The sequence below is a fragment of the Armatimonadia bacterium genome (assembly GCA_039679385.1).
Lineage (GTDB): Bacteria > Armatimonadota > Zipacnadia > Zipacnadales > JABUFB01 > JAJFTQ01.
On record JBDKVB010000016.1, the window covers coordinates 57672 to 108305 of the forward strand.

The 50634-nt window shown below is 65.1% G+C and carries 42 protein-coding genes (1 of these 42 cut by a window edge); 24 read left to right on the forward strand and 18 right to left on the reverse strand.

The window, feature by feature from the left end:
• From ABFE16_01315 to ABFE16_01365, 11 genes are all read left to right on the forward strand, one after another.
• On the forward strand, positions 1-886 hold the 3' portion of the coding sequence (locus ABFE16_01315) for a phage tail tube protein (protein MEN6343906.1). Its footprint begins 20 nt before the window's first position; the window shows 886 of its 906 coding nt (coding positions 21-906); the start codon falls outside the window, past its left edge; it ends in the stop codon at positions 884-886.
• Entirely contained in the window at positions 883-1398 is a 516-nt protein-coding gene (locus ABFE16_01320) for a hypothetical protein (protein ID MEN6343907.1), read from the forward strand. The genes ABFE16_01315 and ABFE16_01320 overlap by 4 nt, the downstream gene beginning before the upstream one ends.
• 988 nt (positions 1399-2386) lie before the next feature.
• Complete coding sequence (locus ABFE16_01325) at positions 2387-5215, forward strand: hypothetical protein (GenBank protein MEN6343908.1); 2829 nt, start codon at positions 2387-2389, stop codon at positions 5213-5215.
• Positions 5216-5220: 5 nt separating this feature from the next.
• On the forward strand, positions 5221-5538 hold the full coding sequence (locus ABFE16_01330) for a sialidase family protein (GenBank protein ID MEN6343909.1): 318 nt from the start codon (positions 5221-5223) through the stop codon (positions 5536-5538).
• An 80-nt stretch (positions 5539-5618) separates the two neighbouring features.
• Positions 5619-7895, forward strand: a complete 2277-nt coding sequence (locus ABFE16_01335) for a hypothetical protein (protein MEN6343910.1) — start codon at positions 5619-5621, stop codon at positions 7893-7895.
• A 2-nt stretch (positions 7896-7897) separates the two neighbouring features.
• Positions 7898-8122, forward strand: coding sequence for a hypothetical protein (locus ABFE16_01340; protein ID MEN6343911.1), 225 nt, complete (start codon positions 7898-7900; stop codon positions 8120-8122).
• A 32-nt stretch (positions 8123-8154) separates the two neighbouring features.
• Positions 8155-8853, forward strand: coding sequence for a hypothetical protein (locus tag ABFE16_01345; GenBank protein MEN6343912.1), 699 nt, complete (start codon positions 8155-8157; stop codon positions 8851-8853).
• Positions 8854-8980: 127 nt separating this feature from the next.
• A complete protein-coding gene (locus ABFE16_01350; protein ID MEN6343913.1) occupies positions 8981-9310 on the forward strand; it encodes a hypothetical protein in 330 nt (109 codons plus the stop codon).
• A gap of 18 nt (positions 9311-9328) precedes the next feature.
• Positions 9329-9673: a hypothetical protein gene (locus ABFE16_01355; GenBank protein MEN6343914.1), complete on the forward strand. Its 345-nt coding sequence runs from the start codon at positions 9329-9331 to the stop codon at positions 9671-9673.
• A gap of 11 nt (positions 9674-9684) precedes the next feature.
• Positions 9685-10041: a hypothetical protein gene (locus tag ABFE16_01360; GenBank protein ID MEN6343915.1), complete on the forward strand. Its 357-nt coding sequence runs from the start codon at positions 9685-9687 to the stop codon at positions 10039-10041.
• Between the two features lie 3 nt (positions 10042-10044).
• The gene (locus ABFE16_01365) at positions 10045-10257 is read left to right on the forward strand and encodes a hypothetical protein (protein MEN6343916.1); all 213 of its coding nucleotides are present in this window, start codon (positions 10045-10047) and stop codon (positions 10255-10257) included.
• A gap of 74 nt (positions 10258-10331) precedes the next feature.
• Here the strand turns inward: ABFE16_01365 and jag are convergent, their stop codons facing one another.
• The 5 genes from jag to ABFE16_01390 form a co-directional block, all read right to left on the reverse strand.
• Positions 10332-11048: an RNA-binding cell elongation regulator Jag/EloR gene (gene jag / locus ABFE16_01370; protein MEN6343917.1), complete on the reverse strand. Its 717-nt coding sequence runs from the start codon at positions 11046-11048 to the stop codon at positions 10332-10334.
• Positions 11049-11093: 45 nt separating this feature from the next.
• A complete protein-coding gene (locus ABFE16_01375; GenBank protein ID MEN6343918.1) occupies positions 11094-12752 on the reverse strand; it encodes a YidC/Oxa1 family membrane protein insertase in 1659 nt (552 codons plus the stop codon).
• 62 nt (positions 12753-12814) lie between these two features.
• Positions 12815-13120, reverse strand: a complete 306-nt coding sequence (gene yidD / locus ABFE16_01380) for a membrane protein insertion efficiency factor YidD (GenBank protein ID MEN6343919.1) — start codon at positions 13118-13120, stop codon at positions 12815-12817.
• Positions 13121-13488: 368 nt separating this feature from the next.
• Positions 13489-13623, reverse strand: coding sequence for a 50S ribosomal protein L34 (rpmH, locus tag ABFE16_01385; protein ID MEN6343920.1), 135 nt, complete (start codon positions 13621-13623; stop codon positions 13489-13491).
• A gap of 268 nt (positions 13624-13891) precedes the next feature.
• Positions 13892-15427 carry an AMP-binding protein gene (locus ABFE16_01390; GenBank protein ID MEN6343921.1) on the reverse strand — a complete coding sequence of 512 codons (1536 nt, stop codon included), beginning with the start codon at positions 15425-15427 and terminating at the stop codon, positions 13892-13894.
• Between the two features lie 145 nt (positions 15428-15572).
• Between ABFE16_01390 and ABFE16_01395 the strand changes: the two genes are divergently transcribed.
• Positions 15573-16427 (forward strand): HAD family hydrolase, encoded by an 855-nt coding sequence (locus ABFE16_01395; GenBank protein ID MEN6343922.1) that lies wholly within the window; start codon positions 15573-15575, stop codon positions 16425-16427.
• Between the two features lie 85 nt (positions 16428-16512).
• A complete protein-coding gene (locus ABFE16_01400; protein MEN6343923.1) occupies positions 16513-17475 on the forward strand; it encodes a hypothetical protein in 963 nt (320 codons plus the stop codon).
• Between the two features lie 20 nt (positions 17476-17495).
• Here the strand turns inward: ABFE16_01400 and ABFE16_01405 are convergent, their stop codons facing one another.
• From ABFE16_01405 to ABFE16_01465, 13 genes are all read right to left on the reverse strand, one after another.
• The gene (locus tag ABFE16_01405; GenBank protein MEN6343924.1) at positions 17496-18161 is read right to left on the reverse strand and encodes an HAD family phosphatase; all 666 of its coding nucleotides are present in this window, start codon (positions 18159-18161) and stop codon (positions 17496-17498) included.
• Between the two features lie 30 nt (positions 18162-18191).
• Entirely contained in the window at positions 18192-18962 is a 771-nt protein-coding gene (locus ABFE16_01410) for a YdcF family protein (protein ID MEN6343925.1), read from the reverse strand.
• A gap of 2 nt (positions 18963-18964) precedes the next feature.
• The gene (locus ABFE16_01415) at positions 18965-19096 is read right to left on the reverse strand and encodes a hypothetical protein (GenBank protein MEN6343926.1); all 132 of its coding nucleotides are present in this window, start codon (positions 19094-19096) and stop codon (positions 18965-18967) included.
• 252 nt (positions 19097-19348) lie between these two features.
• The gene (locus ABFE16_01420) at positions 19349-20890 is read right to left on the reverse strand and encodes a hypothetical protein (GenBank protein ID MEN6343927.1); all 1542 of its coding nucleotides are present in this window, start codon (positions 20888-20890) and stop codon (positions 19349-19351) included.
• Positions 20891-21001: 111 nt separating this feature from the next.
• A complete protein-coding gene (gene purM, locus ABFE16_01425; GenBank protein MEN6343928.1) occupies positions 21002-22036 on the reverse strand; it encodes a phosphoribosylformylglycinamidine cyclo-ligase in 1035 nt (344 codons plus the stop codon).
• Between the two features lie 63 nt (positions 22037-22099).
• Complete coding sequence (gene purF / locus ABFE16_01430; GenBank protein MEN6343929.1) at positions 22100-23557, reverse strand: amidophosphoribosyltransferase; 1458 nt, start codon at positions 23555-23557, stop codon at positions 22100-22102.
• 60 nt (positions 23558-23617) lie between these two features.
• On the reverse strand, positions 23618-24118 hold the full coding sequence (gene purE / locus ABFE16_01435; protein ID MEN6343930.1) for a 5-(carboxyamino)imidazole ribonucleotide mutase: 501 nt from the start codon (positions 24116-24118) through the stop codon (positions 23618-23620).
• Between the two features lie 58 nt (positions 24119-24176).
• Entirely contained in the window at positions 24177-25445 is a 1269-nt protein-coding gene (purD, locus tag ABFE16_01440; protein ID MEN6343931.1) for a phosphoribosylamine--glycine ligase, read from the reverse strand.
• Between the two features lie 8 nt (positions 25446-25453).
• Positions 25454-26881, reverse strand: coding sequence for a replicative DNA helicase (gene dnaB, locus ABFE16_01445; protein ID MEN6343932.1), 1428 nt, complete (start codon positions 26879-26881; stop codon positions 25454-25456).
• A 129-nt stretch (positions 26882-27010) separates the two neighbouring features.
• Positions 27011-27571: a 50S ribosomal protein L9 gene (gene rplI / locus ABFE16_01450; protein MEN6343933.1), complete on the reverse strand. Its 561-nt coding sequence runs from the start codon at positions 27569-27571 to the stop codon at positions 27011-27013.
• Between the two features lie 108 nt (positions 27572-27679).
• Entirely contained in the window at positions 27680-30049 is a 2370-nt protein-coding gene (locus ABFE16_01455; GenBank protein MEN6343934.1) for an MlaD family protein, read from the reverse strand.
• 24 nt (positions 30050-30073) lie between these two features.
• The gene (locus ABFE16_01460) at positions 30074-30838 is read right to left on the reverse strand and encodes an ATP-binding cassette domain-containing protein (GenBank protein ID MEN6343935.1); all 765 of its coding nucleotides are present in this window, start codon (positions 30836-30838) and stop codon (positions 30074-30076) included.
• A 70-nt stretch (positions 30839-30908) separates the two neighbouring features.
• Positions 30909-31673: an ABC transporter permease gene (locus ABFE16_01465; GenBank protein ID MEN6343936.1), complete on the reverse strand. Its 765-nt coding sequence runs from the start codon at positions 31671-31673 to the stop codon at positions 30909-30911.
• Positions 31674-32192: 519 nt separating this feature from the next.
• Here ABFE16_01465 and ABFE16_01470 point away from each other — a divergent pair.
• The 11 genes from ABFE16_01470 (at position 32193) to ABFE16_01520 (ending at position 50550) form a co-directional block, all read left to right on the forward strand.
• A complete protein-coding gene (locus tag ABFE16_01470; protein MEN6343937.1) occupies positions 32193-32795 on the forward strand; it encodes a hypothetical protein in 603 nt (200 codons plus the stop codon).
• 165 nt (positions 32796-32960) lie between these two features.
• A complete protein-coding gene (locus ABFE16_01475) occupies positions 32961-34100 on the forward strand; it encodes a polysaccharide deacetylase family protein (protein ID MEN6343938.1) in 1140 nt (379 codons plus the stop codon).
• A 90-nt stretch (positions 34101-34190) separates the two neighbouring features.
• The gene (locus ABFE16_01480) at positions 34191-37445 is read left to right on the forward strand and encodes a PD-(D/E)XK nuclease family protein (protein MEN6343939.1); all 3255 of its coding nucleotides are present in this window, start codon (positions 34191-34193) and stop codon (positions 37443-37445) included.
• A complete protein-coding gene (locus ABFE16_01485; GenBank protein MEN6343940.1) occupies positions 37442-41110 on the forward strand; it encodes a UvrD-helicase domain-containing protein in 3669 nt (1222 codons plus the stop codon). Before ABFE16_01480 ends, ABFE16_01485 begins: the two co-directional genes overlap by 4 nt.
• A 217-nt stretch (positions 41111-41327) precedes the next feature.
• Complete coding sequence (locus ABFE16_01490) at positions 41328-42368, forward strand: tetratricopeptide repeat protein (protein ID MEN6343941.1); 1041 nt, start codon at positions 41328-41330, stop codon at positions 42366-42368.
• Positions 42368-43342 (forward strand): ornithine cyclodeaminase family protein, encoded by a 975-nt coding sequence (locus ABFE16_01495; GenBank protein ID MEN6343942.1) that lies wholly within the window; start codon positions 42368-42370, stop codon positions 43340-43342. Before ABFE16_01490 ends, ABFE16_01495 begins: the two co-directional genes overlap by 1 nt.
• A 161-nt stretch (positions 43343-43503) precedes the next feature.
• Positions 43504-44859, forward strand: coding sequence for a GAF domain-containing sensor histidine kinase (locus ABFE16_01500; protein ID MEN6343943.1), 1356 nt, complete (start codon positions 43504-43506; stop codon positions 44857-44859).
• 56 nt (positions 44860-44915) lie between these two features.
• Positions 44916-46082 (forward strand): iron-containing alcohol dehydrogenase, encoded by a 1167-nt coding sequence (locus tag ABFE16_01505; protein ID MEN6343944.1) that lies wholly within the window; start codon positions 44916-44918, stop codon positions 46080-46082.
• 44 nt (positions 46083-46126) lie between these two features.
• The gene (locus ABFE16_01510; protein ID MEN6343945.1) at positions 46127-46468 is read left to right on the forward strand and encodes a hypothetical protein; all 342 of its coding nucleotides are present in this window, start codon (positions 46127-46129) and stop codon (positions 46466-46468) included.
• Between the two features lie 7 nt (positions 46469-46475).
• Positions 46476-47285, forward strand: a complete 810-nt coding sequence (locus tag ABFE16_01515) for a sugar phosphate isomerase/epimerase family protein (GenBank protein MEN6343946.1) — start codon at positions 46476-46478, stop codon at positions 47283-47285.
• A gap of 43 nt (positions 47286-47328) precedes the next feature.
• The gene (locus tag ABFE16_01520; protein ID MEN6343947.1) at positions 47329-50550 is read left to right on the forward strand and encodes a family 20 glycosylhydrolase; all 3222 of its coding nucleotides are present in this window, start codon (positions 47329-47331) and stop codon (positions 50548-50550) included.
• Positions 50551-50634 lie beyond the last annotated feature (84 nt).

Consider the following 50634-nt stretch of genomic DNA (forward strand, 5'->3'; position numbering starts at 1 on the left):
AGAGGGGTCGTTTGGGTTCGCACTGCAGGAGACGAAGGGAACGTATGTGGCGCCGAGTACCTGGCTGCCGTTGACGGGTGTCAACGCCGACCACGGTGAGACGCTGAGCTGGAAAAAGAACTACGTGGTGCTGGATACGGCGGACGGTCGCGCGTATCAGACCAGCTACTACTCCGCCGGGGAATGGGCAGAGGGCTCTGTGCGAGTGCCGATCGTGCCCGGGAGTCTGAGCTCCCTGTTTTCGTGGATCCAGGATCGGGATGTGGACAGCCAGGGCAAGTGGGCCTCGATCCTTGTGGATTGCATCAACGACGTCAAGAAGCTGACGGATGTGAAGGTGCGGACGGCGACCTTCGACTTCGTGAAGGGTGAACCGGTGACCTGCAGCCTGGAGCTGTGTGGGTTGCGGATGGAGAGAGGAACGTCGGCCACTCCGAGCATCCCGGTGGCGGCGCCGTACGTGTTCCGCGAAGCGAAGGTGGAGATCGCCACGGCCGGTGGTGCGCTGGTCGAGGACGTGAACTGCGAGGCGATCCAGGTCGTGCTGGACAACGTGGTGGAGGACCCGGAGGAGGGTCTGCGGCTGCGCGAGAGTGGTGAGCCACTGCAACTGTACAACCTGGCCGGCGTGCGCTGCCGAGGAGCGCTGTCCCGGGACTTCGTGGACAGCAAGGTCTTCGCGGACTTCGCGGCGGGTCAGGAGGCGGCACTGCGTCTGACCCTGGAGCGTGGCGCGACAGTGGCGACGGTGACGATGCCGCGAGTGCTGTACACGTCGAGCGATCTGGGGCTTCCGGGTTCGCATGAGCGGCGGATTTCGGAGAAGGTGGACTTCGTGGCGCTTGGCAGCACCGATGGTCTGACGGCACCTGTGGTGCTGGCATGAGTCGGGGCTATGTAGCGAGAGGCGATGAGCTGGAGGCCTCGCAATGGGTCATTGTGGCGGCTGCTGAAGGGGGCACCGTGCGGTTCGAAGCGCCGCCAGTAGCCCCTGGAGGCTGCTGGGTGGAAGTGCGTGCCTTGACCCACCGTGAGGCGCTGGAACGCGAGAGCGTCGGCGGGTACGAGGAGTACGAACTCAGCGACGGAGGACGAGTGCTGTCGGTCGTGCGGCGGTGTGATCGCTGGGCGATGGCGGAGTACGACTATCGGTATTCGCTGGTGGACTGGTGCCTTCCGGTGCGGCAGTACGACGGCTCGACGGGTCTGCAGTGTGGGAGCGAGCTTGCGGAGGAAGAGCGTGTGGACCTGCTCGCAGCGATGCCGCCAGCCCTGGCGGAATGGGTCGGGGAGTGCATCGATCGCGTGAACTTGAGGAATGCCGAGGGCGAAGGTGCACTGGAGGACGCGAAAAAAAAGCCGCCGACCTGGTGTGCGGAGGCAGCCGAGGCCTGCTGAGTGTGCGAGAAATCGTGGCCGTCGAGAGGTCTGAGGTTGGGGGCCGGGTTCTGCGGGAAGGCTCGGACTTCGCAACCCAGGAGGAGCTGGAAGGCAAGGCGGCCGGACCTCGCCTGGAACTGCTGGAGCCGCTCGCAGCGCGGTTGGCGATGCTGGCCTGCGAAGACTGGAGCGCCGCGTCCATCTGCGGGTGGCGGGGATTGGAGAGGCTGGACGGGATGCCGGCATGGAGGGCTGAGCTATGGGAACACGTGTGCAGAGCGGCGTCGCCGTGGATCGGTCCGTGTGCGTCCGACGGCGTGGGCTGCTGAAGGTGACGTCGGTGCGTGTGGGACTGCTCCGGCAACTGTCACGGGGCAGACGACGGGCCACCTGGGAGACGGAGAGCAAGGCGGTGGCTGAGACCGGAGTTAGGGTGAGCGCGTCGCGCCTGAGGACGAGAAGGGCTGCGCGGCAGAGCGGAACCGGAAGGCTGAGGACCTGGTCGGGAGCCTGCGAAGCGGGAAGCGCTGTACACCGGCAGAGCAGGGCATCGGTGCAGACGTCCATGGGCAAGGTCGGCCATCAGAGGCGGCAGGGGCCCTCGGGAGCGGTTGCAGAGGCCTGGAAACGAGGGCGCCAGGCGACTCGGCAAGGGCCGGCAGAGCCAAGGCTGCGTCGAGGGCAAGGCGTGTCGGCGAGGACGATGGCGCCAAGGGAATCAGGTCACAGGGCGACGAGCAGCTCGGCCCTCGGAAGTGCGGGCATGGGCTTCCGGGGAAGCAGAGGAAGGGCAAGAGTGCCCGGGCGATGCCCGAAGGTTGCGTCTGAGAGCTTAGGCGTGAGGAAGAGCGCCCGGGCGGCAGCCACGGGAAGTGCGGGAACCCGAGTCGACCTCGGACAGCGGTCCTGGGACGGTTTCATGCGGGCGTGTCGGCTGGACCTGGCGCGGTAGCGAAGTGTCGGAGACTGCCGAGCGGTTCGGAAGTCAGGGTCTGGGGGAAGGGCCATGCAGAGGAGATACGCGACAGGCGACCGCGTTGTGCTGGGCGGCCGTGAGGGCGTCATCGTGGACGGGCGGAAGGCCGCTCAGGGTCAGTATGCCTTCACAACGAGCGCCGGCGTGGTGCAAGGCCGGGTACTCAAGGCAACCGGGCCAGAGGTGGTCCTCGACGGCGCACAGGTGTGGCTGATCGAGGAAGGGACGACCCCCGGAGGCAGCGGCCGGTATGCGGTGATGGTGGAGGACTGGTACTGGGGTGTGCGGGTGGAACCGGCGGAGTTTGTCGCGGCGCCGATCACGAAGGACCTTGTGATGGGCTATCGCCTGGAGGGCCAAGTGCTTCGTGATGGGGTGCCTGAGGCAGGGGCCAAGGTGAGCCTTGAGGTGATACTCGAGACTCGCGAGGACGGCGAGGTCGTACTGTGGGATAGCGAGGAGTACAACGAGCTGGTGTACTCGGAGTCGCTGGGCACATGGGTAGAGGGCCCGCGGGTTCTGACGCCAATCCAGGCAGATGCGACGGGCTGCTGGAAGACCATCGTGCCGAAGGGTGACGGGGCCGTCTACCAGCGCCCCGGAGACCGGCGAGACGGCAGTGAGGAGACGGCTCGGAAGGCACTGCCCCGGTGGGTGAAGGGCATCAGCGTAATGTACCTCGGTCACCGGGCACCAGTGAGTGAGGGTTTTCCGGCGGTCATCAGCCTGGAGAGCGGGGTATTGAGGGTGACGGCGACCCCCGGGGCCTACCTGCGCATCGGGACGATGGAGGATGCGGGTGAGGTGTACGGGGTGCCTGAGAGCGGGCAGGTGACCGTGAGCGGTCTCCCCCACTGTGAGCATACGGTAGTGCAGTTCCGCAGGAACGCCTGGGGCGACTGGGATCCCGGATGGGGCTGTGCCCGACGCGTGGTTGAGGTGCAGGAGGGGACGGAGACAGCGTTGGTGATGCCTCCGCTGGAGGCGTATGACACTGGTGGCGAGACGGTCTGCGGGCGAGTGTATGAACGGCCGGGAGTGCCCCTTAGTGGGCTGAGCATCGTGATCGTGGACATGGAGAAGTGCCAGGTGGTCGGGACCGCCGCGACGACTAACAGCGAGGGGTACTGGAGCGCGACGATCCCGACAGAGGGTTTTGGCGGAGAGCTAGGCATCCACGATGCGACCTGGGGAAGCGTGCCGGTACTGGGATGGCCGTACTCGGACATAGTGCTCGGGGCGAGGGCGTACTCGTCGTGGGATGACACGTACCGCCCCGAGGCGTGGCGCAAGGGGAGCTTCGGGCACAAGAACTTCCCCTATGTGCGCGGAGCGCTGTGGGTGGAAGACGCGGAGACCGGCGAGAGGTTCGAGGTGGAAGAGGCCAGCTACGGCGGCTGGGTGACGAAGTCGACGCTGCCGAAGTACCGGTACGTGGCCGACGTCGGGCAAGTGGTCAATCAGGGGTCTGTGATCCGCAGCTACAACGTGGTGGAGGAGGAAGGGCCTCTTGAGAGCGGCTTCACCCTGGGCAGCCAGCCCTTCGAGGACTACGAGAGCAGTCCGGGGCAGTTCCGCGCGGCCGGTCACTACCCTGAGGCGAAGTGGCTGATCGGCGGCAAGCTCCAGGGGAACGTGGTGCTGGACAGTGAGGACCGGATCGACGAGCAGGAGCCGGAAGCTGCCCGCGTGGGACTGGAGTTCGGCAAGGTGCATCCCTCTGTGGAGATGCGGACGGGGAAGTCGGAGGGCACGTGCGACTGGACCAGCATCGCCGGGTTCCTGTGCCCCTACTGCGGAGGTCCGGCCTACCGTGACCCGGAGAGCAGTCTGGGAGTCCAGGGGTACTGCACCAACTGCGCGGAAGCCTTCGACAACCCGCAAGCTATGGACTGCCGGAGTTACTTCCGCAGTCCGACAGTGATGACAGGGCGCTACCGCCAGCGAGGGGTAGCGCAGACTGCGAGCGGCGTGCTGCAGCGAGGAGTCCGGTACCACTGGCGGCCTGATCTGTACGAAGAGAGCGAGGGGTTCCTGACCCAGACCGGCACGGGGCAACCAACCAACGCTCCGCGATGGTTCGCGGTGCACCCGGAGGAACTCGGCGACGGATTGGGCTTGGGGCGATTCGACGCAGACGGGTCACCGCAGTTCGTGGCGGGGCATGACCTGGGCTACTACGGCGGGCTGATGGGGGCGGGCCGTGAAGTGGGTCCTGCGCAACTCAAGTTGGTCTTCGATGCCGGGTACCAGGTGCCCGAGGAGTTCGCCCTGGACGTCGATGCGGCGCGATGGGATGGGACCCTCGAGACAGTGCGAGTGGTGGTTCCCGCGGGGATGCGTGGACCCTGTGCCCAGGTTCCCTTCGGGGAGGTCGTGCGGCTGAGGTCGACGGCGAGGATGAAGGCGGAACTCGTGAGCTCCCCCTACAGGGGATCCGGGGTCTACAGAGGGGTCGCCGACATGCGACTGGCTTCCGCTGGTCCAGCGTCGGGATGCCGGTGCAGGGCCACCGCAGATGGTCCGTACCTGGCCTCACCGGTGGGTGTGAAGGTGGAGAACCGCGTGGGGACTCCGGTGGCGCTGCAGCTCGATCGGGCCTGGGGGAACCCGGACCTGACTGAGGACCAGTTCGGGCAGCTCTTCGTGGCCTACACCAGGGAGGGCAACATCGAGCTTCGACGTCGCGGCGGGCTGAGCGGCACCTGGGAAGAGGCACAGGTGGTGTCGGGGGATGGCATGAGCGACTATGCGGACGTGGCGAAGAACGGGCAGGGGACACTGCTTGTGGCCTACGAGCGCGACGGCCAAGAGACGGTAGTGGTGCAGTCGCGCGATGACGGACAGGAAGTGGAGTGAGGGTTGTGAGTGAGGCCTGCATGCTGTCCTTGCCGGTTGCCGTGGAGCGGGACGGTCTTTTGTACGTGGTAGGTATCCGGGACGGGTTCTACCGGGTCCGGCGCAGCAGTGATGGCGGTGCAACGTGGCTCCCCTATTCCGGCGGTGAAGTGGAGAGGCCGGTGGCGGAAGCCTGCACGGGCCAGAGAGCAGCGCTGGTCAAGCTGACGGGGCAGGGCGCGCCACTTCTGGCATGTGTAGCGGGATGGCCGGAACTAGTGGTCTACGCCTCCTACGATGACGGGGAGACGTGGGAAGCGGAGAGCACGATTGGCGGAGCGTAGGGCGCGGAAGAGAGCCGTCGGAGGCAGGATCCAGGCCAGGGCGACAGAGCAACCTGTCGCCGAGTGAGGCGGAAGGGCATATGGCGAAACGCATCTATCCGGGCGCACGAGTGCGGCTGTACGAGCCGGGCCGGCAGTACATACAGGAGTTTGATGGATTCGGGCGGTACGAGGTGGTGGGTGACCTCTGGCGAGCCGGGCGCGTGCAGTGCAATACGGTGTCGTCGGAGACGCTGGGGCTTGGTGCGGGACTGGGCAGCCACAGTGAAGCCTCGGCAGCAATGCTCCTGGACCACCGCGAGCTGAACCTGGCAGTGTGCCGACCGTTCCTGGACAGCACGCAGTCGGTGGGTCTGGACCAGTTCGATCTGTACGGCGGTCGCTGGCAGGGTCTAGAAGGCCTGGGGATCGGGAAAGAGGTGCGGCTCTACCAGTCGGACGGCAACGCCGAGATCGCAACGGGAGCTGTGAGCCGCTTCACGTTGCCGCGCAACCCGGTCATCTGTGTTGGGCTGCAGAGGGTTCCGCCACGGGCGGGGCACTCGTGGGCCTCTCAGCCTCCAAGCACAGAGGTGCAACTGGGAGTCGGCTCGGCGAAGGAATGGTCGCTGGTGGTCCCCTATGGTGGCCCGGCCTTCCTGAGGCGGCGACGAGGCGGGGTGTGGGAGAGTGTGCCTGGTCAGGGGCACGGGAGGAGGATCGGCAACCTGGAGGGGAACGCCTCCGGGCAGCGCGTTCTGCTGTGGCTGGCGGTGTGGCGAGGGAAACTCGTGGCCTCGACCGATGGCTTCGCGGAGGATCTGTGGGTCTGTTCGGGCGGGGGCGAGCCGGTTGAGGTTCCTGAGGGACGGATAGCCTTGTGGCACAACGCCGGTCAATGGGCGTTCTCGGTGCTCCCGGTGAAGATGGTGAGCGCTGTCCTGGACAGCTTTCCGCTGGAGGCCGGGTATGACACCCTGGTGTCTGCCGGCGACCTGTTCGTGGAGGCGCGTCAGGAGCCGGTCCGCAAGGACGATGGGACCGTTCTCGCCCAGGCTACGGTGGAGGACAACACGGAGCTGCGGGCTGATCTGGGACCGACTGAGCGTAGCTGGCGCGTCACCCTGGAGCCATACGTGCATCAACCAGAGGGGCAGACGGTCCGCACGTGTGTATCGCCGGAGCTGCACAGCGTGCAGATAGGCCAACAGGCCGACATCGTTGAGCCAGGGACGACGGCGTGCTCTGACGTGACCGACGATGTAGAGGCTGTGACGGGTGAGGTCGGCGGTGATGGTAGGGCCAGCCTGTACGAGATCCGTCTGGACAACGCCCAGGGCCGATATGCGGGCCTCAGTGAGTACCGACGGTGCGAGGTGGAACTGGGCTGGACGCTGGACGACGGCTCGGCGGAGTACACGCCCGTTGTAGACGGCCATGCGGTCGAACCAAGCCCAAGCGTAGGACAGTCGCTGGAGCAGCGGCTGGAGGCAGTGATCATTGACGGGATGGTCCGCCTGCGGGACGAGAAGTGTGATGGCCGCGCGCCGGTATTCGACGGATGGCCGGTAGTTGAAGCGGTGGCATGGGTACTGGGGCGATGCGGCATACCAGCCAGTGCGCAGGATCTTGAGGACACCGGGACACGGCTGAGTAGCGGTCCTTTCGACCAGCCGCGATGGCGTGTTGAGACGGGACGTGCGTGGTCGGAGTTTCTGGCCGAGGTAGTGGAGTTCGACCACCGAGGAGTTCTGTTCCAGGACGTGGACGGCAAGTTCCGGAAGGCCTGCCGCTACTGTCGTCAGAAGCGGACGTCACAGGATGTGGTTCGGCATGATGGGACTACTCACGGCGCCTGCGACAGCACCGTGAAGTGGGAGCTGCACACCCGAGACGGCGTCGCGGGGCTCGGAGGCACACAGGGAGCGGTACTGTCGATTGAGCGTGCGCAGCGGAGCCTGCACGGTGAGGACTACGCGAACTACGTGGCTGTGTGTGGGGTCAGTGCCACCGGCGAGCCGATACAGGCGGCGGCCCTTGAGGCAGGCTCGGTGAGTGATCCAACTTCGGACCACTTCGTGGGCTGGCGCAAGATGTCGGTAAGCGCGCTAGCGACGCACACGACACAGGCTGAGGCGAACCGACTGGCCCTCTCGCTGTATGCGGAGAAGGCAGAACGACCGGAACGGGTGCGGATAGTCATACCACTGGAGCCGGGGATGCGGATCGGGGACGTGGTTCAGCTTCGCGGTGCCGAGAGCGTTGGAGCTGATGGACGCAAGTACCGCGTCGAGGCACTTCGGCACGTTGTGCAGCGGGGTCGGAACCGGCCGGCGACGACGGAGATCCAGGCACGGTGGCTGCGAGAGGAGAGCTAGGCATGTCCATTGCGGAGATGCTCAGGAGCGAGATCGACCGCCTGGTGAGGCCGGGTCAGCCGTCGACCGCAGTCGTGTGCCACAGGGCGATGGACGGTTCGGTGTTCATGCCGGGAGACCAGCGTCGAGTACGGGAGCTCCAGATGCCTGAAGGACGAGTGGTTCAACGCGGGGTCTATGGCCGCTGCCGCTACGGACAAGCACAGTATGCGGCCGGCCGGAGATAGACGGAAAGGCAGTGTGAGGGTGGATGTCGAGCGTGACACCGAGGTATGGTCTGGCGACAGACCTGGGGACAGACGACTTCATTGAGCCAGGCCACCACAATCGGCTGGCAGAAACGATAGACCGGGTGCTGGGGAGCCTGGTGGAGAAGGTGCTCGGTCGAGGTGTGTTCGCCGGGTGGGAGCTGACCAGCGGGAAGCAAGTGACCGCAGGCGAGGGGCTGGTCGGGAACTGCTGGTGCACAACCACTGTGAACAGCGCGATCAGCGGTCTCACGGCGGGAGCACTCAACCATGTGTACGCAGTGGCCACGGGTTACTCAGCACCCGAGGGCACTGTGGCCTTCGCAGCACAGCTCGCCCCGCCAGGGCCAGGTGGTTCGGTGTACCTGGGGACGATGACGCTCGATGCCGGGGGGACGGTGACGGCAGTGGACAACTGGGCCAGCGGGGTTGAGCGGAGTTGCTGCCGCCTGCAGATGGCGAAGATCTCCGGAAGCGGAACAGCGACGGCGGTGCCCGCGGGATCCAGTCAGAGCAAGATCGTGACCCATTCCGAGAAGGCGGAGTTCATCGTTGCGGGTCACCTTGTTGCAGAGACCTCGACGCCGGACTTCAGTGTAAGGGTAACCGAGAGCTCACGCGGCGACCAGTTCACGCTGGAGATCACCAACGGCGGGACGGCTTCGGCCGACTGCAGCTTCACATGGCAGCGCGAGGGCCTGCTTCGCTGAGGAAGTTGAGTGCAGCCGTGCGAGGAGAAGCTGACAGCGGGACCTTGCCGCTGCTGGAACCTGGGATGCCCCGACTGAGCCTGAGCGGGTGTGGTCGGGGCATCTGCCTTTGGGACGGGAGAAGAGGATGTCAGAGGTCGAGGTCGCAGGGAAGGCAAGCGGGGAAGGAAAGCGGACCAAGTGGTGGCAGGAGTGGCTGCGGCCACCGAGCCTTTTCACCGTGGGAAGCGTGGTCGCGTTTGCGATCATCTGGTACACGAACGTTGGCGCACACTGCGCCGATGCAACGGCAGCTCAGCCGCGGTACCACCATACAAGCGAGGATCTGCGGAGGGAGTTCGTGCCGCTGGATGTGCACCTGCAGCAGGAGCAGGATAGCGAACGACGGCTGAACGAGATCAACACGAAGATCGACCGGCTGGAGAATAAGGTGGACCGGTTGCTGGAGCGTCCGTAGTCGAGGGAGGGAGCGGCCATGCAGGAGTGGACAGACCTGGCGTCATTGATGACCCAGCGGCCAGAGGCTGCAGAGGTGATCGCCGGCGCCCTGGTTGCGTTGGTGGTGCAGATGGTGAAGTCGGTGTGGAAACTGCCGCCGGGAGGGGCGAAGTGGCAGAAGCTGGCAGTTGCGATGTTGAGCTCCGTGCTCCTGACCTGGGCCAGGCAGTGTCTGACCCCGGAGTACGAGACCGCAGCAGACCTGCTGATGGGAGCCCTGGTGACGTGGAGCAGCTCGACGCTGGCACACAGCGTAGCCTTCCGCCAGTCGGGTGGTAAGGGTGATACAGCGTCGGGGCCTGGAATGCCTGCGACTGGATAGGAGGGCGTTGGATGCGGCGCGTAGCGTTTCTGGTGGTGTTGTGCCTGGCCTGCGGGGCTGTCGAGGCGCAGGGATTTGGCGAGTTGGAGGGGCGAGTGGTGAAGCCCCTGGCACCGGATCTGTCGCTGGAGTTCGGAGGCGGGATCAGCGTCGAACTCGGGCTCTTGCCGCCGGACTGGCCTGTGATCGCGGAGCGCAAGGTCTTTGTGGACGCCCTGTTGGTTGAGGGACAGGCAGCGCTCGGGATGAGCCTGTCACTGCGAGGGGCCAGGCACGATGATGGCCTGCGCCTGGGAGGAGCGATCTACCGGGCAGAGGGTTTCGAGTGGTCGCTGTACCTGGCGAGGGCCGTCGAGTTCAGGTGGTGAGGGATGAGCGGGTTAGTGGACCGGTTCTGGCTGTGGCGGCGCTTCGGGCTCCCGGCAGTGGCGATGCTGATGGCTGTGGGGATGACCGTGTGCGCCTGGGGGTGTGCCCAGATGCCCGACCGTTTGCTGAGCTGCGGACTGGCAGCCCTGGCTGGGTATGTGGGGGGAGTGTGGATGGTGCTATTCGCCCGTCGCCACATGCGACCTGTGGAATAGCGTAGCGGGTGAGGAAGGGTAGTGAAACGGGGTGCCCAAAGGGCACCCCGTTAGCGTGACTCAGTGCTCGGGCCTCAGACCCGGGGTGAGATGACCAGATGGCGGTCGTCTCCCTCGCCCTCGGAGTAGGTCTCAACGTCGGGATCATCCTTGAGGGCCAGGTGCACGATGCGGCGCTCATAGGGCTTGAGGTCGGTGACGACGATCTCCTTGCCGGCTTCCTTGGCCTTTGCAGCGTGCGTGTGAGCCATCTTCTCCAGCATCTGCTTGCGGCGTTCGCGGTAACCCTCGGCATCCAAGACGATGCGGACGGCATGGTCGGTGCCACGGTTCACGATGATCGCGAGCACGAGTTGGAGAGCGTCGAGTGCGGCGCCATGGTGGCCGATGGTGTGCCCAACGTCGGCGCCCCGGATCTCAAGACCGACTTCGTCGCTGTTCTGGTGGGTAACGATGGCCTCTGCGTCGATTCCCATGAGCGACAGGACATGGTTGAGGGTCTCGACACCAACGGCCGCGGCGTCCGCTGAGGGCTGCAGCTCGTCGTCAGCTTCAGGCGTGGAGTCGTCGGAGCAGACCGGCTCGTCCCCACAAGAGGGTTCGGAGGTTGTTGCTTCCGTGTCGGCTACAGAGGCCCTGATGCGGTATTCGTGGGTTCCGAGTCGTCCGAGAATGCCCCGGGGTTCGTCCAGGACCTCGACGGTGAGCTGATCTTCGCTGACACCCAACTCGCGAGCAGCAGTCGCTCGGGCCTCCTCAAGGGTTTTGCCGGCCACTTCCACTGACTTCATGGATACGTACTCCCTTCTCAGCCTCGCCGCATCCGACGGCACGGGTCAGCGCTTCTTGTTGCGTTTGGGATGGGTGTCCTTCTTGCGATCGCGACGGATATCTTCCATGCTACGGCGATCAAGGTTGTCGGCGGCCAGCTTCTCTTCAGTGTCTTCCAGAGTCTTGGTTGGCTCGCCCGACAGAAGCTGTGCCATGCGGCTGACGAGACCCCCAGACCGGGCCGGCGCTGCCGGAGTAGTCTCAGTGTGGGCCATGACACGGCTGTAGTTCCACTGCTGCGCGAAGTAGATGACGTTGGTGCCGAGCCAGTAGAGGATGAAGGCCGCCGGGAAGGTTTTGAACATGAAGAAGAACATCAGCGGCATCATGTACATCATCATCTTCTGCTGCTGTTCCTGCTGTGGGTCCATGGCCGCCTGGGGCGTGGTCTTGCTGGTCATCTTCTGGAAGAGGATCATGCTGATGGTGTAGGCGACCAGCAGGATCATGTCGGGACCGCCGAGATTGGGCACCCACAGGAAGGACGCGCGGTCGAACTGGACGATGTAGAGGCGGATGCCCTTGTAGATAAGGATCAGGATGGGCATCTGGACGATCAGCGGCAGACAGCCCCCGAGCGGGTTCACGCCGTTGGCCTGACACAGCTTCCAGAACTCCTGCTGGAACTTCTCCTTGTCATCGGCGTAGCGGGCCTGGAGCTCCTTCATCTGGGGCTGAAGTCTCTTCATGGCCTCGGCGGACTGTAGCTGCTTCTTGGTCAGTGGCCAGATGATGAGGCGGACCACGAGAGAGAGAAGCAGGACGCCCAGAGCCGGGTTGCGCCCGCAGAGCGTGACAAAGAGATCGACGAAGCGGTACCAGAAGTTCTCCGCGTTGAGCCTGTCGAGGGTATCGCCGATGGCCTCACGCACGGGCAACCGGTCCCAGGCTTCTTGCTTGCTATCGGGCATCCAGACTGCATAGGTGCGGCTTCCCGGCGGCACGTTCGTGATGTAGGTGTTCCAGGCCATGTTGTAGTACTTGCCTGCCTCGACCTTATCACGAGCATCATAGGCAAGGCGAGCGGCACTGACGCGGGCGAAGGCGCCGAGGTTACCTTGCGAGGTGCGGGTCGCTGCCTCGGCCTCCGAGTAGGCCGTCATCGCCTTCTTGTTGTCGCCAAGGAGCTCGTAGATGCGGGCGACACGAATCAGTGCGATACCGGCGCTGGGGCGGATCTGATTGGCGCGGACGACTGGGGTCGTACCACGCATCTCGACCGTGCCCTGGACAGCCGCAGGGAGACCGTAGATGTCCTTGCCTGGAAAGCCTTCCGGCTGGGTGCCTTCGGCCAAGTCCACGAGGCATCGGCTGCGGTCTGTCTGAAGCACGGCGACAGCTTCGTCGGAGTGCTCGTAGAGGCCCTCGACGACCACCATCTGGCCTTTGAGGCTACCGGCGAGCTTCGCCAGATCGTCCAGGGGGACCGACTTCGCCGCACTGGGCGAGCCAAGGAGGCGTTCCCAGAAGCCCAGTTTGGGCTGGTGGTCACGGGCCCACTGCGCCATGTCCTGCAGCGGCTTGATCTGGCCCTGCAGTTCGTCCTTGGAGAGCGTCCCGTCAGGTCCGGGCTTGGCCGTGATGACGAGAGCCGAGGGGAGCCCATGCTGGGACTGCATGGGCGCTGCCGCGGCGAAGGCGCAAAGCGCGAAGGTTGCAGACAATACAAACGACGCCACCAGCCAGGAGCCAGTGGCGCGCGGTGTTCTTTTCTCCATTTACTCCCTCAGCCCATCATCTTGGATGTGTTGGATTGGGCAGAGTCCCCGTTCGCTGCCTCATCGCCAGGGGCAGGCGGGATGGGATCGTACCCACCTGGACAGAACGGGTTGCAGCGCAGGATGCGGCGGAACCCCATCCATCCCCCTCGCAGCAGGCCATAGCGCTCGATAGCCTCAGCCATGTAGTTGGAACAGGAAGGCTGGAACCGACAGGTCGGCGGCAGGAATCGCGAGAGCGTGCGCTGATAGAGGCGTATGAGTCCGACAGCAAACCGCCGAGACACGCGTCGCAAGGCATCCGGTCCGCGCATGGGCTATCCTTGCCCCCCAAGGAGACCTGCCCGGCGCATCAGTGCCTCCATCTCGGACGCGAGCTCGCTGAAGGAGGCCTGCGACGCTATCGGGCTGGCAAGGAGGGCAATGTCGGCGTGCTCCGGGAGGCGGCCACGCAGCCCACGGAAGGCTTCGCGCATACGCCTCCTGACCCGATTGCGCACCACGGCCCCGCCCACTTTCCTGCTGGTCACCAGCAAGACTCGGCGTGCTCCCGTGGGACGGTGTACGGCCACGATCGAGAGCCAGCGACCGCGACGGCGATAGCCGTTCCGGAAGAGCTCGTCGATGTCCCGTCGTCGTCGGAGTGTCTCCAGGGATCCCAAGGCAATCAGACCGTCGTTGCTCAGGCAGACAACCGCATGCGACCCTTGCGGCGGCGGTCGGCGAGGACGCGACGTCCTCCCTTGGTGGCCATCCGGGCACGGAACCCGTGTGTTCGCGCATGCTTGCGCACTTTCGGCTGGTAGGTCTGCTTCATTGGTCAACCTCACATGCTCAATGCTGATCGGGAAACTCCACTGAAGGCGAACGCACGGTGACATCTCGCGGCTGTCGGGCTATCCGCAACAGACCCCGGAGTTGGACCGGGGCGCACGGCCGCCATGGCGCCGCGAGCCTGTCTGTGCCGCAACCAGGGCTCGTTAGGCTGGAGTCCGGGTTACCGGAACTACGCATGTTAGCATAACTGGGGTCCATCCGCAAGGCCCTCGTGTTTTCGGGTGCGAGGGCAGGACCAGGGCACTGGGCTACAGGTCGCGTTTGAGTACCTTCCCTGTCGCATTGCGAGGCAGTTCGTCGCGGAACTCCACGATCTGGGGAACCTTGTAGCTGGGCAGGTGCTGGGCACAGTGTCGCTTGATATCGAGCTCTCCCAGCTTCTCGCCGGGTTGGGGCACGACGACGGCCTTCACCAGTTCACCCAGGGCTGCACGGGCACCGGTGGCAGGAACCCCGATCACCGCAGCGTCCCGCACCTTCTCGTGGGTGTAGATGATCTTCTCGACCTCGAGCGCGTAGACATTCTGCCCCGCCACGATGATCATGTCCTTCTTGCGCCCCTGCACGTAGAAGAACCCCTGCTCGTCCACCCTCGCCCAGTCCCCCGTTCGGAACCACCCGTCGACGATGGACTCCTCAACCAACCCTTCGCGGTTCCAGTACCCCGGTATGATGTTTGCACGATGGAAGCACAGCTCTCCGACCTCACCAGGCCTAACGTCCTTGCCCCCCTCGTCGATGATCCGCGTGTAGATCTCCGGCAGCGGCTTACCGATCGAGTCCGGCCGGTCGGCGGCGTTGATGCTGGGCAAGACGTGCGTCATGGAAATCGTCTCGGTCAGGCCGAAGAAATTGTGCAGGCTGACGTACGGATAGAGGGCCCGCAGTCGCTGGATCGTCCGCACCGGCATCGGTGAGCCCGAGTACGCGATCAGGCGCAGGCTGGACAGATCGTGTTCCGCCAATCGCGGGTCGCTGGTGACCAGATGGAAGAGCGTCGGCACGCCGATGAAGGTGGTGCAGCGATGCGTCTGGAGGAGGTCGAGGATCTCCCCCACCTCGGGCCGCGGAGCGATGCAGATGCAGCTACCCAGGTAGGCCGAACTGGCCAGGAGACTGTAGGAGGCCGTGGGTGCGAAGAAGGGGATCACCAGCAGGTGGATATCCTCATGGCGGAAGGACTGTGCGAAGATCGCGTTCATCACGTTGAAGCGCAGCGCCTCATGAGTCATGATGGCGCCCTTGGGTTCGCCCGTGGTGCCGGAGGTGTGCAGGATCACGGCGATGTCCGTCTCCGCGATCTCGTCGAAGGTCTGCACCGACTCCTGGTAGGTCACCGCCTCCTCGAAATGCGCCTCGCCACTTCGGACACCGGAGCCGACACGGAGGACCTTCGGAGAGCCGTCGTACTTGGCGACCGCATCGAGCACCGGCGTCGGCGTGTCATCATGGACGGCGACGACCCTCGGCGCGAGGTTGCGGATGACGAAGGCCAGCTCTTCGTCCCGCAGACGGATGTTCACCGGTGCCGCAATCGCCCCGAGACGCAAGGTCGCCCAGTAGAGGGTGATGCACTCCAGGCAGTTGGGCATCGCGATGGCCACCCGGTCGCCCGGCTGCACTCCGCAGACCTGGCGCAAGTACCCGGCGATGTGCGCGATCTGCAGATCAAGGTCCCGGTAGCTGTAGGTTGCGCCTTCGTAGATTGCTGCGGGGCTGTTCGGGAACTTCGCGGCCGCGTTGTCCCAGTAGCCGGCGAGCGTCCTTAGCTGCGTGCCGTACATGGCATCCTCCCTGACTGTCTGACGGGGGCCTTTTCCTGTCTCGGCGAAGGATTCCTCTCTGGGCGTCCCGGCCCTTTGAGGATTTCTGCTATAATGGCTGTCAGACTTAGGTAGTACGGGATCGTCACGATACTCGGAGGCAGCCATGGAACTCAAGGACTACCCGCGCGGGCGGATGCTGGAGGGCGCCGACTATATCGAGGTCATCAACGAGGACATCGAACGCGGTCGCGTCCGCTTCGCGCTGTTCGACTTCGACGGCACGATCTCGCTGATCCGGCAGGGCTGGCAAGAGGTCATGATCCCCATGATGGTGGATATCCTCATGGGGCTGAACACGGGCGAGAGCTGCGACGACATCCACATGACCGTTAAGGAGTTCGTCACGCGGCTCACCGGGAAGCAGACCATCTACCAGACGATGGCGCTGGCCGAAGAGATTGAGAAGCGAGGCGGCACGCCACTTGACCCGCTCGAGTACAAGCGCCAGTACCTCGACCTGCTGTGGGAGCAGATCAAGGACCGCGTCGCCGGGCTCAAGGCCGGGCGACTGACACCGGTGGAGATGTCCGTTCCGGGTGCCCTCGACATGGTGCGAGCGCTGTACGATCGCAGCGTAAACCTGTACGTCGCCAGCGGCACCGACCACCCCTATGTGGTCGATGAGGCCACCTGCCTTGGGGTCAACGAGTTCTTCGGCGACCGCATCTACGGCGCACTGGATGACTTCAAGAACTTCTCCAAAGCCATCCTGATCGAGAAGCTAATCCGTGAGAACAACCTGCACGGCAGCGAATTCTTGACCTTCGGCGACGGCTATGTGGAGATCGAGAACTGCAAGGACGCCGGGGGCATCGCCATCGGTGTCGCCACCGACGAGGCCAAGCGCGAGGGCATCGACGAGTGGAAGCGCAACCGTCTCATTGACGCCGGCGCTGATCTGATCATCCCGGACTTCCGCGAGTACGACAAGCTCCTGCGGTACCTCTTCGCCGAATAGCGAACACTCCGTGAGTCAAAGAGCCGGCCGTCCTCTTTGCTCGAGGCGGCCGGCTTTCGTGCCTCTGACGATGGGAAGGATACATGTGCCGCGCGCCCAGTTCGACCGCAGCAGGCTCCTCCTCAGGCCCCTTGCCGAGCGTGAGAACGACCTCGATCTGTCTGTGATCATGGACCTCGATGCAGAGGTCGAGCCCTACAATCATCCCGAGCTCGAGGTGCTGGCCGACCGCATCGTGGCCGGTCGCAGTAAGGGCGCCGAAGTGCTGCTCATGCTCGGCGCGCATGTGATCCGGCAGGGGAACTCCCGCTTCATCATCGACCTGATGAAGCGTGGTCTGCTCACCCACGTCGGTGTGAACGGCGCCTGCGTGATCCACGACTTCGAGTTCGCGCTCATCGGGGCAACCACGGAGAGCGTGGCCCGCTACATCCGCACCGGCGAGTTTGGGCTGTGGAGGGAGACCGGCTGGATCAACGACGCGGTCAACGAGGGCGCCGGGGAGGGACTGGGGTTCGGCGAGGCGGTCGGCAAGATGATCGTGGAGCGAGAGTTCCCACACCGCGAGGTCAGTCTTCTGGCCCAGGCCTACGAACTTGGGGTCCCGGTCACGGTCCACGTGGGCATCGGCAGCGACATCATCCACGAGCACCCGAACTTCGATGGCGCCGCGACCGGTCTGGCCTCCTACCGCGACTTCCTGACCATCACCGACACGATCACCCGTCTCGAGGGCGGGGCGATGCTCAACTTCGGCACCGCTGTGATGGGGCCGGAAGTCTACCTCAAGGCGCTCAGCATGGCCCGGAACGTGGCGCGGCAGGAGGGGCGACAGATCGCTCACTTCGCCACCGCCGTCTTCGACCTCGCCGATCTCGGACCGGACTTCCGCGAGCAGCCCCCCAAGTCGAATCCCCACTACTACTTCAGGCCCTGGAAGACGATTCTCGTCCGCACCGTCCAAGACGGCGGCGAGAGCTTCTACTTCCGAGGCGACCACCGGTTGACGTTCCCTGCTCTGTACCGGCGACTGGTCGCGCGCGTCTGAGTTGGCTCCCCCGCAGACCGCTACCGCGTCAGCAGGTCGGTCAAGGCCTCCAGGCTGACCTGCGCCAGGCTATCGACGATCACGTCGGCCTGGGTTAGCTGGTCTCGGCTCACGGAGCTTGTCACCGCGACGCACTTCATCCCGGCTGTCTTTGCCGCCGTGACCCCGGCCGGGGCATCCTCAAAGACCACACACTTCGCGGGCTCGACCCCAAGGCGCTCCGCGGTCACCAGATAGATCTGCGGATCGGGCTTCTTGCGGGTGACGTCGTCGCCGGTGATCACCGCGTCGAACCAGTCGAGGCAAAGCCCGGTGCCGGTGATGACCGGGAACTGCTTGTCCTTGTTGCCCGAGGTGGCGATGGCCACGCGCCATTCCAAGTCGTCACGAGCGGCCTGCACGAGTTCGAGGACGCCGGGCATTGCCGGCAGAGGCTCGTTCGCCAGTAGACGAAAGAAGTTGTCCTTCCGCCGCTGGACGGCCGCCGCCGTGTCGATGGTGACGCCGTACTGCTCCGCCACACCCTCCACGTAACGCTCATCGCCGGTGCCGACGAAGCGCGCGAAGTCGGAGGCCTGCACCTGCACCCCGTACAGCTCCGCAAACATCATCACGCTCGCCCGGGCATTGAGCGCCTCGGTGTCCGCGACGACCCCGTCCACATCGAAGATCATTGCCTTGGCCACGAAAAGCCACTCCCTCGGTATGCGGCGTGCCTATCCCCCATAGCCCTTCAGCCGATACACCCACAGCCCCACGTACTCCTTAATGACCAGGCTCGAATCCGCCAGGTTGGAAACATCGGGCAAAGCAGCCTGCCAGCCGTAGCCACCCGTACGTGAGCGGAAGTCCACCGCGTAGGGGATCGGCTCCAGACCCACCTCATGGAAACAGGCCAGAGAACGCCTCATGTGGAAGGCCGAGGTGACGAGCAGAAAGCGATGCAGCTTCTTCTCGGCCAGGAGCCGCTTGGTGTCCACCGCGTTCTCGTAGGTGTTGCGCGACTCCGCCTCCACCAGAATCCTCTCGGCCGGTATGCCGAGGCGCACCGCCGCTGCTGCGAGGAAGGGCGCTTCGCGCCGCGTCTGGTCGGCCAGCAGCCCACTGCCGCCGGAGAAGACCAACTTGGCATCCGGCAACTGTCGGGCCAGGGTCACGCCCTCCACGAACCGATCGGCGCCATGGTTCAGCTCCAGATGCTGCATGGTGCTGCGTTCCAGATTCGCTGCGCCCCCGAGCACCACAATTGCGTCGAGGTTCGCGGGCACCGTCGGGTTCTCGTAAGGCTTCTCCAGCGGCCGCAGCATCGAATCGCTGACCGGCTTGAGGCTGAAGGCATACAGGACCGCCAGCCCCAGCCAGAAGGGCCAGCGCCCGGCTCGCTCCCTGCGTCGGCGACGAACCAGCCCCGAAACCAGCAACAGAAGCAGCGCCAGCGTGAGTGGGTAGATGACGATGCTCAGCGTCTTGGACAGGAAGAAGAACATGCTCAGCCCTCGGGCCGTTCCGGGTTGCCTGCAGCTTTCCGCCGTCCTTGGAGGGTCTGCTCGAGGGCCAGGACGTGCCGCTCCAACTCGCCAAGGCGCTTCTTCAGCGCACTGGCTGCGAAGCTCTCGGTCATGGGCCCGCCCTCGGCAAGGTCACGCTCGGCGCGGTCCAGGTCCCTTGCGGCATAGAAACAGCGCAGGAAGGCTCGTGCTTCCTGCGCTGTCATGTTTGGTGTAGGGGCAAGCGAGGTCAGCTCCGACAGGAATGCCGGAAGCTCTGCGTGATGTCTCAGCCACGCCTCCCGAATCCTGTTCGGCTGCTGCGGCCAGTCGATCCTGGGCACCGAGTGCCGGCCTCGCCTATCTCGAGCTGCGGGACTGTGCTCTTAGTCGTCCGGCGTGACGAAGTCGATGCCGTAGAAGGCGCACAGGTCGCGAAGCTCGGGAACGATGTTGTCCAGTGCCGCGATCAGGTGGTGCGAGAACCCGCGGGTCCGCTTGATCTCGTCGAGCTTCTGGTAGTTCTTGACCCGCATGTCGCAGGCGCAGTACAGGACGCCCTGGTTGGTCTCCTCGGAGCTCTCGCCACTGAAGGCGAGCATCTGCAGGCCGCCCTCCGGGGTCTGGACGAGGTCGACGCCGGTCTTCGGACCGTACATGAGCTGACCGATGTGCCGCCCGGCCAGGTCGTGCATGTGGCTGTGGGTGTCGAGGCCGTCGTTCACGACGACCTCACCGGCAAGGATCTTGGCGCGCAGCTCCTCCGACACGCCGCCCTCGCGCTCGATCTGGGCCATGACTTTGGGATCGTTCGGAGCCATGTAGCCGCAGAGACCGATGCCACAGTGCGCCAGCTTCACGATGTCGCGCTTGGCGGTCCAGTCCACGAAGTCGACGAAGGCTGCCGGCTTCCCGCTGAGCCAGCCGGCGATGGCCTGCGCGACGGCGCCCGGCCAGTCACCTTCGCAAGCGAAGGCGTCGACGTCACGCTTGGCAGTCGCCCAGCCGATGGCGAGGCAACCGGCGACCTGCAGAGGCGGCTCGCTGATCTCCGGCCAGCAGCGCAGGCTCGCAACGTTGAAGCCCTCGGCCTTGCAGATGGCAATCAGCGCATGGTAGAAGCGGGCGACGCGGTACAGCATCTCGTCGTCCTTGACCAGGTTGATACGCCCGGCCTTGAACTCCGCAACCGTCTTCTGCACGTCCTCCTCGGTGAAGGAGGCCTTGCCGGCGGTGCCCTCGGTGGCCATATCCTGATACACCCGGTACACGCGCAGCAGGTCAACGGTCTCCACGATCAGGCCGAAGATGCGGGCGAAGAGGAGCTGATCGCCTGTGGCGGAGTGGAACCCGCCGGGACCGTCGCCGAAGCGCCCCAGGTAGACCCGAGACAGCTTGCGCACGACGCGATACACGTTCATCAGCATCGCGAATTCGTTGTCGAAGGCCTCGGAGCCCGGCGCACCGGCGAGGTACCGCACATAGCGCTTCATGTACAGCGCATCGTGCATGTTCATGTCGTTGCCGCAGACGGCGTTGGTCGCCCAGTCGTGCAGGCCAAGCGGCTCGTTCGGCTCCTCGTAGGCGGCGAGGATGATCGGCAGATTCCGCAGATGCGGAGCCTGGGAAATGACCGGGAGCAGGTGGCCGCAGGGGAAGGCCGAGTTGAAGATGACGATGGCGTCCAGCTTCGCACCCGAGAACTCGTCAACGATCTTCCAGGCATCGTGGGCCCCGAAGACACGGCCCGGGTAGATGATCGAGTCGGCAGCGATGATGCCCTTCTCTTTGCACTCGTCCAGGAGCTTGATGAAGGCCTGTTCGCCGAGTTGCTTGCCTTCCTCGTAGAACGCGCCGATCGAGTTCATGACGACCCCGATGCGCGGCGCGTCTTCCTTCTCGTACCTCTTTGTGTAGGTGACTGCCATCAGAAACCCTCCGTAGACTGAAAACGGACGCCCCCTCGGGACGTCTTCGGATACTGCAAGCAACGCCCCAGGGGCGTTCGGTCAGGGCGAGAGGAGCCGTCACACTCAACGTCAGACCAGCCGCACGCGTTCCTGCCCTGCCACGACGGAACCGATCTCGTAGACCTTCTCCCTCAGCTTCGCCAACTCGGACCTGATGGCCTCGACCTCACCGGCTCCGCAGACCAGTACCATCCCGATCCCCATGTTGAAGGTCCGGTACATCTCGGTCTCGGCAACCTTCGCCGTCCGCTGGATGAGCCCGAACACCGGCGGGATCGGATAGCTGTCCTTCCGGATCTCTGCGCAAAGGCCCTCCGGGATGCAGCGCCGGGTGTTGTCGGGCAATCCGCCGCCGGTGATGTGGACGATGGCGTGCGGCCGCACACCCGCCTGAAGCAGACCCACGATGGCCGGTGCATACAAGCGCGTCGGCTCCAGCATCTCTTCCCCGACCGTGCGTCCCAGTTCCTCCACTCGCTGATCCAGAGCCAGGCCACCGACCTCCAGTAGCGCCTTCCGGGCCAGCGAGTAACCGTTGCTATGCAGGCCGGAGGAGGCCAACCCGAGGATCACATCGCCCGCGGCGACCGCCGAACCGTCGATGATTTGGTCGCGCTCCACGACACCAACAGCAAACCCGACCAGGTCGTACTCACCGGCCTTGTACAGGCCGGGCAACTCCGCCATCTCGCCGCCCAGAAGCGCGCAGCCACAGACCTTGCAGGCCGCCGCAACGCCTTTGACGATCGCTGCCGTCTGTTCCGGGTCGCGAAGGGCGCTGCCGACGTAGTCCAGGAAGAACAGCGGCCTGGCGCCCTGGCAGATGATATCGTCGACGCACATCGCCACAGCGTCCTGGCCGATGGTGTCATGTTTGTCCATGGCGAAGGCGATCATAAGCTTCGTGCCCACGCTGTCCGTCCCGGCCACCAGCACTGGATCACGGAAGCCCTGTCCAAGCGCGAACATGCCGCCGAAATCCGACAGCCCGGTCAGCACACCGTCGGTGTAGGTATCGCGCACCGCGGCGGCAAACAGTGACGCAGCCTTGTCCTGCGCGTCGATGTCCACGCCGGCCTGCCTGTAGGTCAGCCCGTCTGTCATGTCATCTCTCCTACCCATGCCGGAATCCTCTCCCGCCAGTTCGCTACTCCCGCGGAGCCGCGTCTAGGCCTCGACCTTCTGCTCTTCCAGGTCGAACTTGGCCACTCGGACGTCCTTGGGAACCGGAATCGGGTATCGCTCATCGAAACAGGCGGTGCAGAAGTTCAGCTTCGGCAGACCGACCGCCCGGATGAGGTTCTTCATGTCCAGATACTCCAGCGAGTCGGCTCCCACGTGCTGCCGAATCTGCTCGACCGACAGCCGCGAGGCGATCAGGTGACTGCGCGTGGAGGTATCAATGCCATAGAAGCAGGGGTAGCGAATGGGAGGGCAACTGATGCGCAGGTGGATCTCGCGGGCACCGGCCTCGCGCAGCAGGGCGATCTCCGGTCCGGTGGTGGTGCCTCGGACGATGGAGTCATCCACAACGACCAGGCGTTTGCCCGCAACGGCCTCGCGCAGGGGCGTCAGCTTCATCTTGACACCGGCCTCGCGCAGGCGCTGGTCCGGCATGATAAAGGTACGGTGGATGTATCGGTTCTTGATGAAGCCCTCGCCGTAGGGAATGCCGGCGACCTGGGCGAAGCCCATGGCGTGCGGGATCGCGCTCTCTGGAACACCGACTACCAGGTCGGCATCGGCCGGCGCTTGCTGCGCGAGCATGTGTCCCATTCGCAGCCTTGCCATGTAGACGCTGCGCCCGTAGATGTGGCTGTCCGGCCTGGCGAAGTAGATGAACTCAAAGATGCAGCAGGCGTTGCGCTCGGACTCCACGGCCTGCATGCTGTCCAGGCCGTCGTCGCTGATGGTGACGATCTCGCCGGGCTGGACTTCGCGAACATAGTCCGCGCTCAGGGTGTTCAACGCGCAGGTCTCCGAGGCGAGTATCCATAGCCCGTCGGTGCGGCCGATGCACAGTGGGCGCACCCCGTAGGGATCGCGCGTTGCCAGCAGCCGGTTGGCCGAGCAGATCGTGAGCGAGTAAGCGCCCTCCATCTGCTGCATGGCCTCAGCAACGGCACCTTCCAGCGTGTCGGCCGAGGAGCGTGAGATCAGCTTCGTAATGACTTCTGTGTCGCTGCTGCCGTGGAACTCCACTCCCTGCCGTTCCATCTCCCGGCGCAGCTCCACTGTGTTGGTCAGATTGCCGTTATGGGCCAGGGCGAAGGGGCCGGTCTTGTGCTCGCCTCTCATCGGTTGCGCGTTGGCCAGCACATTCCCGCCGGTGGTGGAGTACCGCACATGACCGACGGCAACATGACCCTGGAGGTGGCTGATGATCTCCTCGTCGAAGACCTGGGAGGCCAGCCCCAGCCCGACGTGCATCCTGAGCTCGTGGCCGTCGCCGACGGCGATGCCGGCACTCTCCTGCCCCCGGTGCTGGAGCGCGTACAGACCGAAGAAGGTCAGGCGAGCGACGTCTTCACCAGGCCCCCAGACTCCGAACACCCCGCAGGCGTCGCGCCATGTGCGCTCGTGCGGGCAGAACTTGGGCCCCTCGCAACCACCGGGGCATGACATGGGATCACCAACTCCGCTTGGGTGCCGACCTCGCAGTCGACCAGGGGTTCGGGCAGCGGGCTATTCGCCGGCGCCCAACTTCTCGGCGGCCGCAATCACCTTCGCGGCCATCTTCTGTCGCATCCCAACGAGCCGTTCCGCCAGGGCCTCGTCGCTCAAAGCCAGTATCTGCGCCGCCAGAATCCCCGCATTCCGGCCTGTGTTGATTCCCACCGTCGCTACCGGTATGCCCGGGGGCATCTGGACCATCGCGTACAGCGCGTCCTTGCCACCCAAGGGTGACCCGCCAAGGGGCAGTCCAATGATCGGCAGCGTGGTATAGGCTGCCAACACACCCGGAAGGTGTGCGGCCCAGCCTGCAGCAGCGATGATGACCTTCAGGCCTCGCTCCGCCGCTGTCTTCGCATATTCACTCGCCCGGTCCGGCGTGCGGTGTGCCGAGGCCACGGTGACCTCGTAGGGCACTGCCAGCTCCTTGAGCGCGTCCAGACAGCCCTGCACCTGCTCAAGGTCCGAAGCGCTCCCCATCACCACGCCGACCAGGGGTTTCGTCTCAGCCATCGTTCTTGGTCTCCCGAGGGTTCCTACCAGCCTGACGTCTGTGCCGTGAGCTGAAGAGCTAGGCCAGGGCCCGCCAGGCGATGTCCCGCCGGTAGTACATGCCGTCGAAGTGGATCTTCTTGATCGCCTCGTAGCAGCGGTCGAGGGCGTCGCGGTAGTCGCTGCCCAGCGCAGTCACGCCGAGAACCCGACCGCCGCTCGTCACAAGCTGCCCATCCTTCATCGCAGTGCCCGCATGGAACACGGTAACCTTCGGGTCCTGCTCAGCCGCGTCGATCCCCGTGATGACCTTGCCCTTCTCGTACTTGCCCGGGTACCCGCCCGAGGCGACGACGACGCACACGCACACCTCGTCGCTCCACTCGACCTGCACCTCGGCAAGTCTCCCCTGGGCCGTCGCCATCAGTATCTCTGCCAGATCGCTCTTGAGGCGTGGGAGGATGACCTGGGTCTCGGGGTCGCCGAATCGGCAGTTGTACTCGAGGATCTCGGGACCGGAATCGGGCAGGATGATTCCGCCGTAGAGGGTCCCGGTGTAGGGGCAGTTCTCGGCAGCCATGGCCTTCACCGTCGGCCGCAGGAACTGCTCCAGGCAGGTGTTCAGCAGCGAGTCATCCACCGCAGGGACCGGCGAGTAGCAGCCCATTCCGCCGGTGTTGTCGCCCGTATCGCCCTCGCCGATGCGCTTGTGGTCCTGCGACGGCACCATGGGCACGACAGTCTTCCCGTCGGTGAAGGCGATCACCGAGCACTCCGGGCCAAGGAGGCATTCCTCCACCACAACCCGCGCTCCAGAGGCGCCGAACTCCTTCTGTACGATGCAGCGGTCGATAAAGTCCTGGGCTTCCTCAACGCTGCTCGCCACTTTCACGCCCTTACCGAAGGCGTCGCCGTCCGCCTTGATGACGATCGGCGCACCCTTCAAAGCCACATAGTCCTTCGCCGCGGCCGCATCGTCAAAGACCGCGAACTCCTTCTTCGAGATGCCGTGACGCTGCAGGATCTCGTCCGTAAAGGCCTTGCTGCCCTCGAGACGGGCGGCTGCCTTCGTGGGACCGTACACAGCGAATCCTCGCTCGCGCAAGGCATCCGTAACGCCGAGAATCAGCGGGCGCTCAGGGCCCACCACCACGAGGTCGGGCTTCTCAGCCTCAGCCAGCGCGACGAGACCGGCCACGTCCTCGACCTCCGCCGGCACGCACCGCGCATACTCACCAATGCCCGGATTGCCGGGAGCGCAGATGATCTCCTCCACCTGTGGGCTTTGTGCCAGCTTCCACATCAGCGTATGTTCGCGGCCGCCGGAGCCGATCAGCAGAATTCTCATGAGCCTGACTACCCCTCGCGATGGAACGCCAGATTGTCGAACACGCGGAACTTGGGCAGGAAGACTACGTTGACGGTGCCAACCGGACCGTTGCGGTGCTTGGCGACGATGATCTCGGCCTCGCCCGGTTCGTCCAGCGCCGAGCGATCGGTCTGCTGACTGCCCTGCGACCCTTTTTCGATCTCTTCCTTGCGCTTGTAATAGCCGGGCCGGTAGAGGAAGCAGACGAGGTCGGCCTCTGCCTCGATGGCGCCGCTTTCTGCCAGGTCGGACAGGATCGGCCGTTTGTCCTCGCGTCGCTCCACCATGCGGCTGAGCTGGGACAGCGCTATCACCGGCACGTTCAGCTCACGTGCCAGCGCCTTCAGCGCCCGGGCGACCGCGGAGACCTCTTCGTACCGGCTCTCGCTGCGTCTGTCGCCGGTCGAAGCCAACTGCAGGTAGTCCACGATGATGAGCCCGATGTCCTGCTGCGCCTTCAGACGCCGGGCCTTCGAACGCAGCTCGAGGATGGGGATCGCCGGCGTGTCGTCGATGAAGATGGGCGAACTGGGCAGGTCCTTCAGGGCGTAGGCGATCTTGCCCCAGTCGTCCTGGGTCGCATAGCCCCGCCGCAGGCTGTGGGAGTTGACTCGTGCTCGCGCACACAGCAGCATCTCCGCGAGCTGCGACTTGGACATTTCCAGGCTGAAAATGCCGACCCCCGTCTGGTTATTGACTGCGGCGTGGAGGGCGAAGTTCGCTACGGCCAGTGACGTCTTACCCATGGAGGGACGACCGGCGACGATGACGAGATCACCGGGCTGCAGGCCCGAGGTCAGTTCGTCGAAGTCCTTGAGGCCTGTGGGCACCCCGGTGAAAAAGTCGGGGTCATTGCACTTGCGGTCCAGCTTGTCAAAGGTCTCGAACACCGCCGGCCCGATGTGCGTGAAGTCGCTACTGACGCGCCGCTGGGCGATCTCGAAGATCGCCTGCTCGGCCTTGTCCAGCACCGAGCCGACATCCTCGGGGTTCTCAAACCCCAACCCCTGGATATCAGCGCCGGCACGGATCATCTGCCGCAGCACCGACTTCTCCGCCACGATCTGGGCGTAGCGCTGAACATGGGCGGCAGTGGGCACCTCACTGATGAGTGCAGTCAGGTACTCACCGCCGCCGACATTCTCCAGTCGACCTTCGCGGCGCAGCTCAGCCGCTACCGTGACGATGTCCACGGGCTCATTGCGGGTGTGCACATCGAGCATCGCCCGGAAGATGAGCCGGTGCGCCTCGCGGTAGAAGTCTTCCTCACGGACCAGTCCCATGGCACGCGAAGTGGCTCCGGACTCCACCAACATGGAGCCCAGAGTCGCCTGCTCCGCCTCAAGGTCCTGAGGCGGGGTACGGTCCGCGAGTTCACTGGGTTCGGCCTTACGGTAGGAGCGTTTTCCAGCCAAGGTGAGCCTTCCTCGGTATAAGCCAGTCGCGGCGGCAGTCGCCTGCCGCCGCAGTTCTCGCCGACCTCAACACAGGGAGAGCCAGCCCACAGGCCGGGGCGCGTACTGGCCGTGCCGCACGCCCCTTACCTACGCTTCGGTCGCCTCGGGAGCTTCCTCAGCGGCCTCCGCGGGCGCCTCTTCCTGCGTCTCAGCAGGTGCCGCGGCGGCCTCGGCAACCGGTGCCTCAGGCTCCTCCTCGCCACCCTCGCGAACGACCTTCACCGGAAGCTGTGCCGCGACATCCTTGTACAGCTTTGCGCTGATGAGGTAGTCGCCCAGCTCGCGGATTGGCTCGGTGATGTCGATGTCGCGCCGGTCGAGCTCGATCTTCAGTTGCGTCTTGACGGCCTCAGCGATCATGTTCGGCGTGACCTGACCGTGCAGCCGCGTCCCCTGACCGGCACGCGCCTCCACGACCACGGACATCTGGCTGAGCTCCTCCGCACGAGCCTGCGCCTTCACGCGCTTGTCCGTCTCACGCGCAGTGATCGCGCTGCGGCGTCGCTCAAGCTCTTTCAAAGCACCCTTCGTCGCAGGGACAGCCAGGCGCTTCGGGATCAGCAGGTTGCGGGCATGACCGTCTGCCACACTGAGAATGTCCCCCTCATGTCCGACCCGATCGACATCGTCCAGCAAAATGACTCGCATTACCTTTCCTCCTGAGGTGCCGTCCTGCCAGGTCAGCCGTCACCTGACGGCCCCGCCCAGCGATGTTTACTGGTGTCGCGTGTTGGCCCCCGCCGACGTGCGCCGCCCTTACGGCTTGGCCGCGCTCCCACCCTTGGGGGTTACGGTTGCCGGAGCGGCTTGCCGCGCTGCTCCGACTCCACCGATCCGTTTCCGAAGGCCCACGAAGGCGTCGTTACCGCCGAAGGCCTCGTTCACTCCAAAGCTCAGGTCCACACTATCGTTCAGCCGCCACAGACCCCGTAGATCCAGCCGCAGGTCGTTGGGGTTCCACAGGTCGGTCTCCCACCACAGCCGCCGGGTCAGCGGGTAGTCAAACCCCAGTCCCAGCTTGCTCCCCAGTACTCCCAGCCGCAGGGTCCCCTCCCCAAGGAAGGGGAAGCCACGCTGCAACACAAAGGTCTCACTGTCCCCGATGTCCCGAACACCGACCCGCCAGAAGCTGTCCAGCGCACTCCCATAGTACAGGTCGGCCATGAGGTCCGACCGCAGCGCGTTGTGCTGTGACCCCTCCAGGCTCAGATACCCGCCCACAGCGTCGGGCTGCAGACTCCGGAAGACGCCGGTCACCTTGTTCATGGTCTGGTCGACCCGCGTCAGGCTCTTGTCCGCCTTCGCCACCACTTCAATCCCGGACTCCGTCAGCTTCCGCACGTTGTGTACACTCGCCGTAAGGTCCTCGGTCACCCCCGGGTCTGTCAGCACCTTCCGCCCATGGGAACTCATCACCGACAGGTCATCCATGGTGCTGCGCAGCTTGCCCATCGTAGCCCTGACATCGCTCCACATCTGCTCGTCGTTGATGTGGCTCGAGGTCGTCGCCAGCACCTGACGACCGTCCTTCATCAGACCGCTGGCCTGCTCCGCCGTTGCTGCGAGATTCTCGCTGGCCTTCTCCAGGTTCGCTACCGTCGACTTGATCTGCCCATTCAGAACCGGATCCGCCAGCGTGCCGCGGAGCGTCTTCGTGATCTCTTCGATGTTGGTCGTCGCCTCGCGAATGTGCGCCCCGGAGGCTGCCAGATCGTTGGGCAGAGGCGACAGCGCCAGCAGGTCGTGGATGCGCCGCGTCGTCTGCTCGATGTCGGAGGCGCTGCTCTCCACCATCGTCGCGATCCGGCCGGTGACCTTCTCGACGTCGGTCGAGGACTTCTCAATGAGCCCCTGAGCCCGTCCCGCCGCCGCCGACAGATCACGGTTCATGTTCCCGGATAGCGCCGCCAGGTTCGCGCTGCTGGTCTCAAGGTCCGTCGCGGCCTTCTGGACCATTGCGTTGACCCGCTGGGTGCTGGCGCTCAGGTCCTTGCCGCTGTCGGCAACCAGGGTGGCCAGCGACGTCGTCGCCTTCTCCACCTGGGCCGCTGCCTGCTCGACGTTGACTGACGACTTCTCTACCAGCTCACGGACCCGCTGGGCCGTCGCCGTGAGATCGGCACCGGCACTGCGCGTCACGTCCTCCACCATCGCCGAAGTCTTCGCCAGGTGGGAAGCCGTCTCCTGGATGTTCCCAGAGGACTTCTCCATCGTTTCGCGTACCAGTCGCGCCGAAGTCTCCACGTCCCCGGCGCCGCTGTCAACCATCTTCTCCAGACGTGCACCGGTCCGGGCAAGGCTCCCGCTTACTGCCTCCACATTGCCGGCGCTGGCGTCAATCATCCGGGCTACGCGCGAGGTCGCCCCTTCTACGTCCGGAGCACTGACGACGACCATCTGCCGCACCCGAGCTGCACTTCGGTTCAGCTCAGTGGCCGCCGCGGCAACTTCCCGGGCAAGGGTCCCCACTCGCGCCTCATTCTGCACCGAGACCCGCGCGAGCATCTGCGTGAACTCGGCAGCGTTGCGCGTAGCGTCCTGCACGTTGGCCAGAATCAGCGGCAGTCGCTCCCGCACCTCCGAGCTCGCATACACAGATCGCAGGTCCGCGATGGCCGCGTTCACGTTCTGCAGAACCACCCGCCCATCCTCGGTTAGCTCGGTCAGCCCCGCAATCCTCTCGCCGGCCACATGGGCCTGCGCTCCCAGGGGCTGAGGCGCCTTCAACTGCTTCTTACTCATCTGCGCCTCAAGCTCACGCTCCTGCTGGGTCTTGCGCCGCACCATGACGGTTGTGTCGCCCAGCATTCCGGACTGGGCAATCAGAAACTCATCGGTGTCCAGGAGCTGAACATCACGGTTGATGAGAAGGTGCACCAGAACGCTACGGTCGGGGAACTGCTTGAGCTCTTCCTCGGTGGCCAGCTCTATACTGAGCACCCGGCCGATCTCTTTGCCGGCAAGCAGAACCTTGGCCCCTTCACCCAGCCCCTCAACGTTCCGGAAGTGGGCCACTACATGCTGACCATGCGACCAGCCCACGTACCCCGTGACATAGGTCAGGGATACGAAGGCCGCGACCAGCAAGACGACAAAGATCAACCCCACTTTGGCTTCGTCAACCAAGCTGGGATCACTCCACTCGCGAGGTCATACCTGGATCGGCCCCTCGGCCTGGCCTCGAACGAACTGCTGTACGATGAGGTTGCCTGTCGTCCTCATCCGTTCGGGCGTATCGCACGCGACGATCCGGTGATCGTGAATCATCATCACTCGGTCGCTGATCGAGAAGAGCTCCTCCACCTCATGTGTCACCACTACGGAGGTGACGCCCATCCGGTCGCCGAGCTTCGTGATCAGCCGATCGATCACAGCCGCTGTGATCGGGTCCAGGCCTGCGCTGGGCTCATCGTAGAGCAGAAGGGCGGGTTCCAGCGCGAGAGCTCGGGCGATTCCCACTCGCTTCCGCATCCCGCCGGACAGTTCCGCAGGCATCCTGTCCCTGCTCTCGCCCAGCCCCACCTCACCCAGCAGGCCGCGTACTCTGGTGTCGATCTCCTCGTCCGTCAACTCGCCCCGACGCCGCAGCCCGAAGGCGACGTTCTCCCCAACCGTCATGGAGTCAAACAGCGCCGCGTACTGAAAGCACATCCCCATCTTGGCGCGCGGCTTCATGAGCTCGCTTTCGCTCAATCCAGTGATATGCTGACCGTCGATCACAATCTCGCCGCTGGTCGCCCGCACAAGTCCCATCAGGTTCTTGAGCAGCGTGCTCTTCCCCGACCCCGACATCCCCATCACGCCGAAGGTCTCGCCCCGGTACACCTCAAAGGAGAGATCCTCCAGAATCTGCCGTCCCCCGATTTCATAGCACAGGTTCCGCACCTGGATGATCGCATCGAGTTCAGCCGGCATAGGGCCTCACCTCTGCCCCTCGTCGCGATTCTGCAGGCTGCGACTGCCCATCGCGGCGAAGCTGCGCCCGCTAGTGAAACAGCAGGGGCGCCAGGAGCAGGTCCGCTACGTACACCAACATAATACAGTAGACGACAGAACGCGTCGTGGCCTTGCCCACTTCCTCCGAGGCCATGCCGCACTTCAGCCCCTGGTGGCAACCCACGATCGCGATGATGACCCCGAAGACGAGAGCCTTTGCCACGCCGCCCAGTATCGTCGCCGGCTCCACATGCCCCGGGATGAAGGCGAAATAGTTGCGCTCATTGATCGCCGGCGAGGCCGCCGCCATCGCGTAGCCGCCAAGCACGCCGATGAGGTCGCCGAAAAACACCAGTACCGGCACCATTACGAGCCCGGCGATATACCGGGGAATCACCAGGTATTCGACCGGGCTGGTCGCAAGGGCTCGCAGAGCATCGATCTGCTCAGTAACCTTCATCGTGCCCAGTTCGGCCGCCATCGCCGAACCGGCTCGCGCCGCCACCACAAAGGCAACAAGAACCGGCGACAGTTCGCGGCACATGATCTCTGCCACGAACCAGCCGGCATACTCGTCGACGCCCCATTGCTTGGTCTCAATCGCTCCGTGGTAGGCCAGCACCGCGCCGGACAGAACCATCGTGACGGCCGCAATCGGCAGGCTGTTCACACCGATATGCGCCATCTGGTGCACGGTCGTGCGGTACTCGGTCTTGCCCCTCAGGATCCCACGGATGGTCTCTAGATGCAGCAGACTGATCTCGCCAAAGAACGCCAGGAAGGCGATGATCTGCCGCCCAATACGTGCTAGCAAGGGGGTGCACCACCAACGCCTTTTGAGCTCGGGGAGCGTCCAGAGCTTTCGGTCCTATGGGCGGATTATAATCCACCCTTTGCAGGCAAGTCAACCGCCGCCACGCGCCCCTCCAGACCCCACTCGCCGCCATCCCGGGCAGGCCCTGAGCCCCTGTCAGCCCCACCCTCCTTATCCGGCCGGTTCTTGTCCATCTGCAACCTTCGGCAGCTTTCAGGGCCGCGATAACCCGCTCTCCACAGCAACCCGGACTCACGCGGCAGAGGCACGGCGCGCGCTTGACAGCCCCAGAGGAGCGTACCTATAATGAATCGGTACGGTTCCCGCCGGTGCTGCGTCCTTGCGGTTGCGTCCTGGATTACGTGTGGCCCTTTCCCGTTCCATGGCCCCGGCGCGCTGTTCGCAGGCAGATGGCGGCCGCAGGTGCCCTCTCTGTCCCACAAGGCCGTAGCCGTCCTTCACACACCGGCCCACTTACTTGCCTTCGGTCTAGCTCACCTGGGAGGGAATTCAGACCAGATGAAACGCGTGCTTCTCGTCCTCACCCTCGCCCTCGCTGTTGCAGTGCCGTCCTTCGCCCAGTACGGGTTCACCGCAGAGCACCTCAGTGTCGTCAAAGTCCCCGACTTCGGCTGGGGGATCTACGCCAAGAGCGCTCCGGTTGCTACCGGTCCGTCCTTCATGCTCTGGGTCTTCCCCGGCGTCGACAAGGTCGGCAGCGAGGCCAACATCCGTGCCGGCATCGTCCGTGACCGTCTCGTCCTCTACGCTGACCGCTTCGGCATGACCGGCATCGGCCACCTGCTGCTCACCCCAATCCCTGAGGACGCCGACTACTCCATCATGGTCGAGGCCCTCTCCGACGGCGCCCTGGTCCGCCAGGAACTCGTTACTATGGATGAGCGCATCTCCGACGCCTACGGAGCGACCAACAAGCAGTTGGGCATGTTCTGGTTCAACCGCCTGTGCGGTCTTTCGCTGCTTGCCGCTCGCCCCGAGGCCAACTGGAAGACCTGGGCTCCCGATAACAAGACCCTCTCCACCAACTACGCTCTGGCCCTCATGGCCAACTGGCGCAACTGGAAGGGTTCCGTGGCCCCGATCACCAACCTGGGCAAGTAACCGGCCTGTTGCTCTGGCCGCTTGATTGCACGCTCTGAAGGGGCGCGGGAGTTGACCCGCGCCCCACACTTTGGCCGAAACGTGTTATCTGAGCCGATTCTGCTGTATACTATTGACCAGGCTGTACGCATCAACCAAAGGACCTGTATCAAACTCACCGCACCCATGCCTCTCGCCCGCCTGATAGCCCTGATTTGCCTGATCACCGCTGCGACTCCGCTCCTCGCTGACGGCGAGATTGTGGATGCGCTCGATGCGTCCCTCAGTTGCCTCTCCGTGGACGCGCCCGTCACGGGTGCCCGGGTGATGCTGGACGGGGGCCTGATCGGGTACACGCCGCTACATCTTGCGCTGGCGCCTGCGGGGCTCCATCGCATTGCCGTCCTTGCCGAGGGCTACGAGACCTGGACCATGGCGATCGACCTGCCCCTCGGCTCCGTCACCCATATAGATGCACCTCTCGTCCGAGGACAGTCCACAGCGCCCGTCGGCCCGACCAGGGCAGCGGATCCCGCTGTGCCTGAGGCGCTGGTCGCCAGTGTCTCGACGCCGACCGGCCCGCTCGCGCAGGCCTTCAACGAAGTCAGCGATCGCCCGGTAGAACCAGCCGACACCCCGCCGACTGCGACCACCTCGAAAGAGCCTGCAGCTCCCGCAAAGACGCCGGCAGTCCAGGCTCTGTCGGAGTTGCCGGCCGGTAAGCTCTGGCCGAAGTACCCGACGCCGACCCGCTATGCCGCGCTCACCTTCGACGACTTCCCCATGACCTGGAGTGCCGACCAACTCCTGGAGATACTGCGCACTCGCGCCGTCCGGGCCACCTTCTTCGTGATCGGCCACAAGGGCCAGGGAGGGGAAGCCTGGCTGCAGCAGGCGGTCGCAGACGGCCACACCCTCGGCAACCACTCCTTCGAGCACCAGCGGATGGACCGCTTCGACGCCCAGACGGCGGCTGCCGACATGAGCCGCTGCAACGTGGTCATCGACTCGGCCGTCGGCACCTATCCGAGGTTCTTCCGTCCTCCGGGCGGCCGTGCGAGTCCTGCTCTGCGACAGGCCGCCGCTTCCCTGGGCATGAAGCTGGTGCTCTGGAACTCGGCGTCCGAGGACTACGAGGACCCACCACCCACGAAGGTCGTGGAGGATGTCCTCAAGAACTGCGGAGACCGCCAGTTCGCCGTCATAGCCCTCCACGACGGCAGCGCGTCGACCCTGCAGGCGCTCCCACGGATCATCCATGAGCTGCGCATGAGGCGCTACCGGCTCGTGACCCTCGAGGAGCTGTACGCCCGCATCGGGCAGTGAGCCCTTGGCCTCAGCCCCTGCCCTGCGAGTCGCTACTCCTGGCCCCGCTGGGGCAGCACGGGCCTTCCCGGTCCACGGACGGTGAGTTGCGTGAGTGACATCCTCCTGCTGTGTGGCCCAACCGGCGCCGGCAAGACACGGCGCCTTGTCGAGGCTTACGTCACCCATGCCGACCGCTACGGAGACGACTCCGTCGCCCTTCTGCTGCCCACGACTCTGGCTGTGGCGGCCTACTCGAACCGGATCGCCAGGGCACGGAGCAAGGGCGGCCTCTATGACGCCCGCATCTTCACCTTCCCCACACTGGCCGAGACCCTACTTGACGCCAACCACCGTCCGGTGCGGCGGATCTCCGACCTCCAGCGTCGTCTGCTCCTGACTCAGCTCATCGACGACCTGCACGGTCAGGGCCGTCTCCCCTACCTCGAAGGAGTGGCGAGCTTCCCCGGCTTCCTGCGAGCCGTGGGGAGCATCCTCGACGAGCTGAAACGCGCTGCCGTCGACCCGTCGCTCTTCGAGCAACTCACCCACGAGCGAATTCCCGATCACCCGGTCAATGCCGATCTCATCGCCCTTTACCGCGCCTACCAGGACCACCTGATTAAGCGCGGTCTGTATGACGAGCCGGGCGCCTTCTGGGAAGCCCGAGCGCTCCTGCGGGACGGCAAGCGGCGACCGCTGGATCGCGTCAGCCTTCTCCTCCTGGATGGCTTCAGCGAGCTGACCACGACCCAGATGCAGGTCTTCGAGGACCTGGCCGCCCACGTCGAGCGTTGTGTGGTCGGTCTCTCTACCGAGGCCGCGCAGGACAGCGACCTGTTCGCAGTTCCTCGTCGGACCTTGGGGCGTCTCCTGTCCCTGGAGGGTGCAAGGGTCGAGTGGCTTGAGCCTGAGCCGGATACCTCGGCGCTCCAGGGCATCCGCAGCGCCCTCTTCCGGTTCGACGGTCGGCGGGACCTCCGCAGCGACGCCTCTCTTCGTCTTCTGGGCGCTCCCGGCGTCGTGCCGGAGGTGCGTCGTCTTGCTCGCGAGATCAAGAGTCTTCTGCTGGAGGGCACGCCGCCCTCGGAGATCGCAGTCGTCCTGCGCGATCCCGACACCTACGCCGTCGCCCTTCGCGACGTCTTCTCCGAGTATGGTCTGCCCTGCGCGATCACCCACGGCGAGTCGCTCAGCGCCCGCCCGGTGGTGCAGGCGGTTCTCGACCTCCTTCATGTGGTGGCCGACGACTACCAAGCCGCGGACGTCGCCAAGCTGGTGGGCAACAGCTACGTGAGCTCCTCCGAGCTGCTGTCCGACCAGGCGATCACGCCCGATGACTTCGAGGCCTGCGTTCTCGCCGCTCACATTCTCGGCGGAGGCGGCACCTGGGCCCGACAGTTCAAGGTCTACCAGAGTCGCCTGGCGGCGGAGAGGGATCGTGCCCTGCAGGCCGAGGCGGAGGAAGACGAGGAGAACCGACCCCGGTCCCCGTCGGCGATCGAGGCGGAGGTCAGGAGAGCCGAAGCGGCGGCCACGCTGTTTGATTCCCTGCGCCGAGTCTTGTCGCCGCTGGAGCGCTCACAGCGCCTGTCGTCGGCAGTAGCCGCCCTGGTGCAGGCCGTGACGACTCTGGGGATCCTCGAGGGCGTCAGGAACGCGCAGCACGACCTGCACGAGATCGCCCGCGACCTGAGCGCACTCGAGCTGCTCTTCCAGGGACTGCGGGAGATGGCCGAGACGGCCGGCGAGATGGGCACCGATCCCGTGGTGAAGCCCGCTGACCTCCTGGCCCATCTACGTGACTACTGCTCGGAGAGTCGCCTGTCCGACGGTCGCTCCTTCGACCAGGCGGTCAGTGTGCTGGATGCCTATGAGGTCCGTCAGTTGCGCTTCCGGGAGGTCTTTCTGCCCGGTCTCATCGAGGGTAGCTTCCCTCGGGCCCGTCGTCAGGAGCCCTTCTACCACGACGATGCCCGGCGTCGTCTCAACGCCGGCAGCCTCGTCCTCGAGGAGTGCCTGCCACAGCAGAGCGAAGAGAGCTACCTGCTGTACACTGCACTGAGCTGCGCTACCCGGCGGGTATGGCTCAGCTACCCGACCAGTGACACCCAGGGCCAGCCGCTGCTGCGCTCGCACTATGTGGACGAGGTCTTGTCGCGCTTCGAGCCGGGTTGCGCACCGCAGCCCGAGCTGGCGCGACTGTCCGAGATCGTCGCGTCACCGGGAGAGCTGGCTTGCACTCGTGAGTTGCTGGAGGCCGCCGCCCTTGATGAGAACCTCGCTCCTGTAGCCCGAGAAGTCGCGGCTGACCGCTGGAGTCACGTGCAGCGGGCCGCGGCCGTCGAGCGCCAGCGCGACTCCCTGCACGCGCCGGGAGTGTTTGAGGGTGTACTCCCGAGCCTCGAGGCCAAGGCTACCGTCCGTGGTCTCTTCGGTGTTGACCACAAGTTCAGCGCCAGTGCCATGGCCTGCTACGGCAACTGCCCGCTGAGCTTCTACTTCGCGGACGTGCTCCAACTCTCGGCACTGGAAGAGCCCACGGAGGAGGCCCAGGCGCTCGATCTTGGCCTCATCACCCACCGGGTTCTGCGCAACTTCTTCCGAGAGCGCCAGCACGGCACCGACAACTTCCGGCCGCTCACCAGCGACGAACTGGAGGCTGAGACCGAGCGGCTCACAAGCTTGGTCGGCGCAGTCTTCCGCGAGTGGGACACCCGTGGACTCGTCGGTCACGCTCGCCTGTGGGAGATCACCCGGCAGGAGGTCGAGCAGGACCTCCAGGAAGTCTTGCTCTTCGAGGCCAGGCACAACGAGGACCCCAAGGGCACGCCGCGCGCCGTCTGGGGAACGGAAATCGAATACGGAGAGGCGTCACCCTTCACTCTGGGCGAGGGCGAAGATGCACTCCTGCTCCACGGGCGGATCGACCGCATTGATGTGATACCGGGCACGGAGCCCTTGCAGTTCGTGCTCCTCGACTACAAGCGCGGACAGGGCGAGTCACCAGCCGCCATCCAGCACGGCGTCAGTTTCCAGCTTCCCCTCTACTACCTGGCCGCACGAAGGACCGCCTTCGAGGGCCTGGAAGCTGAGGGTTCCTGGTGGGCCTACTACCGGGTTGCACATCCGGTGGAGTTCAAGTACCGAGCCGGCCAGGAAGCGAACCGGAACACACCGCCGATCGCCGATCTGGTTGATGCTGCCGTGTGGTACCTGGTGCACCACGTGGCGGCCCTTCGGCGGGGCGAGTTCCCAGTGATCCCCGCCACCGAGTGCGACCACTGCGACTTCAAGAACATCTGCCGCTTCAAACGCCAGAGCGCAGCCCGCAAGCGCGAGGCCTGGGAGGCGCTGCACGCATGACACCGAACCTGCGCCAACCTGCCGACCATGAGGCCCGCCTTCAGGCCACGGAGGGCATCGATCGCGACCTGTTCCTCGACGCCGGCGCCGGTGCCGGGAAAACCAGTCTGCTGGTCAACCACTACCTGCATATCCTTGAGGCCACGCCGAGCCTGAGCCCGCACGACATCATCGCCGCGACCTTCACCAAGAAAGCGGCGGGCGAGATGAAGGAGCGGCTCCGCGGGAAGTGCCGGGAGCTCGCAGCCCACGAGAACGGCGACCGTTGGCGTCGAGCCGCCCGGGAGCTGGAGACCGCTCCCATCGACACCATCCACGGCCTCTGCAGTCGCTTCCTCCACGACAGCGCAATCGCCGCCGGTCTCGACCCCGGCTTTGGCGTCATCGAGGGCCCTGAGCAAGCCCTGCTGCTGGAGAAGTGCGTGCGTCGTTGCCTGCTGTCGCGGCTGGATGCCAACGTGAGCACTGCCGCCGAGATCGTCGCCGACCGACGTCTCGACGGCGCCTGCACGACCGTGGTGTCGCTCATCGACCAACGAGCGCGCTACGGATGGCTGTGGCAGGAAGGCTCCGTCCACCTTGACGCCGAGGCCCTGTGGAAGTCCTGGTGCGACGCCCTGCCTCAGCAGCAGGGGGAGGCTCTCTCCGAGCTGGTCGCCTCGCCCGAGTGGGCCGACGCGACCTCTGAGCTGGAGAACTGTACCGGTGCCGACCCGAAGGACAAGCTCGAACAGATCCGCCTCGGCATCCTGGGGCGGGTGCGCCAGATCGAGGACGTGACCAAGACCATCGCCGAGAGGTTCGAGCTGCTGCCCCATCTCGGCAAGGGGAGCACCAATGCCGGTCAGAAGGGGCTGTGGCCCAGCGAAGAGGCACTTGCTCGTGCGAAGGCCTGCATCAAGCAGTTCACCAACAGCGCCGAGGGCTTGGTCCGTCAACGTGTCGACGAGGTGCGTAAGCTCGAGCTTCTCCCAGAGCACGAGCGGCTGGCCGGCCTCACCGCAGCCCTGATGACGGAGACCGCGGCGGCTGCCCAGGCCTACGAGGAGGCCAAGCAGGACCTCGCGGTCCTCGACTTCACCGACCTCCAGATACGGGTTTCCGAGCTCTGGGACCGGCGGCCCGAGATCCTGGCTCAGTACCAGTCGCGAATCCGCCACGTGCTCCTTGACGAGTTCCAGGACACCGACGATCTGCAGATGAAGATCCTGTGGCCGCTCGCCGACCGCGGCGCACACCGCTTCGTAGTTGGCGACGTGAAGCAGTCCATCTACCGCTTCCGCAACGCCGACGTCACCGTCTTCAACCGCACGCGCGACAGGATGACCGAGGCCGATCCGCGATCCCTGGAGAGGCTGACCGTGAACTTCCGCTCCAGGCCCGCCCTCATCGCCTTCTTCAATGACCTGTTCTCCCACGACGCCGTGATGGGCTCCGAGCGCAAGGAGGAGTACGAGGCCTTCTATGAGCCGCTGACGAGTCACCGTGAGGTCCCGGAGGAGCAGGCCGTCGAGTTCCACTTCCTGGTCGGCGACAAGGACTCCGCTGACGGATCGGGGAGCCTGGCGGAGCGGATGCGAACCCTCGAAGCGGAGCGTCTGGCCCGTCGCCTGCGCGATGCGGTGGAGCAGGGCGAGTTGTTGGTGGCGACGCCGGGTGACGACGGCACGGAGGTCGCCCGGCCGGTGCGCTATGGTGATTGTGCTGTGCTGTTCCGCGCCACAACCGACCTGGGCATCTACGAGCAGGCCTTGCGAGATCAGCACGTTCCCTATCATGTCCTGTCCGGTCGTGGGTTCTTCCGACGCCAGGAGGTGCAGGACGTCCTCAACTGCCTGCGGGCGGTGGAGAACGGTCAGGACGAGGTCGCGCTGGTCGGTACCCTTCGCGGGCCCCTCTTCGCGCTCAGTGACGAGACCCTCTTCTGGCTCAGTCGCCTTCCGGGAGGCTGGTGGGAGCGTCTGCAGATGGCCGGCGCCGGTATCGCCACCCACGGCTCGGAGGTGGACTGGCGGCCGCCCTTGTCCCACCTCAGCGAGGCCGAGGGGCGCAAGGTAGTCTTCGCGGCAGACAGTCTTCAGCGCCTTCGCACCCTCAAGAACCGCCTGCGACTGTCACAGCTTATCAGTGAAGTCCTCGAGACCACCGGTCTGTCGGCCACCCTTGCCGGCCTGTTCAATGGGCCCCAGATGGTCTCGAACCTGCGCAAGCTCGCCGAGATTGCAGCCCAGTACGAGCGCTCCGGCGACTACAGCCTGCGCGACTTCGTGGCCTACCTCAACGAGATGGACCTCCGTGAGGAGCGCGAAAGCGACGCTCCCGTCGCGGAGGAAGGCAGTGACGTCGTCAAGCTGCTCACGATCCACTCCGCCAAGGGCCTGGAGTGGCCGGTCGTGATCGTGCCGGACCTCGCCCGCAAGTCCACGCACAACCAACTCCCGGGCGCCATCACGCTCCGCCTACACCCCAAGCTCGGCCTCGTAGCGCGAGGGCACAGGGATGAGAAGGTTGAGTGGCCGCCACAGGCACAGCTCCTTCAGCGGCGCAATGAAGACGAGGACCTCGCGGAGTTGCGACGACTGTATTACGTGGCCTACACCCGGGCGCGGGATCACCTGATCCTGTCGGCCGGGATTGCCGACAAGTCCCGGGACAAGGCCAAGGACCCCGTCGCCTGGATCTGCGACGCCCTGGGCATCCGCCTCGACGAGCCCACAGACTCGGTCATCACCGGCCCGGGCTGGCAGGGCCGACTGCAGATCCTGCAGCCCCTCGGCGAGACCGAGGCAACCTCGTCGCCGGAAGCCTCATCGCCGTCGCCGGAGGAACCAGCCAAGACCGCTGCACCGCCGGTTACTGATCTGCGGCCTGTCCTGGCGCGTTGTCGGCAGCTAGAGCCCGACCATGCCGCCAAGCACAGGTTCCATGCCACCGAGCTGACCACTTACAGCCTCTGTCCGCGGCGGTATGCCCTGCGCTATCTGTTGGGTGTCCCGGAAGAGGCGCCTTGTGCCCCTTCCTTTGCACCCGACGAGGCACTCTCTCCCATCGAACTAGGCGAGATCGTCCACCGGCTCCTGCGAATCGTGGGCAGCGGAGGCAAGGACCGCCTGGAGACTGTGCTTGCCGAGGGTCTTGCGCTGGATGCACCCCTGGCACGGAGGGCCCGACTGAGCATGGACCACCTGCGCGGTCTGGTGGAAAGATACCTGGAAAGCGACCTCTACGCAGACCTCGTAGCACCGGCCCAGCGTTTGCGCACGGAGATGACGCTTCTGTTCTCCGTGCCGGACCCACCCGTCTTGTTCGAGGGCAAGGTGGATGCGCTGGTCGAGGACGCCCAGGGCCACCTGCACTTGCTCGACTTCAAGACCGGCCGGCACAATCCGGAGGCGGAGAGTGAGCACCGGCTCCAGCTTGGCCTGTACTGCGCCGCCGTGCAGTCTGTGGGCACGGGGAACCTTGACTCGGCGACCATTGTATACTTAAGTGATGCGGGGCTTCAGCTTGCGAAGTGTGACCCCGTAGCGACCGCTCGGGAGGCCCTCGACCGGGGTCTCGAGGCCGTCCGGGGGATCCGTCGCGGGAGCTTCGGGAAGGTCAGCGACGACCGCTGCACGCTTTGCCGCCTTCGCTGGGCCTGTGAGGGTCGCGAGCTGGTCTGAGCCGGTCGCGAGTTCCGGCTCTGTTCAGGCAACCTGAGATGAACTCACCCCTGGGATACGCCCTGGAAGGGGACAAAGCATGTACCGAGGGACCCACCACCGTCCAGCCCTACGCAGGTTGCGCTATCAATCGAGCACTCTCCTTGCGGCAGCGGCCTTCTGTATCCTGGGTCTGTCCCTGAGCGGCTGCAAGGATACGCCAACGACGGAGTCGTCCGTGGCCAAGGCTCAGGCGGCCGTCGCGAAGCAGCCGACACCGGCCAACTACCTGGCCCTGGGCAACGCCTATATCGACCAGAAGGCCTACAACGACGCCTACGTGGCCCTCAAGAAGGCGGCCGAGTTGGCGCCCAAGGACGCCGAGATCGCCTACAAGCTATCTGAGGCTAACCTGTACCTTGCCGACGCAGACAACGGCATCAAGATGGCTCAGGCGGCCATCGCCATCAACCCTAAGCAGGCCAAGTACTACGACCTGCTCGCTCGTCATCTGCTGCTCAAGGGCAAGCCTGCCGAGGCAATCCCCGAGCTGCAGAAGGCCCTTGACCTGGACCCGCGCGACCCGTCGCCCCGACTGAACATGGTCAGCGCTCACCTGCTCAACGGTGACAAGAAGATGGCCCTCGACGCCGCTCGCGACGCGGTCGGTGTGGCCCCGGACAATGCGCCGGCTCACACGGTCTATGGTGAGCTTCTGGATCAGGCCGGGCGCCGCAAGGAGGCCGCGGACCAGTTGCGTACGGCGGTCCGCCTCGACGACAAAGACGCCCGACCTTTCCTCGTTCTCTCCACCCTCCTCATAGCCGATCCCAATAGCCTCGAGGAGGCCCGAACGGTCGCCAAGAAGGCCGCCGAACTCGACCCCGGGGACGGCACTGCCGCTACTGTCGCCGCACTTGCCCTGTACCGCATGGGCAAGCCGACAGAGGGCCTGCGCGAGATGGACACCGCCGTGCGAGCCAATCCGCGCAACTTCCGCATCTGGCTCCTGATGGCTCGTCTGCTCCGGGAGCAGGGCCAGACGGATATGGCCAAGGTCGCCCTTCAGAATGCCTATCGCACCGCGCCGCGCGTACCACTCACTCCGGAACAGCGGCAGAAGGTTCGTGAGGAGGCGTCCAAGGCGGGCAAGACCAAGGACGGGCGTCCTGTGGCCATTGACGTCGGGAAGGTCCTCGGCGACATGCCGCAGGGCAACGCCGGCACAGGCGGCCCCTCCGAAGCCGCGAACTCGACCACAGCAGGGGGCACGCCGTGATGACCTTGCGTTACCTGTCTCGCGCCGACGTTGAATCGCTGTCCCTGGGCATGGACCGGGTCATCGAAGCCGTTGAGACCGGCTTCCGCCTCAAAGGCCTCGGCCAGACCCAGATGCCACCCAAGATCGCCATCCGTCCACGCGGCGCAGGGACCTTCCTGCACGCCATGCCCGCCTATGTCGGGGGCGAGCTTGACACCGCTTGCGTCAAATGGGTAGGCGGCGCGGATGACAACTACAAGCTTGGTCTGCCGACCATCAGCGGCCTGCTCGTGGTCAACGACCCGCAGACCATGTTCCCACTGTGCGTGATGGACTGCGGCTGGGTGACCGCCATGCGCACCGGTGCGGCCAATGCAGTCGCCATGAAGTACCTGGGGCCGACGGACCCCGCCGAGGTTTCGGTCCTCGGCTGCGGGGTCCAGGGGCGAGGCAACCTCCTCGCCATGGCAACCCAGTTCCCGTCGATCCAGCGCTGCCGGATCTGGGACCCCAACGACCAGGCTGCGGACGCCTACCTCCGCGAGATGTCGGAGCGAGTCGCTGTTCAGATCGACGTGGTCTCCTCGCCCGAGGAGGCCGTGCGTGGCGCCGACCTGATCGTCACGGCCGGTCCGAGTCCCAAGGAGCCGACTCCCCATCTGCACCTCGATTGGCTCAAGCCCGGTGCCATGGCCGCACCGGTGGACTACGATGGTGCCTGGTGCCCTGAGGTAATGCAGGGCGTCGACCGCCTGATCACCGACGACATGGGCCAGATGGACTACTATCGCCAGCAGGGCTACTTCAAGACGACGCCGATGCCCTACGCCGACCTGGGTGAGATCGTGGCCGGCAAGAAGCCGGGACGCGAGCACGCCGAGGAGCGCACCATGTCCATCTGCATGGGCATCGCCGTCGATGACTGCGTCACGGCAGACCTTGTCTACCGTCTCGCCCTGGAGAAGGGCGTCGGCACGGACCTGCCTCTCTGATCCCTGCGTGCTTCCCTCCGCAATCGTGTAACGAACGCCGGGTGGCTTGGTTTCCGTCACCTGGCGTTATCGTCTTCGTCCAGAGGTCAACCACCCTCTCATGACGAAGGTATACAGGCCGAGGAATCAGGCCTCTTCTGACTTGCCTGCAGGAGGACGACATGGCCAGCGCTGCGGAGGACGCCCTGCGCGAACTGCAGTTGCAGATCACCTTGCGAGACCGACAGATCGCGGCCATGAGCCGTATGGCCGCCGAACTGAGCGCAGTCACCAAGCTCGCTCAGACCGTCGAGGAGGCTCTCCAGACGAGCCTCGAAGTGGTGGACGCCAGGGCCGGCTCCATCCTCCTCCACGACGCCACGAAGGACAAGCTGGTCTTCCGCCACGTGGTGGGCGAGAAGGCGGCGGAGCTCATTGACGTCGAGATCGACGTCGGCCAGGGCATCGCGGGAGCGGTGTTCCAGTCCGGTGAGACACGTGTGAGCGAGGACATGAGCAAGGAGCGCGAGCACCTGCGCGACTTCACCGAGCGCATCAACTTCCAGACCGTCAACATGGTCACGGTGCCCCTCAAGAGCTTCGGCGGCCACTGCATCGGCGTCCTCCAAGTACTCAACAAGTCCGATGGTCACTTCGACGGCCACGACGTGGCGACCCTCGAGATCCTCGGAGCACAGATCGCCTCCGCCATCGAAGCAGCGCGACTCCAGGAGGAAGCACGTCTCGCCCAGGTAGTGCAGTTCATCGGCGACATCAGCCACGACGTCAAGAACATGATCACCCCTGTCCAGACCAGTGCCGAGACGCTCCAGCTGATCGGCGAGGATACCTTCTCCGCCTTCGACGACGCCCTCGGCAAGGCGTCCTGTGACGAAGCCGCCCACAACGCGCTTGAGGGCAGCGTGCAGGAGCTTCGCGACCTGCTGCCCGAGATGCTCGACCTGGTCCTCGACGGAGCCGACGCCGTGCAGCAGCGGATGGCCGAGATCTCCGCTGCCGTCAAGGGCATCATCTCCCAGCCTTCCTTCGAGAAGGCCGAGATTGCCGAGGTCGCCCAGCGTGCCGTCGGATTCCTTGCCCACCAGGCCGAGAAGGCCGAAGTGCGTCTTGCAGTCGAAAGCGTCGGGCAGATCGCGCCCTTCGCCATCGACAAGAAGCAGATCTACAACGCGATCTATAACCTCGTCTTCAACGCGCTCGGCGCCTGTGCCCCGGGAGCCTCCATCACGCTTCGCATCTCGGCACAGCCCGAGGGCAGCTTCCCGGAGGGCGGCTACTGCCAGGTTGACTGCGTCGACACGGGCTCCGGGATGCCTGAAAACGTGCGCAAGAAGCTCTTCACCGACGATGCCATCAGCACCAAGCCCATGGGCACCGGACTCGGAACGCGCATCGTCAAGAACGTGGTGGATGCCCATCAGGGCACCATCTGGGTCGAGAGCGAGGAAGGCAAGGGCACAACGATCAGCTTCCGCATCCCGCTTGACCTGAAGGAGACGAAGCCTGCGGAGAGTTAGGCTGCTCCCGGGCCATCCACAGAGACAACTCACCATCGACCACTCAGGAGACCACTGTGACAGCTTTCGAATACTTCAACCCCGTTCGCATCCTCTTCGCGGAGGGTGCTCTGGACCGCCTCGGCGAGTGCATGAAGCCCACTGACCATCACGCGCTATTGGTGACCGGCACCAGCGCCGCTCGCAAGTTCGGCTACCTGGATCGCGCTCTGGCGCAGTTGTCCCAGCGGGGCGTCCAGGCGACCGTCTACGACGCCGTTCCGCCCAACCCGACGGACACAGTGGTGGACGAGGGCGCACAACTCGCCCGCGAGGCCGGCTGCGATGTGGTGGTTGGTCTCGGCGGCGGAAGCGCCATGGACTCGGCGAAGGCCATCGCTGTCGCTGCGCCGCATGACCTTCCGGTCCGCGCCTTCCTTACCCCCGACGAGAAGGGCAAGGTCCGCGTGCCGACCGACCGGACGCTGCCCATCGTCTGCATCACCACCACCGCCGGAACGTCCTCTGAGCTCACACCCTTTGCCGTGGTGACCCTCAACGACACCCGCGACAAGACGGCCATCCGCGACGATCGCGTCTACCCGCGCGCCGGCATCTGCGATCCCGAGCTCACCTACAACGCTCCGCCGAGGACCACGGCAGCGACCGGCGTCGACGTGTTGTGCCATGCCGCAGAGGCCTACCTTTCGCTCAACGCCCAGCCTGTGACCGATCTGGCCTGCCAGGAGGCCATCCGTCTGGTCGGCGAGTTCCTGCCGCGTGCGGTCGACAACGGGATGGACAAAGAAGCGCGCCACAACATGTCACTGGCTAACTACTTCGCTGGAATGGGTCTGTCCAACTGCGGCGTCAGCATGCTGCACGCTCTGGAGCATCCCGTCAGCGGACACTACCCGCAGGTTGCCCATGGTGAGGGCCTCGCCGCCATGCTGGTTGCCTACATGAAGGCCAGTTGCGAGTTCATGCCCGAAAGGGCTGCCCGCGTGTCGCAGCTCCTGGGTGGCCCGGCAGAGGCCTGCGAGGCACCTGCCACCTGCGCCAGACTCCTTGAGCGTGTCGGCATGGACCACTCGCTGGCTCACTTGGGCGTCACCGAGGAGATGCTCGAGACCCTGGCCAGGGACGCTGCCCGGTACATGGCCGGAGCCCTTAGTCACGCTCCGGGGACCCCGGCGCACGAAGAGTTGATGCAGGTTCTCAGGGTCAGCCTCCAGTCCGCCTGACAAGCAGAGCCTTCAGCCTGCCACGCCAGGGGTGATGCCGCCCAATGCCCACCCGGATAGCCGAGCGTCCTGACCTGTCCCACATCCTTCCGCACCTGGTGTTGCCGGCGCTCCTGGCCCTGTTCCTGCTGCTGTGGGCGAAGCGTCGCGGGGCAAGCTGGACACAGGTGCAGATGTCCTTTGGCGCCGCAATGTTTGCCGCCTTCCTCACGGCCAGCGGCTGGATCTACTCGGCCTACCTGAGCGGACAGAGGCTGAATGCCCTGCTCGTGCTCTGCTCGCAGCTCCTTGTGGGTGCTGCCTGCGGCTTTCTCGTGTTCTTCGGTACGATGCCAATCGATCAGGACCTTCCCGAACCCCCAACGCAGGGACCCTCGCTGAGGTGATTGTGTCATGCAGTTGGCCGCCATTACACACCACGCTCCGACCGCACCGGAGGGCATCCGTGCCCTTGGCGCAGCCGGTGCTACCGCCGTCGAGATCTTCCTTGCCAGCAAGTCGCACTTCGACCCGACCGACCCCGCGCAGGTTGAGCAGGTCAAGCAGGCACTGGCTGAGACCGGCCTCACACCGGCCGTCGCTCACCTTTGCTTTGGCCCTTCCTTCGATATCTCCACCCCCGAGGAGGCTGTGCGCGAGAGGATTCTGGAGGCCCTCGTCCACGAGATGCGCGTAGCGGCCGGCCTGGGCTGCATCACCGCTATCCTCCATCCGGCCTCGCGCTGCGAAGACCCGAAGGCCTTCCAGGCGCGCCTTCTCGTCGCCGCTCAGTCCCTCAAGCAGCTCATGCCGGTCGCAGAGGACCTTGGCCTCGACATCGCCGTCGAGAACATGCTCCCGCGGAACCCCGGCGCCCATATCGAGGACCTTCTCGCCCTGCTGGAGGCTGTTCCCTCACCGCGCCTGGGCTTCTGCTGCGATACCGGGCACGCTTTCATCACCGGCGTCCCGGTGGATGAGATGATCCGCGGCTTCGGTGACCGCCTCTTCGCCGTCCACTGGCAGGACAACGACGGCAGCGGCGACCAACATGTCATCCCCGGCAAGGGCGCCATGGCCTGGGAGCCCTTCTACGAGGGACTGGAGGCCGTCGGCTACTCGCGTCCAATCACCCTTGAAGCAACCAACGGTACAATGATCCTGTCGGAGTTCGTCCGTCTTGCCCAGCTTGCCCTTGACGAGCGTCGCGGGCTGTACGTCTAGCGCCGTCGGTGACCGCCCACTTCCGCCCAGAGGAGAAAGCGTCATGAGACACCTTTTGGTTGTCCTGCTGCTTGTCGGAACTTGCGCCCTTGCCTGGCCGCTGACGAACATGATCCCCAACGGTGGCCTGGAGCTGGACGACAACCAGGACGGCATCGCCGATGGGTGGAGCTCGCAGGTCCACACGGATCAGGGCGCCCAGGGCGGTTTTGCCATCGATACGGCGGTGAAGCACAGCGGCGCTGCCTCTCAGCGCATCGATCACACCTCGGACAACTCCGGCTGGGTACGCGTCAGCCAGGAGCCCCTTGCGGCGCGGACCGAGACCCTCTATCGGCTCAGTGGCTGGGTCAAGGCCGAGGCGCCCTACAATGTCACCCTGTACGAGTTCCGCTCCGGCGGCCTTGCCTACCTCAGCGACGTTTCGCTGACTGGCGGCAAGGACCCGGCCTGGCGTCCCTTCACCAAGACCTTCACCACCTCCCGCGACGCCAGCCACTTCAAGATCTCCCTTGTCGCCCAGGGCCGGGGCTCGGTTTGGTTCGACGACGTCTCCCTGGTGATGGTCACCGAGCGTCCGCGGATCAAGGCCCCTCGGGTCGCAGCGGCCCCGGTTCTCGACGGCGATCTCTCTGACCCGATCTGGCAGTCCGCCTCCCTTGCGACCGACTTCATGCCCCTCGGTGGCGGTGGCGAGTTGGCTCCGGTGCAGACCACAGCCTATGTCGCCAGCTCTGCCGACGCCCTGCACCTCGCTTTCCGTTGCGAGGAGCCGAGTGTCGCCAGTCTCCATCGCGAGAGCACTACGGACTCCGACCCGGTCTGGAATGACGACTGTGTTGAGGTCTTCCTGGATACCGAAAACGACGGCGTCGGCTACCTGCACCTCGGCGTCGGAGCCGGTGGCGGCAAGACTCAGGAGCGAAGGGCCGGCAAGCAGTGGTACACCGACTGGTACTCCTGGGGAGCAGCCGGCGGCGGCGAGGCTCCGCCCTGGTCGTCAGCGGTCAAGGTAGGCGCAGACGCCTGGTTCGTGGAGATCACGCTGCCCTTCGACAAGCTTGGCGGCGCACCCCGTGCCGGCAAGACCTGGGGCGTGCAGTTCTGCCGCACCCGACGGGCCTCGGGCAAGGAGGAAGACTCGACGTGGACCTACGTGGACGGCGACAAATATGCGCGTCCCGACCGGTTCGGCACTCTGGTCTTCACCGCTCCGCCTTCGACCCCGGCGACCCTTGTCCGGCGTGAGACCAACGCCGACCGCTACGGGCCCGTGATCGTCCCGCAGCCTACCTCCGTGCAGTGGGCGACCGGAGTCTTCCGTCCGACTACTCGCACTCGCCTGCGGATTGCCGACGCCTCTCAGCGACCGGAGGCCGAAGTGCTCCAGGCCGATCTGCAGAGCCGCTATGGTCTCCGTGTCCCCATCGTCGAAGGCAGGGCCCGTCGAACTGCCGGGACCATCGACCTCGCTGCCGAGGTGGACACTTCAGTCCCGGCCGGTGACGAAGCCTACAGCGTGCGTGTCACCCCGCAGGGCGTTCAGGTTGCAGCCCGGACGCCGAGGGCCAGGCTCTATGGCGTCGAGACTCTGCGCCAGATGCTCGCCGACGATGCACAGGGACCCTTCCTGCGCTGCGGCACCATCAACGATGCACCCGCGATGCAGTGGCGCGGCTGGCACATGGTCGGACCCTTGGCCGCCGACTTGGCCGCCTACAAGCAGATGGTCGACACCCTCGCGCTGCTCAAGTTCAACACCATCGTCTGGGAGGTCAACGGTCGGCTCCAGTATGAGACCCACCCGGACATCGCCGCCGGCGGGTCACCCACGAAGGCTCAGCTTCGCGAGCTGGTCGAATACGCCAAGTCGCGACACTTCGAGGTGATCCCGCAGTTCGCAAGCTTCTCACACTTCGAGTTCGTCCTGGGGCTCCCCAAGTATGCCTCGCTCGCGGAGAGCCAGCAGACCGTCAAGGGCTTCCGCAGCCGTTACAACTACTGCCCCTCGAACCCGGCGGTGTACCCGCTGGTCTTCGACCTCATGGGCGAGCTCACTGACGTCTTCCAGCCCCGGTACTTCCACATCGGGCACGACGAATCGAGCTTCGACGACATCGGCGTGTGCGACCGCTGCAAGACCAAGGACCCCTGGCAGCTCTGGGCCGACGACGTGAACAAGCTCGACGAGTGGATCAAGCAGCACGGCATGCGCACGATCCTGTGGGGCGACCAGTTCCTGCCCGAGCACAACGGTGACAAGCCCTTCTTCACCGCCCGTGCCACGGATCTCATCGCCAAGGACATCCTCGTCTTCGACTGGCACTACAGCCCGAACCACAACTACGACTCCACCATCGGCTACTTCAAGCAGCATGGGTTCGAGGTCGTGGGTTGCCCCTGGTACGAGCCGGTGAACGTCTACGCCTTCGCCTCAGCCGCCCATCGCAACGGTATCCTTGGCTTCTGCGGCACAACCTGGACGGGCGTGTCGAGCACCATGCGCTCCACGCCTCACCTGCCGGCGGCCTGGGTCACCGGTGGCGAGAACGCCTGGTCACCTGACCGGCCACCCATCGCGAGTTTCACCTACCAGCCGGTGCCGGAGTTCAACCATCTGTGGTCTCTGTCCGCGCCGGCTGCGCCACGAGCCTTCCGCCTGCTTGACCTGTCCCCCTACTGCACCACTCGCACCGTGGACAGCGAACGGCGCGATGGCTGGATGGGCGAAGGCCCCCAGCAGGACCTGCGCAATCTCCCGAGCGGCCGCCTCTGGGTCGGGGATGTCCCCTTCGTGATCACCGACTCTGCCGCCAATGACCGCCGCAACTGCATCATGCTCGCCGACCAGACGACCGTCCCCGGCGGATACCCGGAGCAGGTCGACGAGATTGCGGTGGGCCTCAAGACCCCGGCCCTGTACTTCCTGCACACCTGCAGCATCCCGGCAGGCCGTGAGCGCCAACTCTACGCCACGAAGAACCCGAAGCGTCTCGGAACCTATGTCGTCACCTACGAGGACGGCAAGGAGCTCAAGATCCCGCTGGACTACCAGGCCAACATCAACGACTGGAACTCCCAGCGTGGTCCGGCTCAAGCGATCGGATTGTGGGAGGGCAAGACACTAGGGGGTGCACTGGTGACCCTTGGCGTAGTACAATGGGCCAACCCCCGTCCGGAGGTCACAATCCGCAGCATCGACTTCGTCTCGGCGATGTCAACCGCACGTCCCGTGTTGCTGGCAATCACCGCAGCAGGTGAATGAATGACGCGACGTATCCTCAACAGCCTCCTGTGGGCAACCGCGATCGTTGCCACAGGCTCTGTGCTCGTCCTGTATGACCCGGCC

Bases quoted from the DNA above. Each gene is read 5' to 3' on its own strand.
- ABFE16_01355 (MEN6343914.1), top strand. From the start codon at position 9,329: ATGCAGGAGTGGACAGACCTGGCGTCATTGATGACCCAGCGGCCAGAG.
- ABFE16_01515 (MEN6343946.1), top strand. From the start codon at position 46,476: ATGCAGTTGGCCGCCATTACACACCACGCTCCGACCGCACCGGAGGGC.
- ABFE16_01340 (MEN6343911.1), top strand. From the start codon at position 7,898: ATGTCCATTGCGGAGATGCTCAGGAGCGAGATCGACCGCCTGGTGAGG.
- ABFE16_01360 (MEN6343915.1), top strand. From the start codon at position 9,685: ATGCGGCGCGTAGCGTTTCTGGTGGTGTTGTGCCTGGCCTGCGGGGCT.
- ABFE16_01420 (MEN6343927.1), bottom strand. From the start codon at position 20,890: ATGGCAGTCACCTACACAAAGAGGTACGAGAAGGAAGACGCGCCGCGC.
- ABFE16_01475 (MEN6343938.1), top strand. From the start codon at position 32,961: ATGCCTCTCGCCCGCCTGATAGCCCTGATTTGCCTGATCACCGCTGCG.
- ABFE16_01415 (MEN6343926.1), bottom strand. From the start codon at position 19,096: ATGACCGAGAGCTTCGCAGCCAGTGCGCTGAAGAAGCGCCTTGGCGAG.
- ABFE16_01495 (MEN6343942.1), top strand. From the start codon at position 42,368: ATGACCTTGCGTTACCTGTCTCGCGCCGACGTTGAATCGCTGTCCCTG.
- rplI (MEN6343933.1), bottom strand. From the start codon at position 27,571: ATGCGAGTCATTTTGCTGGACGATGTCGATCGGGTCGGACATGAGGGG.
- ABFE16_01390 (MEN6343921.1), bottom strand. From the start codon at position 15,427: ATGTACGGCACGCAGCTAAGGACGCTCGCCGGCTACTGGGACAACGCG.
- rpmH (MEN6343920.1), bottom strand. From the start codon at position 13,623: ATGAAGCAGACCTACCAGCCGAAAGTGCGCAAGCATGCGCGAACACAC.
- ABFE16_01395 (MEN6343922.1), top strand. From the start codon at position 15,573: ATGGAACTCAAGGACTACCCGCGCGGGCGGATGCTGGAGGGCGCCGAC.
- ABFE16_01470 (MEN6343937.1), top strand. From the start codon at position 32,193: ATGAAACGCGTGCTTCTCGTCCTCACCCTCGCCCTCGCTGTTGCAGTG.
- ABFE16_01335 (MEN6343910.1), top strand. From the start codon at position 5,619: ATGGCGAAACGCATCTATCCGGGCGCACGAGTGCGGCTGTACGAGCCG.
- ABFE16_01460 (MEN6343935.1), bottom strand. From the start codon at position 30,838: ATGCCGGCTGAACTCGATGCGATCATCCAGGTGCGGAACCTGTGCTAT.
- purE (MEN6343930.1), bottom strand. From the start codon at position 24,118: ATGGCTGAGACGAAACCCCTGGTCGGCGTGGTGATGGGGAGCGCTTCG.
- jag (MEN6343917.1), bottom strand. From the start codon at position 11,048: ATGAAGTCAGTGGAAGTGGCCGGCAAAACCCTTGAGGAGGCCCGAGCG.
- purF (MEN6343929.1), bottom strand. From the start codon at position 23,557: ATGTCATGCCCCGGTGGTTGCGAGGGGCCCAAGTTCTGCCCGCACGAG.
- ABFE16_01350 (MEN6343913.1), top strand. From the start codon at position 8,981: ATGTCAGAGGTCGAGGTCGCAGGGAAGGCAAGCGGGGAAGGAAAGCGG.
- ABFE16_01510 (MEN6343945.1), top strand. From the start codon at position 46,127: ATGCCCACCCGGATAGCCGAGCGTCCTGACCTGTCCCACATCCTTCCG.
- ABFE16_01325 (MEN6343908.1), top strand. From the start codon at position 2,387: ATGCAGAGGAGATACGCGACAGGCGACCGCGTTGTGCTGGGCGGCCGT.
- ABFE16_01320 (MEN6343907.1), top strand. From the start codon at position 883: ATGAGTCGGGGCTATGTAGCGAGAGGCGATGAGCTGGAGGCCTCGCAA.
- ABFE16_01365 (MEN6343916.1), top strand. From the start codon at position 10,045: ATGAGCGGGTTAGTGGACCGGTTCTGGCTGTGGCGGCGCTTCGGGCTC.
- ABFE16_01520 (MEN6343947.1), top strand. From the start codon at position 47,329: ATGAGACACCTTTTGGTTGTCCTGCTGCTTGTCGGAACTTGCGCCCTT.
- ABFE16_01485 (MEN6343940.1), top strand. From the start codon at position 37,442: ATGACACCGAACCTGCGCCAACCTGCCGACCATGAGGCCCGCCTTCAG.
- purD (MEN6343931.1), bottom strand. From the start codon at position 25,445: ATGAGAATTCTGCTGATCGGCTCCGGCGGCCGCGAACATACGCTGATG.
- purM (MEN6343928.1), bottom strand. From the start codon at position 22,036: ATGACAGACGGGCTGACCTACAGGCAGGCCGGCGTGGACATCGACGCG.
- ABFE16_01500 (MEN6343943.1), top strand. From the start codon at position 43,504: ATGGCCAGCGCTGCGGAGGACGCCCTGCGCGAACTGCAGTTGCAGATC.
- ABFE16_01410 (MEN6343925.1), bottom strand. From the start codon at position 18,962: ATGTTCTTCTTCCTGTCCAAGACGCTGAGCATCGTCATCTACCCACTC.
- yidD (MEN6343919.1), bottom strand. From the start codon at position 13,120: ATGCGCGGACCGGATGCCTTGCGACGCGTGTCTCGGCGGTTTGCTGTC.